General features: G+C 38.5%; 48 protein-coding genes and 7 tRNA genes (2 of these 55 cut by a window edge). 25 read left to right on the top strand and 30 right to left on the bottom strand.

Features of this window, described 5'->3' with window-relative positions; genetic code table 11:
• From tolR to M997_RS06830, 5 genes are all read right to left on the bottom strand, one after another.
• Positions 1 to 24, bottom strand: partial view of a colicin uptake protein TolR gene (gene tolR / locus M997_RS06850; RefSeq protein ID WP_064719361.1) — the start only. The gene continues 402 nt to the left of window position 1, outside the view; only the first 24 of its 426 coding nucleotides appear in the window; the start codon lies at positions 22 to 24; its stop codon lies off the left edge, out of view.
• A gap of 22 nt (positions 25 to 46) precedes the next feature.
• Complete coding sequence (gene tolQ / locus M997_RS06845) at positions 47 to 733, bottom strand: Tol-Pal system protein TolQ (protein ID WP_064719360.1); 687 nt, start codon at positions 731 to 733, stop codon at positions 47 to 49.
• A complete protein-coding gene (gene ybgC / locus M997_RS06840; RefSeq protein WP_064719359.1) occupies positions 733 to 1,128 on the bottom strand; it encodes a tol-pal system-associated acyl-CoA thioesterase in 396 nt (131 codons plus the stop codon). The genes tolQ and ybgC overlap by 1 nt, the downstream gene beginning before the upstream one ends.
• A 309-nt stretch (positions 1,129 to 1,437) precedes the next feature.
• Positions 1,438 to 1,845, bottom strand: a complete 408-nt coding sequence (locus tag M997_RS06835) for a DUF4440 domain-containing protein (RefSeq protein WP_064719358.1) — start codon at positions 1,843 to 1,845, stop codon at positions 1,438 to 1,440.
• Positions 1,832 to 3,205, bottom strand: coding sequence for an MFS transporter (locus M997_RS06830; protein ID WP_064719357.1), 1,374 nt, complete (start codon positions 3,203 to 3,205; stop codon positions 1,832 to 1,834). The genes M997_RS06835 and M997_RS06830 overlap by 14 nt, the downstream gene beginning before the upstream one ends.
• An 89-nt stretch (positions 3,206 to 3,294) precedes the next feature.
• On the opposite strand from M997_RS06830, the gene M997_RS06825 reads away from it, so the two are divergent.
• Positions 3,295 to 4,182, top strand: coding sequence for a LysR family transcriptional regulator (locus M997_RS06825; RefSeq protein WP_064719356.1), 888 nt, complete (start codon positions 3,295 to 3,297; stop codon positions 4,180 to 4,182).
• A gap of 114 nt (positions 4,183 to 4,296) precedes the next feature.
• Here the strand turns inward: M997_RS06825 and ybgE are convergent, their stop codons facing one another.
• From ybgE to sdhC, 12 genes are all read right to left on the bottom strand, one after another.
• Positions 4,297 to 4,581, bottom strand: coding sequence for a cyd operon protein YbgE (gene ybgE, locus M997_RS06820; protein WP_064719355.1), 285 nt, complete (start codon positions 4,579 to 4,581; stop codon positions 4,297 to 4,299).
• Positions 4,581 to 4,694 carry a cytochrome bd-I oxidase subunit CydX gene (cydX, locus tag M997_RS06815; RefSeq protein WP_064719354.1) on the bottom strand — a complete coding sequence of 38 codons (114 nt, stop codon included), beginning with the start codon at positions 4,692 to 4,694 and terminating at the stop codon, positions 4,581 to 4,583. Before cydX ends, ybgE begins: the two co-directional genes overlap by 1 nt.
• A 12-nt stretch (positions 4,695 to 4,706) precedes the next feature.
• Positions 4,707 to 5,864 (bottom strand): cytochrome d ubiquinol oxidase subunit II, encoded by a 1,158-nt coding sequence (gene cydB, locus M997_RS06810; RefSeq protein ID WP_064719353.1) that lies wholly within the window; start codon positions 5,862 to 5,864, stop codon positions 4,707 to 4,709.
• A gap of 14 nt (positions 5,865 to 5,878) precedes the next feature.
• The gene (gene cydA / locus M997_RS06805) at positions 5,879 to 7,447 is read right to left on the bottom strand and encodes a cytochrome ubiquinol oxidase subunit I (RefSeq protein WP_064719352.1); all 1,569 of its coding nucleotides are present in this window, start codon (positions 7,445 to 7,447) and stop codon (positions 5,879 to 5,881) included.
• 1,493 nt (positions 7,448 to 8,940) lie between these two features.
• Complete coding sequence (sucD, locus tag M997_RS06800; RefSeq protein WP_064719351.1) at positions 8,941 to 9,810, bottom strand: succinate--CoA ligase subunit alpha; 870 nt, start codon at positions 9,808 to 9,810, stop codon at positions 8,941 to 8,943.
• Positions 9,810 to 10,976, bottom strand: coding sequence for an ADP-forming succinate--CoA ligase subunit beta (sucC, locus tag M997_RS06795; RefSeq protein WP_064719350.1), 1,167 nt, complete (start codon positions 10,974 to 10,976; stop codon positions 9,810 to 9,812). Before sucC ends, sucD begins: the two co-directional genes overlap by 1 nt.
• Before the next feature lie 166 nt (positions 10,977 to 11,142).
• The gene (gene odhB / locus M997_RS06790; RefSeq protein WP_064719349.1) at positions 11,143 to 12,351 is read right to left on the bottom strand and encodes a 2-oxoglutarate dehydrogenase complex dihydrolipoyllysine-residue succinyltransferase; all 1,209 of its coding nucleotides are present in this window, start codon (positions 12,349 to 12,351) and stop codon (positions 11,143 to 11,145) included.
• A 9-nt stretch (positions 12,352 to 12,360) separates the two neighbouring features.
• Positions 12,361 to 15,168: a 2-oxoglutarate dehydrogenase E1 component gene (sucA, locus tag M997_RS06785; RefSeq protein WP_064719348.1), complete on the bottom strand. Its 2,808-nt coding sequence runs from the start codon at positions 15,166 to 15,168 to the stop codon at positions 12,361 to 12,363.
• A 251-nt stretch (positions 15,169 to 15,419) separates the two neighbouring features.
• Positions 15,420 to 16,136, bottom strand: a complete 717-nt coding sequence (locus M997_RS06780; protein ID WP_064719347.1) for a succinate dehydrogenase iron-sulfur subunit — start codon at positions 16,134 to 16,136, stop codon at positions 15,420 to 15,422.
• 34 nt (positions 16,137 to 16,170) lie between these two features.
• Complete coding sequence (gene sdhA / locus M997_RS06775; protein ID WP_064719346.1) at positions 16,171 to 17,937, bottom strand: succinate dehydrogenase flavoprotein subunit; 1,767 nt, start codon at positions 17,935 to 17,937, stop codon at positions 16,171 to 16,173.
• The gene (gene sdhD / locus M997_RS06770; protein ID WP_064719345.1) at positions 17,937 to 18,281 is read right to left on the bottom strand and encodes a succinate dehydrogenase membrane anchor subunit; all 345 of its coding nucleotides are present in this window, start codon (positions 18,279 to 18,281) and stop codon (positions 17,937 to 17,939) included. Before sdhD ends, sdhA begins: the two co-directional genes overlap by 1 nt.
• On the bottom strand, positions 18,275 to 18,655 hold the full coding sequence (gene sdhC / locus M997_RS06765; protein ID WP_129040055.1) for a succinate dehydrogenase cytochrome b556 subunit: 381 nt from the start codon (positions 18,653 to 18,655) through the stop codon (positions 18,275 to 18,277). Before sdhC ends, sdhD begins: the two co-directional genes overlap by 7 nt.
• A gap of 624 nt (positions 18,656 to 19,279) precedes the next feature.
• Between sdhC and M997_RS06760 the strand changes: the two genes are divergently transcribed.
• Positions 19,280 to 20,563, top strand: coding sequence for a citrate synthase (locus M997_RS06760; protein WP_064719343.1), 1,284 nt, complete (start codon positions 19,280 to 19,282; stop codon positions 20,561 to 20,563).
• 84 nt (positions 20,564 to 20,647) lie between these two features.
• Here the strand turns inward: M997_RS06760 and M997_RS06755 are convergent, their stop codons facing one another.
• Complete coding sequence (locus tag M997_RS06755; protein WP_064719342.1) at positions 20,648 to 21,409, bottom strand: AraC family transcriptional regulator; 762 nt, start codon at positions 21,407 to 21,409, stop codon at positions 20,648 to 20,650.
• A gap of 102 nt (positions 21,410 to 21,511) precedes the next feature.
• On the opposite strand from M997_RS06755, the gene M997_RS06750 reads away from it, so the two are divergent.
• The 6 genes from M997_RS06750 (at position 21,512) to M997_RS06725 (ending at position 33,942) form a co-directional block, all read left to right on the top strand.
• The gene (locus tag M997_RS06750; RefSeq protein ID WP_064719341.1) at positions 21,512 to 22,642 is read left to right on the top strand and encodes a multidrug effflux MFS transporter; all 1,131 of its coding nucleotides are present in this window, start codon (positions 21,512 to 21,514) and stop codon (positions 22,640 to 22,642) included.
• Between the two features lie 489 nt (positions 22,643 to 23,131).
• Entirely contained in the window at positions 23,132 to 26,860 is a 3,729-nt protein-coding gene (locus M997_RS06745; RefSeq protein ID WP_064719340.1) for a DUF4132 domain-containing protein, read from the top strand.
• Between the two features lie 55 nt (positions 26,861 to 26,915).
• The gene (locus M997_RS06740; RefSeq protein WP_064719339.1) at positions 26,916 to 28,025 is read left to right on the top strand and encodes an ATP-binding protein; all 1,110 of its coding nucleotides are present in this window, start codon (positions 26,916 to 26,918) and stop codon (positions 28,023 to 28,025) included.
• Positions 28,026 to 28,125: 100 nt separating this feature from the next.
• Positions 28,126 to 30,708: a DUF5682 family protein gene (locus M997_RS06735; RefSeq protein ID WP_064719338.1), complete on the top strand. Its 2,583-nt coding sequence runs from the start codon at positions 28,126 to 28,128 to the stop codon at positions 30,706 to 30,708.
• Entirely contained in the window at positions 30,695 to 31,858 is a 1,164-nt protein-coding gene (locus M997_RS06730) for a VWA domain-containing protein (protein WP_064719337.1), read from the top strand. The genes M997_RS06735 and M997_RS06730 overlap by 14 nt, the downstream gene beginning before the upstream one ends.
• Complete coding sequence (locus M997_RS06725; RefSeq protein WP_064719336.1) at positions 31,855 to 33,942, top strand: SWIM zinc finger family protein; 2,088 nt, start codon at positions 31,855 to 31,857, stop codon at positions 33,940 to 33,942. The genes M997_RS06730 and M997_RS06725 overlap by 4 nt, the downstream gene beginning before the upstream one ends.
• 67 nt (positions 33,943 to 34,009) lie before the next feature.
• Here the strand turns inward: M997_RS06725 and M997_RS06720 are convergent, their stop codons facing one another.
• From M997_RS06720 to seqA, 5 genes are all read right to left on the bottom strand, one after another.
• Positions 34,010 to 34,753, bottom strand: coding sequence for a type 2 GTP cyclohydrolase I (locus tag M997_RS06720; RefSeq protein WP_064719335.1), 744 nt, complete (start codon positions 34,751 to 34,753; stop codon positions 34,010 to 34,012).
• Positions 34,754 to 34,994: 241 nt separating this feature from the next.
• Complete coding sequence (locus tag M997_RS06715; RefSeq protein WP_064719334.1) at positions 34,995 to 35,201, bottom strand: YbfA family protein; 207 nt, start codon at positions 35,199 to 35,201, stop codon at positions 34,995 to 34,997.
• Positions 35,202 to 35,632: 431 nt separating this feature from the next.
• A complete protein-coding gene (locus M997_RS06710; protein ID WP_064719333.1) occupies positions 35,633 to 36,115 on the bottom strand; it encodes a YehS family protein in 483 nt (160 codons plus the stop codon).
• Between the two features lie 168 nt (positions 36,116 to 36,283).
• Positions 36,284 to 37,924 carry a phosphoglucomutase (alpha-D-glucose-1,6-bisphosphate-dependent) gene (gene pgm / locus M997_RS06705; protein WP_064719332.1) on the bottom strand — a complete coding sequence of 547 codons (1,641 nt, stop codon included), beginning with the start codon at positions 37,922 to 37,924 and terminating at the stop codon, positions 36,284 to 36,286.
• A gap of 74 nt (positions 37,925 to 37,998) precedes the next feature.
• On the bottom strand, positions 37,999 to 38,550 hold the full coding sequence (gene seqA, locus M997_RS06700) for a replication initiation negative regulator SeqA (protein WP_064719331.1): 552 nt from the start codon (positions 38,548 to 38,550) through the stop codon (positions 37,999 to 38,001).
• 460 nt (positions 38,551 to 39,010) lie between these two features.
• On the opposite strand from seqA, the gene ybfF reads away from it, so the two are divergent.
• The 4 genes from ybfF (at position 39,011) to fur (ending at position 41,615) form a co-directional block, all read left to right on the top strand.
• Positions 39,011 to 39,802 carry an esterase gene (gene ybfF, locus M997_RS06695; RefSeq protein WP_064719330.1) on the top strand — a complete coding sequence of 264 codons (792 nt, stop codon included), beginning with the start codon at positions 39,011 to 39,013 and terminating at the stop codon, positions 39,800 to 39,802.
• 194 nt (positions 39,803 to 39,996) lie between these two features.
• A complete protein-coding gene (gene ybfE / locus M997_RS06690) occupies positions 39,997 to 40,296 on the top strand; it encodes a LexA regulated protein (RefSeq protein ID WP_064719445.1) in 300 nt (99 codons plus the stop codon).
• A 156-nt stretch (positions 40,297 to 40,452) separates the two neighbouring features.
• Positions 40,453 to 40,980, top strand: a complete 528-nt coding sequence (gene fldA, locus M997_RS06685; RefSeq protein WP_064719329.1) for a flavodoxin FldA — start codon at positions 40,453 to 40,455, stop codon at positions 40,978 to 40,980.
• A 188-nt stretch (positions 40,981 to 41,168) separates the two neighbouring features.
• A complete protein-coding gene (gene fur, locus M997_RS06680) occupies positions 41,169 to 41,615 on the top strand; it encodes a ferric iron uptake transcriptional regulator (protein ID WP_064719328.1) in 447 nt (148 codons plus the stop codon).
• Positions 41,616 to 41,695: 80 nt separating this feature from the next.
• Here fur and M997_RS06675 read toward each other — a convergent pair whose 3' ends face one another.
• The 6 genes from M997_RS06675 to nagE form a co-directional block, all read right to left on the bottom strand.
• The gene (locus M997_RS06675; protein ID WP_064719327.1) at positions 41,696 to 42,049 is read right to left on the bottom strand and encodes a type II toxin-antitoxin system HicB family antitoxin; all 354 of its coding nucleotides are present in this window, start codon (positions 42,047 to 42,049) and stop codon (positions 41,696 to 41,698) included.
• Positions 42,042 to 42,320 (bottom strand): type II toxin-antitoxin system HicA family toxin, encoded by a 279-nt coding sequence (locus M997_RS06670; protein WP_064719326.1) that lies wholly within the window; start codon positions 42,318 to 42,320, stop codon positions 42,042 to 42,044. Before M997_RS06670 ends, M997_RS06675 begins: the two co-directional genes overlap by 8 nt.
• 99 nt (positions 42,321 to 42,419) lie before the next feature.
• A complete protein-coding gene (locus M997_RS06665) occupies positions 42,420 to 43,259 on the bottom strand; it encodes a DUF817 domain-containing protein (RefSeq protein ID WP_064719325.1) in 840 nt (279 codons plus the stop codon).
• A gap of 531 nt (positions 43,260 to 43,790) precedes the next feature.
• Positions 43,791 to 45,185, bottom strand: coding sequence for a chitoporin ChiP (chiP, locus tag M997_RS06660; RefSeq protein ID WP_064719324.1), 1,395 nt, complete (start codon positions 45,183 to 45,185; stop codon positions 43,791 to 43,793).
• A 649-nt stretch (positions 45,186 to 45,834) separates the two neighbouring features.
• A complete protein-coding gene (gene glnS / locus M997_RS06655; protein ID WP_064719323.1) occupies positions 45,835 to 47,502 on the bottom strand; it encodes a glutamine--tRNA ligase in 1,668 nt (555 codons plus the stop codon).
• A 197-nt stretch (positions 47,503 to 47,699) separates the two neighbouring features.
• Positions 47,700 to 49,742 (bottom strand): N-acetylglucosamine-specific PTS transporter subunit IIBC, encoded by a 2,043-nt coding sequence (gene nagE / locus M997_RS06650; protein WP_064719322.1) that lies wholly within the window; start codon positions 49,740 to 49,742, stop codon positions 47,700 to 47,702.
• Between the two features lie 353 nt (positions 49,743 to 50,095).
• Here nagE and nagB point away from each other — a divergent pair, with 353 nt between their 5' ends.
• The 13 genes from nagB (at position 50,096) to fghA (ending at position 57,139) form a co-directional block, all read left to right on the top strand.
• On the top strand, positions 50,096 to 50,902 hold the full coding sequence (gene nagB, locus M997_RS06645; RefSeq protein WP_064719321.1) for a glucosamine-6-phosphate deaminase: 807 nt from the start codon (positions 50,096 to 50,098) through the stop codon (positions 50,900 to 50,902).
• Positions 50,903 to 51,027: 125 nt separating this feature from the next.
• On the top strand, positions 51,028 to 52,191 hold the full coding sequence (gene nagA / locus M997_RS06640; RefSeq protein ID WP_064719320.1) for an N-acetylglucosamine-6-phosphate deacetylase: 1,164 nt from the start codon (positions 51,028 to 51,030) through the stop codon (positions 52,189 to 52,191).
• A gap of 9 nt (positions 52,192 to 52,200) precedes the next feature.
• A complete protein-coding gene (gene nagC, locus M997_RS06635) occupies positions 52,201 to 53,433 on the top strand; it encodes a DNA-binding transcriptional regulator NagC (protein ID WP_082918398.1) in 1,233 nt (410 codons plus the stop codon).
• A 407-nt stretch (positions 53,434 to 53,840) separates the two neighbouring features.
• Positions 53,841 to 53,917 (top strand) — tRNA-Met (locus tag M997_RS06630).
• An 8-nt stretch (positions 53,918 to 53,925) separates the two neighbouring features.
• Positions 53,926 to 54,010, top strand: a tRNA-Leu gene (locus M997_RS06625).
• 27 nt (positions 54,011 to 54,037) lie between these two features.
• Positions 54,038 to 54,112 (top strand) — tRNA-Gln (locus M997_RS06620).
• A 45-nt stretch (positions 54,113 to 54,157) separates the two neighbouring features.
• Positions 54,158 to 54,232: transfer RNA gene (locus M997_RS06615), tRNA-Gln, on the top strand.
• Positions 54,233 to 54,277: 45 nt separating this feature from the next.
• A tRNA-Met gene (locus M997_RS06610) sits at positions 54,278 to 54,354 on the top strand.
• Between the two features lie 4 nt (positions 54,355 to 54,358).
• Positions 54,359 to 54,433, top strand: a tRNA-Gln gene (locus tag M997_RS06605).
• A gap of 50 nt (positions 54,434 to 54,483) precedes the next feature.
• Positions 54,484 to 54,568: transfer RNA gene (locus M997_RS06600), tRNA-Leu, on the top strand.
• A gap of 276 nt (positions 54,569 to 54,844) precedes the next feature.
• The gene (locus M997_RS06595) at positions 54,845 to 55,120 is read left to right on the top strand and encodes a metal/formaldehyde-sensitive transcriptional repressor (protein WP_006537705.1); all 276 of its coding nucleotides are present in this window, start codon (positions 54,845 to 54,847) and stop codon (positions 55,118 to 55,120) included.
• Positions 55,121 to 55,138: 18 nt separating this feature from the next.
• Positions 55,139 to 56,251 (top strand): S-(hydroxymethyl)glutathione dehydrogenase/class III alcohol dehydrogenase, encoded by a 1,113-nt coding sequence (locus M997_RS06590; RefSeq protein ID WP_064719319.1) that lies wholly within the window; start codon positions 55,139 to 55,141, stop codon positions 56,249 to 56,251.
• Between the two features lie 57 nt (positions 56,252 to 56,308).
• On the top strand, positions 56,309 to 57,139 hold the full coding sequence (fghA, locus tag M997_RS06585; RefSeq protein WP_064719318.1) for an S-formylglutathione hydrolase: 831 nt from the start codon (positions 56,309 to 56,311) through the stop codon (positions 57,137 to 57,139).
• Between the two features lie 100 nt (positions 57,140 to 57,239).
• Here fghA and ubiF read toward each other — a convergent pair whose 3' ends face one another.
• On the bottom strand, positions 57,240 to 57,671 hold the end of the coding sequence (gene ubiF / locus M997_RS06580; RefSeq protein WP_082918397.1) for a 3-demethoxyubiquinol 3-hydroxylase. Its footprint extends 753 nt past the window's final position; only the last 432 of its 1,185 coding nucleotides appear in the window; its start codon lies off the right edge, out of view; the stop codon is at positions 57,240 to 57,242.

Below are 57,671 nucleotides of genomic sequence, written 5' to 3'. Positions count from 1 at the left end.
CCGGCTACTGCGACCCCGTGCCATCAGCCTTCTCCTTTTGCGTTAATTATTTCTTTTCTGCGGAGACGAAAGCTTGGCGATGTAAAATCGTCAGAAACTCTTCCATAAAGTTATCGTAACTTTGTTCCAGTTTATTTACACGCTGCGTAAACCGGTTATAAGCCATAACTGCGGGGATCGCCGCAAATAAACCGATAGCTGTTGCAATTAATGCTTCAGCAATACCGGGTGCGACCATTTGTAATGTTGCTTGTTTTACACTGCCTAAAGCGATAAAGGCATGCATAATCCCCCAGACAGTACCAAACAGACCTATATATGGGCTGATTGAACCAACAGTGCCTAAAAATGGGATATGAGTTTCAAGTGATTCTAATTCACGATTAAAAGAAACCCGCATTGCTCTTGCTGCACCATTAACAACTGCATCTGGCGCATGAACGCTTGCTTGATGCAAACGTGCAAATTCTTTAAATCCTGAATGGAATATTTGTTCAGACCCGGATAATTCATCGCGTCTTGCTTGGCTTTCTTTATATAAACGAGCCAAATCTGTACCTGACCAGAATTTATCTTCAAAATCGACAGCTTCACGATCTGCCGCATTCAGGACTTTAGTCCGTTGAATGATAATCGCCCAAGATGCAATAGAAAATCCGATTAAAAGCAACATGATCAACTTAACTAAAAGTCCCGCTTTTAGGAAGAGATCGATAACATTCATGTCAGCCACTACTTAAACTCCGCGATAATGGACTTAGGAAGCGCAACCGGCTTCATTTTGGATGAATCTACGCAGACAACTAAAACCTCTGCGCTACATAATACAGAACCATATTGATTAATAAGCTTTTGAGAAAATGTCATTGATGCACCACGTAATGTGGTAATTTCACTTTCTACTTGCAGAAGCTCATCTAACCTTGCTGGCGCAATATAATCGATGGATAATTTACGCACAACAAACACAACATGATCATACTCCCGTAAATCATGCTGATGAAAACCTTTTTCTCTGAGTAGTTCTGTTCGGGCGCGTTCAAAATATTTAAGATAACTGGCGTGATAAACAACACCACCGGCATCAGTATCTTCATAATAAACACGAACAGGCCAAAGAAACTGCATAATACCTTCCTTACATTTCCAGAGTTAAGTCCATAAATAATTAAGCTATAGGTTTCTTAACTATACTTAAGAGGTGCCTCTAAGGGAATCATAGTAACGTAAAGAATAGAAAACACAGTTTTCAGCCGCCAATCATAAACTCTTCTTTGCAACACGCAATATGCTTTATGCTCTGAATAGAAAAAATATTTTTATTAGTACAACATAAAAATGCTTGCTAATTAGCAATTAGTAGACTGCCTCAATTATTAATATTATTTTTAATGGAATAAAAAACCAGCAATTAAGCTGGTTTTTTATATAAATCAATCAATTATTAGTAATTGGTGTCTCATGAAGATAGTACCACTGCCAATCATCATTTTGAGAATTGCGTCTCAATAACACCATCGACTGACGCATAAGAATTTTCTTATTTTCATAGTGAGTTTCTCGATATCTGACCGCTGCCAAACAATCTGACTGATAAATTATTTTATACTCGTCTGTTTCTATTTTCAGACTGCTTCTTTTACCTGCATTTTGTCTAAACAAAGAGATAACCTCATCATAAGAAACTACCTTTCCACTTAAACCCACCATCGAAAAATCAGCTGATAAATGGGTTTTAATACTATCTAACGCCTCAGTTGATAAAGGCGATAAAGTAAAAATAGTTTCAATTGCATCATGAAGTGTTTTTATACTTTTTATTATTGCATCATTATTGAGATTCATTATGTATTTCCTGAGAGTTTTTTTGTTTTTTTAACGTTAATAATAACGTTATTGGTAATATTCCAATTAAAGCACAGCCTATAAAAGTCATGCTGTAAGCGGCTTGAGGTATATTAAATAAAGAAAGTGTATTAAATAACATTGCGACAACAGTTGCCCCAATACTGAAAACAACTTGGCGATTGATATTCCAAATAACACTTGCTTGTACTAATTCTTGAGAAACAAAATCATACAGTGCTGTTGTTTGTGCAGTATTTGCACCTATCCCACCACCAACTCCCATAATTAAATAAGCCACAATAAGCAATGTAATATCATTAGGGCCACTGACCAAAGCTAATAAGGCAATACCTGTACTATGTAATAACAACGCTATAATAAATAAGTATTTCATGCCTAATTTATTATAAAGTGCACCACTTATTATCATAGCTGTAAACGCACCTATGGCATATAACAGCATAAAAATACCGGTTCCTTGTCCGGTAAAACCTAAATGCTGCTGTAAATAAAAAATCGCTAAAATATTTACACCAGTAAAAACGCCAGGAATACAGAAATAAACAAAAATGGAGAGAGACAGTTTTCGGTTTTTTAATAATTTTAAATTAATAACCGGTGATGAATAACCTTTGTAATGAAAGTAATAAAACACAAAAAATAAAACGGCTAAACTTAAAGCAAATAATGCTAATAACGGTGAATGGTATTCACCATAAGAAGAAAGCGCTAATAACCCAGAAACGATCATTAAGCTGATTAAAATAACACCTTTAATATCAGGTACACTCTTTCCTTGTGGTCGTGGTTCTTTGACCCATAAAAAAGCCAGAAACGCGGTAAATAAAGAAAAAGGAATATTACTATAAAATACCCAACGCCAAGATACTACATCAACAATTAGTCCCCCTAAAGTTGGTGAGATCGCAGGTGCAATAAGCGCAACAGCCATAATCAATGTTGAGATTTTACTTCTTTCATGACCTTGAAAATATTGAAAAGTCAGTGCTTGCCCAATAGGTATTAATAACCCACCACTCACACCTTGAATAAAACGCCAAAATATAAGTTCGCCAAAGTGATGAGAATATCCCACCAGTGCAACAGACAAACTAAAAAATAGCATCGATGTCACCATTAGCGCTCGAATACCAAAGCGTTGAGACAACCAATGGCTTAATGGAATAATAAGTGTTAAGCCTAGAATATAGCTATTTGATACCCAAGTGACAGAAACAATTGAAACCTGCATATCTTCTGCAATTGCAGGAAGAGCTATAGCTGACATAAAAATATTTATACAGTCAATAAAAAAGCCAAGCAGGAAAATAAGTGCAATACGATAACGATAAGTCATAGAAATCCTCCGCACATAGAATACGAAAGATTGACGAATAGCGTCTATCTGACAAAATAGAACTTATTGTTTAATCAGAGTAAACAATCATGCAAAACCAAATAGATCGGATCCGCTCTTTTATTGCTGTTGTTGATACGGGGTCTTTTACTCAAGCCGCTAAATATTTACGCCTAAGTAAATCAATGGTAAGTATTCATGTCAAAGCGTTGGAAACAGAGTTAGATGTTTCTTTGCTTAATCGTAATACACGACGATTTACGCTTACAGAAACAGGTGAAATGCTTTATCAAGATTTTCGCCAAGTTTTACTTCAATTAGAGCAAACATTAGATAAAGCACGGCTTGGAGCACAAGAACTACAAGGTTCATTACGATTAAGTTCAACTGCTGAATTTGGTGAGCATTATATTCTGCCATTGCTCAATCAATTTATGCAGTCACATCCACGGCTAAAAGTTCAGTATCTATTTAATTCATCTATTGATGATTTAATAAACCATAAACTGGATTTAGCTATTCGCCTTGGCACATTAAAAGACAGTAATTATCGTTCTACAAAATTGGCCGATTACGCAATAAATCTTGTTATTTCCCCTGATTTATTGCAGAAATTCCCAGTAGAAACGATCTCAGATTTAAGTACTCTTCCCTATTTAGCAAACAGTAACTTACGTCAAACTAAACTTTCAGATTCACCCGCGTTCAATACATTACTGTCACAACGACATCAAGAAGCTTTCTTTGAAACCAGCACCATTGCTGCATTAAAAAAAATGGCGCTTGCTCATTCTGGCATGACTATTTTGCCTCAATGGTTTATCCATCAAGAATTATCAGAAGGTAAGTTAGTGGTGTTATTTCCAGAACTGTCGTTATTAACACAATCCGTTAATATTATTTTTCCTTATAGTGAACATATTCCAAGGAAAACACGACTATTTATAGATTATCTAAAAGAGAATATCCAATTATAAAAATTTAGGATAAACAATAAAATAGAGGAAATTAGAAAAAAAATAAAAAGAGAATAAAAAATGAAAAATACCTTATTTCTTTTTCATTTAATGATAAGAAATAAGGCATTTCTATTAATTAAAGAAATAATACAGCCCTATAATAAGAATAATAATAGCTGGGATTGGATGTAGCAAACATTTAGCAACAACATGTTTAGGACGAAATGCAACGCCAAATGTCGCACCTGCACACACCGCCCAAATTAATAATATTCCTTGCCATATAGACAACGAGCTTGTATTTGCAGCAAAGCGGTTAGGATCCCACATTACGCAAAATGCCATACCCAGAGCCATGATTAAAACAAGAGCCCGAATAGGGCCCTTGTTTAGTAGTTGGTAGCTTTTATCCAACATTATTCTTCACTTTCTGAAGTTTTTTTAGCTTCAGCGTGCTCGTAAGCCAGTCCTGCGATAACCGCAATACTACAAGCGAAGAGTGTGCCGAGAAGCCATGTAAAATACCACATACTCTATGCTCCTTAGTAAAGACTATGATTATTGCCTTCGATAAATTTCTTATCCAGGCGACCATGCATTTTCCAGTAACACCAAATAGTGTACAGCAGAACCAGTGGTACAAAGATAGCCGCAACAACAGTCATTACCTGAAGAGTAAACAGGCTAGATGTTGCATCCCACATAGTTAAACTCACATCAGGGAAAGTGCTTGAAGGCATCACAAATGGGAACATAGTCACGCCACAAGTTAAGATAACACAAGCAATAGTCAGTGAAGTGAACAAGAATGCCCAACCACCTTTATTTGCTTTAGTTGCAACAATCGCCAGTAAAGGAGACAGCAGGCCTAATGCAGGCAGCGCCCATAATACCGGGTAATTGTTGTAGTTTGTCATCCAAGCACCCGCTTCATGAGAAACAGTTTTCAGCAATGGAGATGATGGACCAGCTGTATCAATAGCACTAGTAATAATAAAACCATCAATACCATAGATTAACCACACACCCGCTAATGCGAATGCAACGAAAGTGATTAATGAGGTAATGTAAGTTGCTTTACGAGTACGTTCGTGCAGCTCACCTGTAGTACGCATCTGAAGATAACTTGCACCATGTGCAATAATCATCATTAAGCTAATCACACCTGCTAATAAACCATATGGGTTTAATAAGCCTAACAGGTTAATGATAGCGTTAGTTGTACCGTTATAGGATACACGTTGCATACTATCAACTTCTAATGGAACACCTTGCAGCAGGTTACCAAAAGCAACACCGATAACTAATGGTGGAACGAAGCTACCAATAAAGATGCCCCAATCCCACATACCACGCCATTTTGGTGATTCCAGTTTAGAACGGTAGTCAAAACCGACTGGGCGGAAGAATAACGCCGCCAGTACGAGGATCATACCGAAATAGAAACCAGAGAATGCCGCAGCATAAACCATTGGCCATGCAGCAAATAATGCACCACCCGCGGTGATTAACCATACTTGGTTACCATCCCAGTGAGGTGCTACTGAGTTAATTAAAATACGGCGTTCAGTGTCATCTTTTGCAATAACTCGCAATAATACACCTACACCCATATCAAAACCGTCGGTGACAGCAAAGCCAATCAGTAAGATACCAATCAGTAGCCACCAGACAAACCGCAAAACTTCATAATCAAACATAGTGGACTCCTGTGTTACTTACTTTGTGCAGAAGAAGTTGTCTTCTGTTCAAAGTGATAGCGACCCGTCTTCAGGCTACTCGGCCCAAGGCGACCAAATTTGAACATCAGGAACATTTCGGCAACTAAGAACAGAGTATACAGACCACAAATTAGACCCATTGAGACAAGAATATCAGCTTGAGTCAGTGATGAAGTCGCAACTGCTGTAGGTAAGATTTCCCCGATAGCCCACGGTTGACGTCCATATTCTGCGACAAACCAACCTGCTTCAATAGCAATCCAAGGTAATGGAATACTAAACAGGGCAGCACGCAGCAACCATTTGTAGTTACCAATACGGTTTGACAGAACAGTCCAGAAAGAGATCGCTACGATTAATAACATTAGGAAGCCAGAAGCAACCATAAGACGGAATGACCAGAACAGAGGTGCTACTTTAGGAATTGTATCCTTAGCAGCCGCTTTAATTTGCTCTTCACTCGCATCAACAACGTTTTCTGTATAACGTTTCAACAATAATCCATAACCAAGATCTTGTTTCACATCATTAAATGCAGCGCGAACTTGTGGATCAGTGTTACCTGAACGAAGTTCACTTAATAATTCGTAAGCTTTCATACCGTTACGAATACGCACTTCATGCTGGCTCATTAAGTCATGAAGACCTAATACAGGCGTATCGAAAGAACGCGTTGCGATAATTCCCATTACGTAAGGAATTTGCAGAGCAAACGAGTTTTCCATTTTTTCTTGATTAGGGAATGCAATCAAGTTGAAAGCAGCTGGCGCAGGTTCAGTGTGCCACTCCCCTTCTATTGCCGCTAATTTGGTTTTTTGTACGTCACCCATTTCGTAACCAGATTCATCACCCAGAACGATAACAGATAATACAGCTGCAATACCGAAAGTCGCTGCAACTGCAAATGAACGTTTAGCAAAACCGATATCACGGCCTTTAAGTAGGTAGTAAGAGCTGATACCTAAAATGAAGAATGCACCAGTACAGTAACCAGCAGCAACAGTATGGACAAATTTCACCTGAGCAACAGGGTTAAGAACCAGATCAGCAAAGCTCAACATTTCCATTCGCATGGTTTCAAAGTTGAAATCTGCAGCGACAGGGTTTTGCATCCAACCGTTCGCGACAAGGATCCATAACGCTGAGAAGTTAGAACCAAAGGCAACTAACCAGGTTACCATTAAGTGTTGCTTCTTGCTTAAACGATCCCAACCAAAGAAGAACAATCCGACGAAAGTTGATTCTAAGAAGAACGCCATTAAACCTTCGATAGCTAAAGGCGCACCGAAGATATCACCGACGTAATGAGAGAAATAAGACCAGTTAGTACCAAATTGGAACTCCATGGTCAACCCAGTTGCGACACCCAGAGCAAAGTTAATACCAAATAACTTACCCCAGAACTTTGTCATATCTTTGTAAACTTGTTTACCAGACAGAACATATATCGTTTCCATGATTGCCAGCAAAAACGCCATACCAAGCGTTAATGGTACAAACAGGAAGTGATACATTGCTGTTAAGGCAAACTGTAACCGTGACAGTTCGACAATATCAAACATCTTGACTCCTTGCTCCTAGCAGGAAGACACCGACTTGCGGCAACCCGACTTTATTAAATAATAAAGCCTCATAACTACCAGCAATAAATGCCTCTAAAAACAACAACGAATATTAAAGACCAAAAACACAATACCTTACAAATAGTACGCTTATATTTACATAATATAAATATATTTTGCGTGACCCAGATTTGAATTCTGAGCTTAGGTCAACAATACGACTTTTAGGTTAGTAACAGCATATTTGATCGTGCGCCAATTTAAGCATATTCAGAAAATTTTGCCACAATTAATAACTTGACCTACATCAAAAAAACACTTTAATGTTAACTAGTTGCGAATAAATTACCCAATAGTTACTTTTGTGTTAATGCAATGTTGGTTTTATTTTTAAGTTTAATTTACCTCCTTATATTTTCCATAAAAAAATTAACTTTTTATTTTCATAAGCGAGTCAAAAATAAACACTTTTAATTGTGCTTCACTAATTTTAATATTAAAAATACTTTTTTGCAGGTAAAAAATAAATATTTAAAAAAATAATTTATTAATTAGCAAGTTAAATTTCATAGCTTTATAATATAGGAAATATACGACTAATATAACTATAAATTAAAATAGTTAAATAAAATCTGACGTAAATAAATAATTTTCCATATGAGCAATAAAATTAGCCTTCTTTTTCTTTTCCTCTTACTCAATAAAAATCCAATTAATCACGTATAATTCGTATTCAATAAAAAATAAAAAAAACAACACAAATCATTTTAAATCAATATGTTAAATTAAAACAAATAGTCTAAAAAATAAAATTAAATATTTTACGTATCATTAAGTAATATTTTTTAGATAATTAAAGTGTGATTAATACAGTGGTAATTGTGATATAAAAAAAGCCTCAAATAATGTCCCCATCCTCCCCCAAAATTTAATTTTAAGTGATAAGTATAATGAAAAAACGATTTTCCTAGCTATCTGGAGCTTAACTTACGAGTATTCTATCTATTAATGTGTTTTAAAAAGGCTTAGAACATGGGCATGATCAGCGATTTTTAGACTGTTCTTAAGGTATAGATGTAACTAAAAAATAATAACTTGCTATTTAATTACATGTTATCGAGATATAAATTGTATAAAAATAAGACAAAAAAGAAGGCAAATACTCTCACGTTAGTGCTCCTCTATTTCTTATAATCTATTTATCAAAACGATTTTTCACAATTTAAGAAAGAAAATGTTCCATTTATAAAGGAGATACGAGTAGAAAAAATGATATAAAAAGACTTTTTAGCCATTTAGCCACATAGATCAATACTAGATAAAACAAATATAAAACAGATAGATAGAACTAAAAACACGTTAATAATGATAAAAAATAATACTTTTTTTACTTCATAATAAAAAACTAGAAATATAGATAAAAAAATACCAGCCTCTTTTTATAGGCTGGTATTTTTATAATATCAAGCTGAAACTATTAACAGATTTGTTACTTATTTAAGAAGTGACTTAATTGCTTCGCCGATATCAGCCAAACTGCGAACCGTTTTTACCCCTGCTGCTTCTAGTGCTGCGAATTTCTCATCAGCAGTACCTTTGCCACCAGCGATAATTGCACCAGCATGCCCCATACGTTTACCTTTAGGTGCAGTTACACCCGCAATATAACCGACTACAGGTTTCGTCACGTGATCTTTGATGTAAGCAGCCGCTTCTTCTTCTGCTGCACCACCAATTTCACCAATCATGACAATGGCTTCAGTTTGTGGATCCTCTTGGAACAACTTAAGAATATCAATAAAGTTAGAACCCGGGATTGGGTCTCCACCAATACCAACGCACGTTGATTGGCCTAAACCGACATCTGTAGTTTGTTTAACCGCTTCATAAGTAAGTGTTCCTGAGCGAGAGACAATACCTACTTTACCCGGTAAATGAATGTGTCCTGGCATAATACCAATCTTGCATTCACCCGGAGTAATAACTCCTGGGCAGTTAGGGCCAATCATTCGAACACCCGCCTCATCTAATTTGACTTTTACAGTCAGCATATCCAATGTTGGAATACCTTCTGTAATAGTGATAATTAGCTTAATGCCAGCATCGATAGCTTCAAGAATGGAGTCTTTACAAAATGGTGCCGGAACATAGATAACGGTAGCGGTCGCACCTGTTGCTTCAACGGCTTCACGTACAGTATTAAATACCGGTAGACCTAAATGTGTCGTTCCGCCTTTCCCCGGCGTTACTCCACCAACCATTTTAGTACCATAAGCAATAGCTTGCTCAGAGTGGAATGTTCCTTGGCTACCCGTAAAACCTTGGCAAATTACTTTGGTATTTTTATCGATTAAAATGGACATTATTTTGCCTCCGCTGCTGCAACAACTTGTTTAGCGGCATCTGTTAGACTTGTTGCGGCGATAATGTTCAATCCGCTATCAGCTAATTTTTTGGTGCCTAATTCTGCATTGTTTCCTTCAAGACGTACAACAACAGGTACATTGACACCAACTTCTTCAACAGCACCAATAATACCGTCTGCAATTAGGTCACAACGAACAATACCGCCGAAAATGTTAACTAGCACAGCACTGACATTTTCATCTGACAAAATAATTTTAAATGCTTCTGTTACTCGCTCTTTGGTAGCTCCGCCACCGACATCAAGGAAGTTCGCGGGTTCACCGCCATGAAGTTTAACGATATCCATAGTCCCCATCGCTAAACCTGCACCGTTAACCATACAACCGATATTGCCATCGAGTGCAACATAGTTCAGTTCCCATTGTGCCGCTTGTGCTTCACGAGGATCTTCTTGTGATGGATCGTGCATTTCACGCATTTCTGGCTGGCGATATAATGCATTGCTATCAACGCCTAATTTACCATCAAGACAAATTAAGTCGTCTTCTTTGGTAATAACCAGTGGGTTAATTTCAATTAGAGCAAGATCACGTTCAAGGAATATTGTTGCTAACCCCATAAAAATCTTAGCAAATTGACTAACTTGCTTGCCTTTCAAACCCAGTTTAAACGCTAATTCTCTTCCCTGATAAGGCATGGGCCCTGTTAGGGGATCAATAATGGCGCGATGAATAAGTTCTGGCGTTTCTTCAGCCACTTTTTCAATTTCTACGCCACCTTCTGTTGAAGCCATAAAGACAACACGACGGGTACCGCGGTCTACAACTGCGCCAAGATAAAGCTCTTTAGCGATATCTGTTGCTGCTTCAACCAAAATTTGTGTAACCGGTTGACCATTAGCATCTGTTTGATAAGTCACCAAACGTTTGCCTAACCACTGTTCTGCAAATGCACGAATTTCTTCTTTGGATTTTACGACTTTAACGCCGCCCGCTTTACCTCGTCCACCCGCGTGAACTTGACATTTCACGACCCAAGGGCCTTGACCGATTTTTGATGCAGCTTCTTCTGCCTCACGCGGCGTGGAGCAGGCGAAACCAGCAGGTGCTGGCAATCCATACCGTGAGAAAAGCTGTTTTGCCTGATACTCGTGTAAATTCATGATGTTCTATCCATAATCTTGTTGAAAGTCGGGCTTTCTTATTTTTTTGACTATAAGCCAGAGAAATCTGGCTTCACGAACACACTGTACTTCTTTGATGCTTGTGTATGCTGCTTGTAATAGGCAGGAGGAGCATCTCCTGCCTAAAAGCGAGATTGTTGATTACCTACACATCCAGTAATAAACGAGCTGGATCTTCTAGCATCTCTTTGACTGTCACTAAGAAACCGACAGATTCACGACCATCAATTAAGCGATGGTCATAGGAAAGCGCTAAATACATCATTGGTAGAATAACAACCTGACCATTTACTGCCATTGGGCGATCTTTAATTGCATGCATACCCAAAATAGCGCTTTGTGGTGGATTGATAATTGGTGTTGACATCAATGAGCCGAAAACACCGCCGTTAGTAATAGTAAAGTTACCACCCGTTAAATCTTCAACAGTTAACTTACCATCACGGCCTTTAACCGCTAACGCTTTGATATTTTTCTCGATATCCGCCATGCTCATGGCATCTACATCACGTAATACTGGCGTAACCAGACCGCGAGGTGTTGATACCGCAATACTGATATCAAAATAGTTGTGATAAACCACATCAGTGCCATCAATCGAAGCATTGACTTCTGGATAACGTTTCAGTGCTTCAACAACAGCTTTAATATAGAAAGACATAAAACCTAAACGTACACCATGACGTTTTTCAAAAGCTTCGCCGTATTGATTACGTAAATCTTTAATCGGCTGCATGTTGATTTCATTAAAGGTCGTCAACATTGCGGTGGTGTTTTTCGCTTCTAATAAACGCTCTGCAACACGTTTACGTAAACGAGTCATTGGCACACGTTTTTCACTACGGTGCGATAACAGTTCTTGAGGAGCTTGAGTTGTAGCTTGCGCCACAGGCTTACTGCTAGAAACATGACTTTCAATATCTTGGCGCGTCAATCGACCACCAACACCACTGCCTTTTACATCAGCAGGATTAATATCATGCTCAGCAACTAAACGACGAGCCGTTGGGCTAAGTGCATCGTTATTACCTTGAACGGTAAGGTCTGCACTTTGACGTTGTGCTGGTGTGCTATCTTGTGCAGGTTTCACATCGGCAGGAATACCTGTGCTATCACCAAGACGAATACGTCCTAATAATTGACGAGAACCAACCGTAGCACCTTCCTCTTCAAGAATGCTTTCCAACACACCTGCTTCACTAGCAGGAACTTCTAATACCACTTTGTCTGTTTCAATTTCGACAAGTACTTCATCACGTTGAATGCTATCACCAGGTTTTTTATGCCAAGTTGCGACCGTTGCGTCAGCAACTGATTCAGGGAGATCCGGTACTAGAATATCTACACTACTCATTTTCTATCCTTATTTATTAACTTTCAGTGCATCTTCAACCAGAGCTTTTTGTTGCTCCTGATGAACAGAGGTATAACCAACTGCTGGCGAGGCTGACGCTGGTCGACCCGCATAACGTAAGGTTGCACCTGTTGGAATAGCATCACGGAAATTGTGTTGACTGCAATACCAAGCCCCTTGATTTAATGGCTCTTCTTGACACCAAACAAAATCTTTCACGTGAGCATAAGGTGCTAAAACCTGAGCCAGATCTTCATGTGGGAATGGATAAAGTTGCTCGATACGGATTATCGCCACATCACTTTGATCATTTGCACGACGTTGTTCTAATAAATCGTAATAAACTTTACCTGAACACATCACAACACGTTTGACGTTTTCTGGTTTTAAGTCATCCATTTCACCAATAACAGGTAAAAATTTACCATCTGCTAATTCATCCAGTGCAGAAACCGCTAATGGATGACGTAGTAATGATTTTGGTGACATAACGATTAATGGACGACGCATTCCACGCAATGCTTGGCGACGTAACATGTGGTAAACCTGAGCCGGTGTAGATGGCACACAGACCTGCATGTTTTGCTCAGCACATAATTGTAGATAGCGCTCTAAACGTGCAGAGGAGTGCTCAGGCCCTTGACCTTCGTAGCCATGTGGTAACAGCATGACTAAACCACACATACGACCCCATTTTTGCTCTCCGGAGCTAATAAATTGGTCGATAACAACTTGTGCAACGTTAGCGAAATCACCAAACTGTGCTTCCCAAATCGTTAAATCGCGAGGTTCAGTTGTGGCATAACCATATTCAAACGCCAGTACAGCTTCTTCAGTTAGTACAGAATCCCAAACATTAAACTGACCTTGAGAATTATGTACATTTGCTAATGGCACATAAACTGAGCCGTTAGTTTGATTATGAATTACCGCATGGCGATGGAAGAACGTACCACGGCCAGCATCTTCACCAGAGAGACGAATTGTAATGCCTTGGTCAACTAAGGTTGCATAAGCCAATGTTTCAGCTGCACCCCAATCGAGTAATTTCTTACCCTCTGCCATTACTGCTCTATCTGCATAGATTTTCTCAACACGAGATTGCATAACAATTTCTGCTGGAACATTACTCACACGACGCGCTAAATCTTGTAAACGCGTTTTTTCTACTTTGTGTGGGTACTCTTCGTTCCACTCATGGTTAAGATAAGGTTCCCATGTGAAGGTGTGTGGCCCCATAGGGCGATACTCTTCAACAACACAGTCACCTCGATCTAATGCATCACGGTAAAGATTAACTAATTCAGTAACGTCATTGGCATCAAGTAAACCTTGCTCAACTAATTTATCAGCATAAATTTTACGCGGAGTTGGGTGTTTCTTAATTTTTTGATACATCAGAGGCTGTGTTGCATTTGGCTCGTCAGCTTCATTATGACCATGGCGACGATAACAAACTAAATCAATCATCACATCGCGTTTAAAGGTATTACGGAAATCCAATGCTAAACGAGTGACGAATGCAACGGCTTCAGGATCATCCGCATTAACGTGGAAAATAGGTGCCTGAACCATTTTCACAATATCAGTACAATATTGTGTTGAACGGGCATCTTTCGGATTTGATGTGGTAAAACCAACTTGGTTATTGATAACAATACGAACAGTACCACCGACTTCATAGCCACGTGCTTGAGACATGTTTAAGGTTTCTTGAACAACCCCCTGCCCAGTCACTGCCGCATCGCCATGAATGGTAATAGGTAGAACCATATTGCTACGCGCGTCATCTAAACGATCTCGACGAGCACGAACAGAACCAATAACAACAGGGCTAACAATCTCAAGGTGAGATGGGTTAAATGCTAATGCGAGGTGGACTTGAGCCCCTTCAGTCGCAAAATCTGATGAGAAACCTTGGTGATATTTAACGTCACCCGTTCCTAAGTGTTCTTTATGAATTCCTGCAAACTCATCAAATAAATCAGCGGGTTTTTTACCTAGAATATTAACGAGAACGTTTAAACGTCCACGGTGCGCCATACCAAGAACCACTTCACGTGTGTCTTGTTTACCTGCATGACGAATTAAATCTTTTAACATCGGAACAAGCGCATCACCACCTTCTAAAGAGAAGCGTTTTGCACCAGGGAATTTCGCACCTAAATAGCGCTCTAAACCTTCAGCCGCTGTTAACTCAGTTAGAAAACGGAGTTTCTCTTCTTTAGTAAATTGCTCTGCAACATTAACGGATTCCAAACGCTGTTGAAGCCAACGTTTTTCTTCTGTATTAGTAATGTGCATATATTCAGCACCAATTGAACCACAATAAATGCGCTTCAAGGCTTCATATAATTCACCGAGTTTCATGGTTTCTTTGCCGATAGCAAAAGATCCCACATTAAACGTTTCTTCAAAGTCTTCTTTTGTTAGATTATGAAAAGCTGGATCTAAATCAGGAACAGATTCTTGTTTCCATAACCCAAGCGGGTCGAGATTCGCATTTTGATGACCGCGGAAACGAAAGGCATTAATGAGCTGCAAAACTTTGACTTGTTTTGAGTCCATAGCCGGATCACTTACCGAGGTATGGTATCGAGTGGATTCTTTAGCGAGGCGTCTGAAGTAGTCGCGGGTTTGAGAATGCGACTGCTCTATGCCTTGACTTGCGGGTAGTTGTTGAAAAATCTCTCTCCAACTTTCGTCAACAGAGTTTGGGTCAGTTAGGTAATCTTCATAGATATCTTCTATGTAAGATTGATTCTCTCCTGCTAGAAATGTCGATTCTAGCCAGTCCTTCATTGCGCCGTTCTGCATTATGATCCCTTAAGCTATACAGCTTTAGTTCGCCGTGGATAACTAATACCGTGATTAAACGGTTTCGATTGCAAGGTTCTCTTATGACCCGCTCTCTCGCAGGTTCTTAAATATGGAGCTTTAGCTCTCAAGGAACCTTTAAGCACTGTCTAACAGTGTTTAAAGGTGCCTATCTGTACACACTTATTATTGCAAACGTCTAACTTAGTTTTTCCATTAACCGCCCTAACTATTTTAGGGCGGTTATTATTTTATGCACTACGTTTTAACAACATTGACTTAATGTGACCTATTGCTTTTGTCGGATTAAGTCCTTTAGGACATACGCTGACACAATTCATAATACCGTGACAGCGGAAAACACTGAAAGCATCGTTAAGATCATCAAGACGAGACTCTGTTTCTGTATCACGACTATCAATCAAGAAACGATATGCAGCTAATAGTCCCGCAGGCCCAATAAACTTATCTGGATTCCACCAGAATGATGGGCAAGAGGTTGAACAACAAGCACAAAGTATACAATCATAAAGACCATCAAGCTTCGCACGTTGTTCCGGTGACTGTAAGTTCTCACGAGCGGGAGGATTTTTGTCATCATTAAGTAAATAAGGACGGATCTTCTCATATTGAGTGTAGAACTGAGTCATATCTACTATTAAATCACGGATCACAGGTAAACCGGGTAACGGTCTGATCACAATTTTCTTACTTCCTCTGTGTAAAGATGAAATAGGTGTGATACAAGCCAAACCATTTTTACCGTTCATATTCAAACCATCAGAACCACAGACCCCTTCACGACAAGAACGGCGGAACGATAAAGTAGGATCTTTTTCCTTTAGCTGAATTAATGCATCCAATAGCATCATGTCACGCCCTTCAGGTGCTTCTAGGGTGTAATCTTGCATATGCGGCGCATTGTCAACATCAGGGTTGTAACGATAAATCGAAAATTCAAGTTTCATTTTTGAGTCTCCGCAACTTCAATAACACCGCTAATTAATATGTACGCACTTTTGGAGGAAAAGCCTCACGCAGTTTCGGCTGCATATTGACTTCACGTCGTGTCATTGTTTCGGTTTGCGGCTGATATAACGTATGACATAACCAGTTCGCATCATCACGTTCAGGGAAATCGAAACGGCTATGGGCACCACGGCTTTCTGTACGGAAGTTAGCAGATACCGCAGTGGCATACGCTGTTTCCATCAAGTTATCTAATTCTAAGCACTCAATACGTTGGGTATTAAATTCACTTGAATTATCATCAAGTCGTGCATTCTGTAAGCGCTCACGAATAACTTTAAGCTCTTCCAGACCTTTTGCCATTGCATCACCTTCACGGAATACAGAGAAGTTATGTTGCATACAAGATTGCAATGCTTTACGGATTTCGACTGGGTCTTCACCAGAACGATTGTTTTCCCAACGATTTAAGCGCGTTAATGCAGCGTCAATATCTGAATCACTGGCTTCGCGCATTGTGCCTTGTTCCATCAGTGACTCTTTTAAGTGAACCCCCGCTGAACGACCAAAAACAACTAAGTCGAGCAAGGAGTTCCCACCTAAACGGTTTGCACCATGAACAGAAACACAAGCAATTTCGCCTACAGCAAATAATCCAGGGATAACTTCATCTTTACCCTGCGCATTTACGCGAATAGCTTGTCCCGTTACTTTCGTTGGAATACCACCCATCATATAGTGACAAGTAGGAATAACCGGAATTGGCTCTTTAATTGGATCAACGTGAGCAAAGGTACGAGAAAGGTCAAGAATACCGGGTAAACGAGATTCAAGAACTTCTTTACCCAAATGATCGAGTTTCAATTTAGCATGAGGCCCCCAAGGACCATCACAACCACGACCTTCGCGAATTTCAATCATAATTGAACGTGCGACAACATCTCGACCCGCAAGGTCTTTGGCATTAGGTGCATAGCGTTCCATAAAGCGTTCGCCATCTTTATTTAGTAAATATCCACCTTCACCACGGCAACCTTCTGTAACTAATACCCCCGCCCCCGCAATACCCGTTGGGTGGAATTGCCACATTTCCATATCTTGTAAAGGAACACCGGCACGAACCGCCATACCAACGCCATCACCTGTATTGATATGTGCATTAGTGGTTGATTGGTAGATACGACCTGCGCCACCCGTTGCCAGAATAGTTGCATTTGCTTTGAAATAAACCACTTCGCCCGTTTCAATGCAAATTGCAGTACAACCGACAATATCGCCATCTTGGTTTTTCACTAAATCTAGTGAATACCATTCAGAGAAGATAGTTGTATGATTTTTTAAATTTTGCTGATAAAGGGTGTGTAATAATGCGTGTCCTGTACGGTCAGCAGCCGCAGCAGTTCGAGCGGCTTGTTCACCACCAAAATTTCTAGATTGACCACCAAAAGGACGTTGATAAATGCGACCATCATCAAGACGAGAAAATGGCAGCCCCATATGCTCTAGCTCTAAAATTGCTTCGGGGCCAGTTTTACACATGTACTCAATGGCGTCTTGGTCACCAATATAATCGGAGCCTTTAACGGTATCGTACATATGCCATTCCCAATTATCTTCGTGTGTATTACCTAATGCGACAGTAATACCACCTTGGGCGGAAACAGTATGAGAACGAGTAGGAAAAACTTTAGATATTAGTGCACATGACAGTCCCATTTGGGAAATCTGTAAAGCAGCGCGCATTCCCGCACCACCAGCCCCAATAACGACTGCGTCAAACTCTCTTACTGGCAGATTCATTACACACCCCACACCACAATTGTTCCATAAATAAGATAAGCCAACAGCGCAACTACGATAATAAGTTGTAGAATTAAGCGTAACGCCACTGGTTTAATATAATCCGTTAACACCTGCCACATTCCAATCCACGCATGAATCAGAATAGAAAGTAGTGTCAATATGGTGAAAACTTTGGTTAAGGATGAGCTAAAGAACCCACGCCATACTTCATAAGTGATATCTGTTGTTGCAATAAAACCCACGAAATAGAGCACATATAAAACAATGATAATGGCAGTGGCACGTAGAAATAACCAATCTTGAATGCCAGTACGGCCTAAAGTAGATGAATTACTTACCATACTAATACCCCCGCCAATATTGATAAAACAACCGTAATTATCATTGATATTGCCGCTGAATTGCGACCTACAATCAATGTTTCATCAATAAAGCCGAAGTCCATCAACATATGACGGATACCGCCGCAAATATGATATGCCAACGCAGTTAGGATGCCCCACAAAATAAATTTCGCGAAGAAACCAGTCATTATTTCAGCCGTTTGCTGAAAACCTTCAGGAGATGAGAGAGAGGTGCCAAGTAACCACAGTAAAATACCTACTGCGACTAACATAATAACACCAGAGACACGATGCAAGATCGATGCGATAGCAGGGAGTGGAAACTGTATCGTCTGTAAATCCAGATTGACAGGTCTTTGTTTTTTCACAATTTATGCCCACACAGCTTTTATAATTTTTCCTTCCTCCGGACCTGGATGGAAATCAAACAGCGAATGGGGTACAAAGGCACATTTTAAGTAAAATGTTAATTCCGTCTATTTTACGAAAACTGTGGATTCGTTACGCTGGTTCTCCATACAACAGCGGTTCCGGAGACCTGGGCGCAGTATAAGTGCTTCACAAAATTATTACAATTACCACACAACTAGTGTGCCTGACATTTGCCTCGAACAGTGAGAGGGATCACGATCTCATACATTCGATGCAAAAATGATTATCATTTTTGACACATACACAACATTTCCATTACATTTACTGCATAATTTTAAAGATTATGTTTTTTTTGTGCGCAAACACGCTTCCAGAAACCGCAAACTTGTGTAAAAGTGTTGTCAGTACTAATTCTAAGTGCATTGCATAAAAAAGCACCTAAAAAAACATAACATCAAAAGCTCCGTAACATAAGTGGCACACTATAGACCTAGATTTTTATTGGCTTTAAATAAAATTCATTAGGTATCCTACGTCAACTATAGTTTCACTATCGAAGTGCATCTTTATGAAGATAACACTCGACAATGTTGGGAGATTAATAAGCGCTAAGGAGATTATAAATGGCTGATAACAAAGCTAAGCTAACGATTGATGATACTTCTGCGGATTTGGACGTTCTCACCCCTACACTCGGTTCCAAAGTCATTGATATTCGTACTCTAGGCTCCAAAGGTTATTACACCTATGATCCCGGCTTCACTTCAACCGCATCCTGTGAGTCAAAAATTACCTTTATCGATGGTGACAACGGCATATTACTCCACCGTGGTTTTCCTATCGGGCAATTAGCAACGGAATCAACATATTTAGAAGTTTGTTACATCCTGCTTTACGGCGAAGCACCCACACAAGAGCAATACGACAACTTTAAGAAAACGGTTACTCGTCACACCATGATCCATGAACAAATCACCCGATTATTTCATGGTTTCCGTCGTGACTCTCACCCAATGGCAGTATTATGTGGCGTTACTGGCGCACTAGCGGCGTTCTATCATGATGCACTTGACGTAAGCAATCCTGTTCACCGAGATATTACGGCTTATCGCCTGCTATCTAAAATGCCAACAGTTGCTGCTATGTGTTACAAATATTCTATTGGTCAGCCTTTTGTTTATCCACGTAACGACCTTTCATATGCGGGCAATTTCTTACATATGATGTTTGCAACACCTTGCGAAGAGTATGTGGTTAATCCTGTTCTTGAACGCGCAATGGATAGAATTTTTATTCTCCATGCTGATCACGAACAAAATGCATCAACATCAACAGTGCGTACTGCGGGTTCTTCTGGTGCTAATCCATTCGCTTGTATTGCAGCGGGTATTGCTTCACTTTGGGGACCTGCTCATGGTGGTGCAAACGAAGCATGTTTACGTATGTTAGAAGAGATTAAAACGGTTGAGCACATCCCTGAATTTATTAAACGCGCAAAAGATAAAAATGACTCTTTCCGTTTAATGGGCTTTGGTCACCGTGTTTATAAAAACTATGATCCACGAGCCACAGTAATGCGTGAAACCTGTCATGAAGTGCTAAAAGAATTAAATCTTAATGACAGCTTACTTGAAGTAGCAATGGAATTAGAACGTATTGCATTAAACGACCCATACTTTATTGAGAAAAAACTCTACCCTAACGTAGATTTCTACTCTGGAATTATCCTGAAAGCATTAGGTATTCCATCTAATATGTTTACGGTAATCTTCGCTATTGCTCGTACCATTGGTTGGATTGCACACTGGAACGAAATGCATGAAGATGGCCTGAAAATTGCGCGCCCTCGCCAACTTTATACAGGTTATACCGAGCGCCAATTTCACTCTGATATTAAAAAGAAATAAATCTATTTAAATTATTTCTTTTATCTTGCTAAGCCCCGTTAAATTTCGGGGCTTTATGTTTTTAAATAAATAAAAATATCAAAATTAACTTTTCAAATATTCTTGTGGAGTTTGCCCAGTCATTTTTTTAAAAAAAGTAATAAATGCACTATCACTGGCAAAACCTAATATTTGGCTAATATCAATATAACGGTGATGCATAGCTAATAATTCTATCGCTTTCATTAATCGCCATTGTTGCCGCCACTGCTGGTAACTTAACCCTGTTTCTTTATAAAATAAGCGTGTAATTGTTTTTTCACTAGCACCAACATATTTTGCCATTTCTTGTAATGGTGGTGGTAATTCATGAAAAGATAATTTACTTAATCGCCTATCTTTAGGCATTGATAAATGATTAGGCTGTCGTTGAGATTGTTTTATTTCATCAAAAAACACGGTGAGTAAATTAGCATAACGCCCTTCTTCCCATTGAGTTTCAAAATCGGCAATTGCAATCCGTTCTAATATTTCTCTAAGTAGCGGTGAAATAGTTAGTATTTCACTCTCGATAGGAAAATTATCATGATATTTATCAGCGAGATAAACTGAACGATAACCAACAGAGGCATACATTTCTACACGATGTACGATTTGAGGCGGGATCCATGCTATTCGCATTGGAGGCAATACAGACACACGATCAACTAAGGTTATTCTCATACAGCCAGATTGCGTAAATAACAATTGCCCTCTATCGTGTGAATGAAAACCGGAGTCGTGCTTTCCCATTTCCGCTGCAATACCGACAACTGATGCTAGATGCTCTTCTGGCACAAAGTGGTCGTATTGATTAAGCCAAGCCATTACTTGTCCTATTTGAAAAACAATATGTCTTTATGTTTGTAACTAGACATTATTTATCTCTGTATTCTGTCATCAAGATCCACGTTTCAGGATATACAACAGATGAACAGAAAACTCTCTTTATGGTTAGCAATTGCGTTGATGATGTTTCCACAAATTGCAGAAACCATTTATAGCCCAGCTCTTACTGATATTTCAAACGGCTTTAATGTCAGTGCAGGTGAAGCTGGACAAACACTTTCGCTCTATTTCTTTGCTTTTGCGCTGGGGGTCATTATATGGGGTCGGTTATGTGATGTCATTGGGCGTCGTCCAACTATGCTGGCTGGGTTGTTTATTTATGCTATTGCATGTCTTGGTGTATTTATCAGCCAAGATTTCTCTGTGCTACTGGGATTACGTATGTTGTCAGCTTTTGGTGCCGCGGTGGGATCAGTAGGAACACAAACCATTATGCGTGATGTGTATAGTGGTGATGAATTAGCAAAAGTTTTTTCTGTTATGGGTGCTGCTATCGCATTAAGTCCTGCTATTGGTATGTTAAGTGGTTCTTTATTGGTGAACTATGCTGGTTATCAAGGTGTATTTAGCGGCCTTGCATTTCTGGCTGTTATTTTATTGTTATGGAGTATTTTTGCATTACCAGAAAGCCGCCCAGTAACAATAAAGACCGCACCATTAAGAGAAACTGCAATAAAAATGCTAGGTGATATGCAAATCGCTAAGACAGTATTATTAATTGCTTTTTTCAATATAAGCTTATTTGCTTATTATCAGCTAGCACCTTTTATGTTTAATAGCCAAGGCTACAGTGCCAGCACCTTTGGTTATAGCGGTATTGCTTTAGCATTAGGTGTTGGTATTGGCTCTTTTATTAATAAAACACTATTAAATCATCAATGGACATGTAAAAAATTAGTTTTATTAGCCAGTTTTATCGCATTAATTAGTGCTATTGGTGTTTATTTATTGCGCAATAATATTAGTTTTATTATTCCAATGATAGGCAGTGTAATTGCTTATGGCATTGCTATACCCAATATACTGGCCACTGCATTAGCTCAATATAAAGATCGCTTAGGTACTGCGGGCGCATTATTAGGTTTATTCTATTATTTACTTATTGGAGGCGGTCTTGCGCTTGCTGGCTGGGGGCAAGATTTAGCGATAACCTTACTTATTTGCAGTGCGAGTTCGTTGTTATTATCTTATTCACGCCAAACGACAAATTAATAAACTGAAAATGCCTCTCAACCGAGGCATTTTTTATTCCACTAAAATAACATTAGTAATTTTTATTAATTTATTATTTTCTGCTGTTATATAAATTAGGTAGTTCCAAATATAAATAAGCAAAAAAGAGTAAAAAGACATGGCAATTTTCATTGTTTTAGTCTGAGTTTATCACGTTATATTTTTAATCAATCTTAATAACTGCTAGTACCGATCTCACTTAACAGACAATTCTTAAATTATTTTAAATATCACAATAAATGCCTTATTTATCACTTCTTCATTTTCAGTCATTTTTCCTGATATAAGCTTCTATATAAGGATTAATTGAATATTAATAAAGTTAAGTGATATTTTTTAGCGTTTATCACTATAAATTTCACAAATATATCACACCAATTGCATTTGCAGCATTGATAATCAAATTGTTCAATTCATCATTTCATGGTAAAAAAAACTGTTTATCCATACATAGCTTAAGGAACTGGCGTGATAAAAAAAATCTTAGACATTTTCCCTATTTTTGGGAAAAAAGATGTCCCTGTGACAGAAAAATACCTACAGGAATCTCTTGTACTACTAGCTACATTTGATGAGGAATTACCTAAGCGTGCATTAAATTATGTACTCACTGGTGAAAACTCTGAGGTACTTTTTGAATTAAACAAGCTGGATGCTTCAAAAGCAGCGGTTTACTTTGACAAACCCGGCACCTTAGAGTGGTGGTATGCTCATGGTGTTAATACGGGTCAATACAGCAAAATTATCACCCAAGGCCTTAATGCTCGACACAAGCTCTATTCTAAAGTCGGTGACGGTTTTTCCGCAGAGCAAATTGCACGTTACGGTAAAGTACTTGCTGCTGCTTGCCAAGATATCAATATTAAAATCACCACAAAAGAAGTCCCGACCTGGGTGCTTTATCTGCTAATTGATGTGTTTTATAACACTTATGAAAATGCACGGAATCTTAATTTAGAGCACCGTAAGCATTGGAGCATGGCATTTATTGCTAATATGTTGGCACAGGAAGCCGATATCCCAGGCGAAAATGCATTATTTGCTGTATTCGATAGAAAAGATATTTCCGAATACTATGCAACAAATCTTAAGCGTATTTATGAACTTTCCGACTTACATGATTATGTACTTGAACATCAAGAATTTGTTCGAACAACGTTAATTGAGAAATTATCTGCAAATGGATTAGTTGAACTTATAAACTATCTTAATAAAAACACGCTATTACGTGATAATTTTGCTGATGTAATAGTATTACTTGCCACCAGCAGCTTAAAAACAGTAAAGAAAGCGGCTGAACCCATTCTTAATACATTACCTGCTGATATCGTTAAAGCAAACTTAACCCATGTTTTAATGAATGGAACGCCAAAACAGAGAACACAAGCAGCGGACTTATTTGCTCGTCAAGGTGAAAACCGTGATGTGTTAGAAGAAGCGCTAAAACATGAAACCTCTAAAGCGGTACAAAAAAGTATTGAAAGCGCCCTGCTGCGTTTTAATGTTATAGATAATGCGAATACTGTTGAAGCGATTGAAGTACCTGATTTTACACCGCTAGAAGATACACAATTACCAGAAAGTGCGCGTGATATTTTGGTTAACAACTTTCATGAAATTTTAGAAAAAGCCAAAGAGAATGCCGAACGTGAAATAGAGGAAAACAAAACCTCAAAGCACACTTATAATTGGGCTCAACGCCATTATAAAGACTTATCTAAAATTAATGAAAAACAATGCCGTGCATTAATTGATAAATTAAATAGTGGGCAAGGTGCGATTAATTCAAATGAAATTCAAATTATTAAACATAAAAATCGTATTTTAAATTTACCTGAATATACGTTTTTTCATGCTGTGCGATTAATTACAAATAATCGCCAACATGCAGAGCATTTCTCTTCGCATTATTTTAATGGCGAAATTCCTGAACGTTTATTTAGCGATATTGAATTACGTCATATTGAAGATGTACTACGCAGATGTAATTTTAAAAATGCAGCACGTGTTACTGCGGCATTGTGTTTAGAATCTTATCAAGATGGATTACGTCGTTTTCGTCGGCCTGAGCAAGTTTGGCATTTTTTCTCTCAATATACTGATTTTATTGCAGAAGCGTTGAATTTAATGCCAAATCAAAGTGAACATCGTTATCGCCAATTTGAAACATCACAAGCTATTGATGTTTTAGCGCGATTCCCAACTATTCCACCTCAATTTGTACCACGTATCATGGAATTAGCTTTAGGTGAAAATAAGACTCACCGTGTTTCAGCACAAAAGTTATTAGAAACACTGCCTAATATTCACTTAAGTGCACAAGAAGGTTTATCTTCAAGCAAACAAGAAATTCGTGTAACTGCAATAGAATGGCTGGCTCGTTTAAATAACCCTGATTCATTACCTGCTCTTAATGCGTTATTAAAAAAAGAAAAACGTGAAATTGTCCGTGCTTCATTACTAACAGCATTAGAACAATTAGGTGTTGATATTTCTAATTATCTTTCACCAAAAACTTTATTAGCAGAAGCAGAAAAAGGATTAAAAGCCAAAGCACCTGCAAGTTTGTCATGGTTTAATTTTGATGCTATTCCTGCATTAACATGGCAAAACAAAAAAGCAGTTGATCCAGCAATTATTCGTTGGTGGATTATTCTGGCGGTAAAATTAAAAATGCCAGGTGGTAACGCATTACTACAACGTTATATTGGTTTACTCTCTGTAGAAAGCCAGCACAAACTTTCTAGCTTTATTCTGCATACCTTTGTTGCTCAAGATGTTAAAGGCCCATCACTTGAAGAAGCCATGGCTGAAGCCCAACAACGAGCACCGACACAATTAACTCAATATAAAGATTGGGCTAAGCGTTATCCTGAATATTACGCTAAATATGAAACTTATACTTTAGAGCAAGTGGTTGAAGAGATTAAAAACGAAGTTTTACGTCGTTATTTAGGCTCTGCTATTAGCGATAAAGGAATGCTGGCACTAATTTGTGGTATTGAAGGCCACGTGGCAGTTTCTGTATTGCGTAATTATATGCGTGATCACTATCAACGCCGTGCTCAAATTGAAGCTATGATTGATGCCGTTGCATCAAGCAATGACCCCATTATTATTCAGCTATTACTTTCACTTTCACGCCGTTATCGCACCGCATCAGTACAAGAAAAAGCACGTAACCTCGTTACCCTTATTGCTGAACGTAATGGTTGGAGTGCGGATGAATTAGCAGACAGAACTATTCCAACGGCTGGATTTGATGATACAGGCACATTAGTACTGGAATATGGCGAACGCATCTTTACTGCAAAAATGGATGCTAAGCAAAAATTGGTGCTGTTTAATCCAGAAGGTAAAGAAGTTAAAGCATTACCCGCGGCACGTAAAAATGATGATGCTGAGCTAATTAAAGAAGCGAAAAAGCTCTTCACTTCGAGCAAGAAAGAGCTAAAACAAGTTATCGAACTACAAAGCGTACGTTTATATGAAGCAATGTGTGCGCAACGTCAGTGGTTAAGTACTGACTGGCAAGAATATATTCTTGCACACCCTATTATGCACAAGCTTATTGAACAGCTTGTGTGGCAAGAAGTAAAAAATGATGAAGTAATCAATACATTCCGTCCTTCTGATGATGGCGCATTGCTCAACCTCGACGATGACGAAGTCACTTTATCTAATGACTCATTAATTCAATTAGCCCATGCGGCGTTAGTTGATGAAGATGAACGGAAAGCATGGATTGCACACTTTAAAGATTACAAAGTGAAGTTCTTATTCTCACAAATGGAACATAAGATCCCTGAATTAGACCTTAAACTTACTGAAATTGAAGATAAAAAAGGTTGGATAACAGACACCTTCACGCTACGCGGCATTTTAACCAAAATGGGTTATCAGCGTGGCCCAGCTGAAGATGGTGGCTCGTTCTCTCACTATTATAAGTTCTTCTCTAGCTTAAACTATTACGTCAATATTGGCTTTAGCGGCAGCTATGTGCCAGAAGAGAATATTCCAGCAGTGCTGTTTGATTTAAGTTTTGAGAAAAATCAGCAAGATTACTGGAACCGCAATAATATTGAGCTTAAAGAGGTACCGCCAATTTTATTAGCAGAAAGTTATGCTGACTATCTAAAAATTGCTGAGGCCTGTGCCGGATTTGATCCTGAATGGGAAAAGAAAACACCTTGGTAAGCACCATGTTGGCAAACAATTGTTGAAAAGTAATAGGGATAACTAGGAAAGCATAATGGCTAAAAAAGCACCTGTAGAGCAACAAGCAATTAGGGAAAGCGCAGAAATTCGGTTTGCTGATGAGCTTGAACGTTTAACACAAGCAGATAGCAATAATCCTAAACCACAAGGATGGCTTCGCTCTCCTCGTGCTGTTCGTCAATTTGTATTAGGTGATGATGCATTAGGCATCACAGCTAAATTTTTCGGCGATGATGCATTGGTTGATCGTGCAATTGTCACGTTATTAGGTAAACAAGGTTTAATGTTAGTTGGTGAGCCGGGTACCGCAAAATCCATGCTATCTGAGCTATTTGCTGCTGCAATTAGTGGTGATTCAGGATTAACGATTCAAGGTACTGCGGGTACAACAGAAGACCATATCAAATACTCATGGAACTACGCACTACTATTAGCAGAAGGTCCAACTGAACGAGCGTTAGTGGGTTCTCCGTTATATCAAGGTATGTTGCAAGGTAAAATTGTTCGCTTTGAAGAAATCACCCGTTGCCCTCCTGAAATTCAAGATGTGCTGGTTTCATTGATGTCTGAAAAGCAGCTAATGATCCCTGAAATGGGTGACGGCGCACGTGTTAGTGCCAAACCGGGTTTTAACCTTATTGGTACAGCAAACTTACGTGACCGTGGTGTTCATGAGATGTCTGCGGCATTAAAACGCCGTTTTAATTTCGAAACCGTTAAACCGATCCGTGATCCTGCGTTTGAAATCAGCCTAATTCATTCACAACTTGAAAATGAATTAGGTGCTTTAGCAAGCGAAATTACAGTACCTGCTGATGTTGTCGAACTTTTGGTAACAACCTTTCAAGAGCTGCGTTCGGGTAATACGCAAGATGGCGGTAATATCAAAACCCCTGACGCGGTAATGTCAACGGCTGAAGCGGTAAATATTGCTTATGCTTGTGCATTAGAAGCGCATTATTTAGGTGACGGTGTGCTTAATGCCGGCGCGATTGCGCGCCAGTTAATTGGGGTAGTATTAAAAGATAACGCTGATGACATTAAACGTATACGTTATTACATGGATAACGTAGCCAGAGAACGCGCAAGAAATAGTAAAGAGTGGAAAGCGTTCTTTGAAGCATCAAAAGAGTTTTGGCAATAGTCTTAATATTGCTTGCTAAGCACTAAAATAGGTTATTTATCAATTAAAAGGCAGGGTTAAACAAGACTCTGCCTTTTCACCCAGAAAAGGGATGACAACGGTGACACTACCTTCAATAACTTTACCTGAAAGACTCGAACAAGCTCGATTGAAATGGACATCATTGCAGCAGCAACATCTCTATTTTGCCCCCGTGCGCCATCATAGCCCCGCTTGTGCATATGCTATTTTATCTCTTATTGATTCAGTAAAACCTGATTATATATTGATAGAAGGCCCAGACACATTTAACTCACTAATCCCAAGCTTAACGGATAAAGATACCCTGCCACCTGTTGCAATAATGGGGCAAGCAGAATATTTACATAACGATGGTGAACAAGAAGAACGTGAAAAATCACTACACTCTGCCTATTTTCCATTTTGTGAATATTCGCCTGAATGGCAAGCATTACGCGGTGGATTACGCATAAATGCCAAAACCCGTTTCATCGATTTGCCTTGGTCTGCTCAAGTAAATAACGAAGAATATAGTGATTCACAAAGTCGTAGCCTGCAAAAAGAGCGTTATTTAGCCCACAGCCAATTTATTGCTCAACTCGCTAAAAAGTGTCATTGCCGTGATCATGATGATGTTTGGGAGCATCTGTTTGAATTGCGTAATATTGAAGAGATGAGTAACTGGCAATCGCTCTTTTTCGATACCTTTATCTGGTGTGCTCTTGCTCGCCTTGATTATGAACCACAAGTGCTTGAAGCAGAAGGCTCATCACAACGTGAAGCCCATATGCTAACGCATATAAAAACCATAAAACAGCAACAACCTAATGCAAAAATTCTTATTGTAACAGGTGGATTTCATACCCTTGCATTAATTGAGGGTTTAGCGGACGCGCAACCACAAGATTTTGCCGTAAGTAGCACAGAAAAAAAGCTATTTGCTAAGATGCAAAAAATGGGCGAAAGCGAATATGCATGGCTTATTCGTTATAGTTTTGACCGCCTAGATGCCCTTAATGGCTACGGATCAGGCATGCCATCTCCAGCTTTTTATCAACAAGTTTGGCTGGGTATGATGCAACAGCATCACGATAAAATAGAAAATAACGCATTTGCCAAACAGCCAACACAAGTTTATCGCAATAAAATGGCGATTGCTTTTTTAAGTCATGTTGCTCAAGTAATAAGAGAAAAACAGTTTGATAATCCGCCAAGTTATTTAGCCGTAAAATTAGCCGCAGAACAGAGTTTACGTTTAGCTTTATTAAGAAATCACATAGGCCCTGGTCGTAATGATTTATTAGATGGGCTACAAAGTGCTTTTATTAAAGGTAGTTTAGACGATAGCCAAAGCGAATTATGGACAGAAATCAAAACCTGTTTTTCTGGCTATTTGCTTGGAAAAATTCCTCTAGGTACTGCTACGCCACCTTTAGTCAACGAAACCTATGAACGCGCTAAAGCCTTTCGCTTTAAACTTGATGACACATTAGTAAAAACCACAAAATGTGATGTTTACCGCAACCCGCAACATCGCTTAAGAAGCCGTTTTTTACATTTATTGGCTTTTTTAGAAATTCATTTTGCTCGCCGAATTAACGGCCCTGATTTTCTTTCAGGTCATCAGTTAGATCTCTTATTTGAAGAATGGCAATATGCTTGGACACCAAATGTTGAAGGTGAACTGATTTCATTATCAGAAAAAGGCTCTCAACTTGAAGCTATTGCACTTTCAAAATTATTAGCGATGGAAACACAGTTAGAAGAACAAGGCCAAAGCCGCTCTAGCCAAAGTGCGGTAACATTGTTGATCCAAGCCGCGTTAATTGGGCTCCACCAGCGCATTCCGTCTCTCTTTAAGCTGTTAGATAGCTACATTCAACAAGATTTTCGTCTTGATTCACTCACTCAATGCGGGCATAAATTAATCCACTTATGGCGTGGACGACAATATTTGGATATTAAAGATGAAGCTGCATTAGAAAACCGTCTGCATCAAGTTATCCCACAAGCTTTTTTCTGCTTAGAGCAACTTTCACAAGGCGATGAGCAGCAACAAGAAACAAATTTGCAAGCCTTACTCTCTTTACGTGAACTCATTGAGTTTATGCCATCATTAAATCATCAATATGATTATAAAAATGATTTTTATCAGCAACTTAATCGTCTTGATGGACTACTGAATAATGTTCCTCGCCTTAAAGGTGCGGTGGATGCATTACGTTATTTAGGTTCATATATTGATGAAAGTACGCTTGTAACCGCATTAAACACCACATTTAGTACAGGAAGTGATCCTGAACATGCTATTGGTTATTTTGTTGGCATTATGCGTACTGCACCTGAATTAATCATTCGCCTACCTTTATTGGTTGATCATCTCAATAATTTATTACAACAGTGGGATGAAGAACGATTTATTCAGATCTTACCTGATCTGCGTTTTGCTTTTAGCCAACTCAATCCAAAACAAAATGCTGAGCTTGCACAATATATTGCCAGTGATATTGGCTTAGATACGCAAGCATTATCACTATGGCAGTCAGAATTTAGTGCAAAACAGATGCTTGAAGCGACAAAGCTTAACCAGCGATTACAACAGAGAATAACGGAACAAGGCATGCTTTCTTGGTTTAAAGCTAAGAAAACAGATAAAGGAGACAACGCTCATGAGTCAGCATGACGATAAGCCTGAAGATATGCCCCAAAATAAATTACAACAAGCAAAACGCTGGCGACTGATTTTAGGTCAATATGCTGATGATGCGCTAGGGCAAGCCACTTTTAATGCTGATGATCTTAAAATTGAACGCACTCTCGATTTTCTTTATCGCCGTGAATACCAAAGACGAGGACTTCGCCAAGAGCAAGGACGACACGGCTCACTTGATGCATCTCAGCTCACTGCGGTAAATTGGCTTAATCAAGCGCGTAAGCTATTTCCTAATAGCACCTTTGAGCGTATGCAATCGCAAGCGATAGAACGTTATCAGATTAGTAGCTTTTTGAAAGATCCCAATACGTTAAAATCGATGGAACCCACAAAAGCATTAGCAAAAACCTTGTTAAGCTTACGTGGACGAATGAGTGAAGAGACACGAGATGCAGTAAAAACGATTATTCAACAAGTTGTTGAGGATATTTTACGTCAAATTCGCAATAATTTTCGCCAATCATTAACAGGTCGTCGTAATCGTTTTAGACGCTCTTTAGTGCCAAATAGCCGAAATTTTGATTGGCGAGCCACAATTGCCGCTAATTTAAAACATTATGATACACAAAATCGATGCTTAGTCATTGAAACACCTTACTTTAACTCACGTATGCAACAGCATTTTCCGTGGGATGTTATTCTTTGCGTTGACCAAAGTGCGTCAATGTCTAGTTCTATTATGTATGCCGCGGTATGTGCAAGTATTTTGGCATCACTACCCGCAGTAAATGTCTCTTTAATTGTGTTTGATACCCAAGTGGTCGATTTATCGCATCTTGCAGATGATCCTGTTGAAGTGTTAATGACAGTGCAATTAGGTGGCGGTACTGATATCGCTAGCGCTATGCAATATTGCGAAAAATTAGTTAAAAATCCAAAGCGTACCGTGATTTCACTGATTAGCGACTTTGAAGAAGGTGGCTCGTTAAACCGTTTATTGGATTGCACGCAACGGCTTAATAGCCAACAAGTTAAGTTACTTGGACTGGCAGCACTTGATGATGAAGCACAACCGGTTTATGACGCAACTATTGCACAAAAATTAGCTGATAGAGGGATGCAAGTAGCGGCTCTAACACCAGAACATTTCGCACAATGGCTAGCAGAGGTAATGCAATGAGTTGGCAAACTGTTTATTACCATTACGATGAAGACGCATTAACGGTATTCGCCAATGCAGGGTTATTACGTCGAGCAAGAAAAGATCTCGATAATGAAAAAGTGGCATTAATAGATGCCGATAATGGGCAATTTAGTAGTGATGGGCAGCAAGTCACTTTAAATGCCGCAGGCATTCAAAAAGCAAGTTGTGATTGCGCAGCATCGGGTTGTTGTAAACATATTTTAGCTGCTATTTTATGGTTACAAACCAACAATACACTATCGAATGTTTCTAGTGAAAATAACGTTGTTGATGCTGAAGATATACTTTCTCAAGCAGCGATAGAAATCGCTGAATTTACGCCTCTTCTACCCACATTATTGGCACTAGAGCCTGAATTGCTGATTAAAAAAACCGGAAAGCCCGCTTGTCGTACAGCAATAAAATTAATTGAGCAATGGGAACAACATACGCTTATCACTGAAGATTTAGGAACACAGCTTAAAATTCAGCTACCTGATATTGAAGAGCCCGTTATTTTCTTACAGGGCAGTGGTTATGACGGCATGTTGTCCCCCTTTTCTGATGCTCAGAAAAAAGCCTTTCATTTAGCCATTATTGCCAAGTTATTTGAGCAACATAATCAACCTTGGCCATGGCCTGACGATTTAGCCGTCGTTAACAGCTCAAAACGGCCACTGATAAGTGAAGAACTAACTTTAATTAATACCATTGAGCAATTTATTGCAGATTTATTGCGCCAAGGGTTATCCCATATTAGTAGCAATAGTGCAACACAGCTCCATTTACTTAATATGTCTGCTCGTGCTGAGGGATTACCACGTTTAGCCTCTTATTTACGCGCGCTTAGCACACAAGTCAAATTATTAGCTGATAGGCATTTCACGATGGATGAAAGTCGTGTGTTGCGTTTATTAGCGCAAATTTCAGCTTATTTATTCCAGCTATCACAGGCTACGCCAGAACAACTCAAAGAGTTAAGAGGCCAACTACGTCGTCAATATGATGATAAAAAAGCGAGTTTATCTCTTATTCCTATTGGGGCTAATTGGTGGATAGCACAAAGTGGTGCTTTAGGCGCGACCTTTACTTTTTGGGATAGTGAAGAAAAACAGCTATTGCAAAGTACACAAGCTCGCCCTAATCAACTTGATACTCTTTTTAATCGCTATAGTGTGTGGAATAACTTGTCATTATGGAAGCAAACCGCCGATAAACTAATGCGCCGTCCTTTCTTATTGCAAGAACCTCGAATTTCTGATGAAGGGAAGCTTGCCGCAATAGGTGATAGCTTTGCTCAAGCCCAAGCTGACTTTCTTGATTTTGCCGATTATAAAAATCTGCAATCAGAATTAGGCATTAGTCATTGGCAAGATTTACCTGATTATTTTGCTAAACAAACCGAGGGTTTTCTTTCTCCTCTTGTATTACACATCAATAGCTATAAGCCTTTAATTTGGTATGAAGTTGAGCAATGTGTTATTTGGCAGGTTTCAGATAATCATGATAATTCAGCTTTTTTACGTCTTTATTGGGAAGGAACGACACAAAATAATCTTGAAGAATTACGTTTTCTCACCAAAAGAGAACTCGATATTGTTGCTGTTACTGTGCAACCTGTTCGGCGTGATGTAAATATTGATTTATTACCAACAACAATTTGGATCAGAAAAGAGCAAGGCATTGAAATGTTTTATCTCGATTTTGACCAATTTCCGCGTAAGAAAAAACAGTCTGGTTTTATGAGTCGTATACAAGAATATATGGCAAAACGTAAGCGTCAAACAGCAATGCACCATAGTGAACCGACATTAGCACAAAAATTTTGTCGCCCTATTTTATCGGTATTAGAAGCGCAAGCTTGTACTGGTAGAGCACTGCTTTCTGAGATGCAAAAAGAACAGTTGGCAATAAGCAAACAAACGGCTGAAGATTTGGGTATGACATTAATTGCTGAACAATTAACACATTATTTGGCATTAACAACTAGAAATCCTTTGGCATTATTACAACTTATTTGGCTCTGCGATAATCTGCAACAATTACAAAGCCCACTGCCAATTCAACTAAACGAAGAATAGAATATACAATGCCCTCTCCCTTATTTATTTTTACTATAAGGGAGAGGTTTATTTATTGATAAGCGATTTAAGCTGGGTTATCAATATCAATAAATATCACATCAAGATTATGAGTTTGGGCAAGCCATTCGCCTAATGCTTTAATGCCATAACGTTCTGTCGCATGGTGTCCAGCAGCAAAAAAGTGAATTCCCATTTCTCTAGCAATATGAATAGTTTGTTCTGAAACCTCACCGGTAACAAAAGCATCAATACCCTGCTCTGCTGCTTCTTGGATAAACCCTTGACCACCCCCGGTACACCAAGCAATAGTACGGATTGTTTCAGGTGCATTATCACCACAATGAAGAACATTGCGCTGTAAAGCTTTTTCTAAGCGATCTTTTAATTCAAGTGGCGTTAATGGCAGGTCAAAGACACCCTGAGGTACTAAAGGCATGATTTCACCTTCAACTTTAACACCCATTTTTAAGGCTAATTGTGCGTTATTACCAATAATAGGATGTGCATCTAATGGTAAATGATAACCATAAAGATTAATGTCATTACACAATAATGTTTTCAAGCGATTACGTTTCATCGAGCGAATAACCGTCGGCTCATTTTTCCAAAAATAACCATGATGAACTAAAATTGCATCAGCATCTAATTTTACGGCTTCATCTAACAGAGCTTGGCAAGCTGTCACACCTGTGACTATTTTTTGAATATGAGGACGCCCTTCGACTTGTAATCCATTCGGTGCGTAGTCCTGAAAATTATCAATACTCAGCTTTTCGTTGATGATTAATTCAAGATCACTATTTTTCATATCATTCTTCTCCCTGTTATCACGAACATCTCTATTTATGCCACTATTTATATAACAATGAGAATGCGATAAATAGCAATAGATTAATTAACGTCCGTTTAAGTGATTTATTATCGTTTATTGTAACGTAAAAATAAGCGTTATTTGACGATAAGAAAAATAAATGAGTAATGCAAAGAATGGGCTTAAAAACGAGCGAATAAATAACGCCTACATTTGTAGGCGTTATTTAAATATTTGCTTATTTGTGGCTATCTAACGCCATTTCTGATTTTGCCAGCCAAACCGGCTTATCACTTGTTTTAGACCATACACGGTGTATATAGCTATAAAATTGAGCACGTTTAGGATGGAAAACCATAACAGGAAATGCCACAACACCTAGCGCAACCGCACCAGTACGACGGGCTAAAACATGTTTTTTTGTATATTCGTTATAAGCTGCCATAGTGTTCTCCTGCATAGAGATTAAATTAATGACTGAAATTTTATCTCATTTGATGAAATTTTACTACTGATAAGACCACTTATTTTGTGCGAAAAGTCACCTTTATTTTTCTTGATATGTAGTTATATTTCAGTATTGAAACAAAAACCAAACATTTACTTATAATTTATAACAAAAATAGAAAGGTATCTTCACTTGAGAGAGGTTGTAATAATAATTTCGATTATTAAATTATCAGAAAATAAAATAATCATACTCGCGAGGAAAATGAGAGTGTTGGTAAATAATCAGGTTACTGCTAAATAATATAAAAAGTTAATAGCCAGCATAAATTTGGAAAAGTTAGGCTATTGGTTAATTCTTTCAATAAAATACTATAAAAAATCCCTCATATTAAATGAGGGATAATTAAAATTTAAATATATTTAAACTTATTTCTTAGTGACTTTACCATCACCACGTAAGGTCATCGTTAAGCCCTTAAGAAAATATCTTACCAGCTGATCACCACAATTACGGTAGTTTTTATGACCTGGTTTACGGAAAACAGCACTCAATTCAGGTTTGGACACTCTAAAATCTGCACGCTCAAAAATATCAAGCATATCGACATCTTTTAGCTCAAAAGCAACACGTAGTTTTTTCAGCACAATATTATTAGTTATTCTGGTTTCGACTTCTGGTGCAGGGAAATTCTCATTTTTTCCACGACGGAAAAAAATTAAGCCATTTAAAAAATGTCCCATCGTATTGTCATCACATTCAACATACTCTGGCTCATCATCTTTTTTTAACCATGCATTGACTTGCTCTTTGGTTACAGTGAGATCAGCTAATTTGATAATATCAACAACCTGAGCATCACTAAGATCCAACATGTAACGAACACTACGTAAAACAAAATTATTTATCATTGTATTGATTATCCACTCTAATTTTTTATTCTAAATCAACCTCAATGATAGACATCAATGCTGTGATCTAAAAATATTTAATGATTAAAAAAATACACTCCGCCTATCGGCAGAGTGTATTTAAATTCGTTATCAACGATTTATTGCGATAATTTATTATGCAATAGATTACTTATTAGCAAAAACGTTATTCACAATTTCTATCGCTTCTTTTTCAATAAGCTCACGATGTTCAGCACCACGGAAGCTTTCGCAGTAAATTTTATAAGCTTCTTCAGTACCTGAAGGACGCGCCGCAAACCAGCCATAATCGGTCATCACTTTTAAACCACCGATAGATGCGCCATTACCCGATGCATGTGTTAAACGAGCAGTAATAGGATCACCAGCAAGTGTGCTTGCGGTTACCATTTCAGGTGACAAGCGAGATAACAACGCTTTTTGCTCATGACTTGCCGGTGCTTGAATACGGTTATAACTTGGGGAACCAAAATGTTCAGCTAGTTCATTGTAATGCTGCTGAGGATCTTTACCTGTTACGGCGGTCATTTCAGCGGCTAATAGGCATAAAATAATACCGTCTTTGTCCGTTGACCACGGCTTACCATTAAAGCGCAAGAAAGAAGCACCTGCGCTTTCTTCGCCACCAAAGCCAAATTCACCACTAAATAAACCGTTGACAAACCATTTAAAACCAACGGGCACTTCAACTAATTCACGACCTAAATCCGCCACAACACGGTCAATCATCGCACTCGAAACCAGTGTTTTACCAACTTTCACATTGTCAGACCATTGTGGACGATGACGGAAAAGATAGTTAATGGCAGCGGCTAAATAGTGATTAGGATTCATTAATCCTGATGGCGTTACAATACCATGACGGTCATAATCTGGGTCGTTAGCAAAAGCTAAATCAAATTTATCACGTAGTTGTAACAAACCTTCCATTGCCCACGGTGATGAACAATCCATTCGAATAACACCGTCATGATCCAGAGTCATAAAGCGGAAAGTTTGATCAACTTGATCGTTTACTAATTCAAGATCAAGTTCATAATATTCAGCAATACGTTTCCAATATTCGATTCCCGATCCACCTAATGGATCAACACCTAATTTCAAACCTGCTTTTTTAATCGCTTTCATGTCAACAACATCACCTAATGCAGTGACATAAGGCATTATCAGGTCTTGCTCTTGGATAAAACCACTGGCTAACGCATCGTTATAAGAAAGTCGTTTTACGCCCTTCAGCCCTTGTTCTAATAGCTCATTAGCACGTTGCTCAATAACTGACGTTAAATCTGTATCCGCAGGCCCGCCATTAGAAGGGTTATATTTAATACCACCATCTTCAGGCGGATTATGAGAAGGTGTAATAACAATACCATCAGCAATATCTTGATGGGCTTGATTGTAAGTCAAAATAGAGAATGACACAGAAGGTGTCGGCGTATAGCCATTATTTTCTTGAATAATGACTTTCACTTTATTGGCGGCAAGCACTTCTAATACAGAAATAAAGGCAGGCTCCGACAATGCGTGAGTATCTTTACCCACATAACATGGTCCAGTTACACCATTTTTAGTGCGAACTTCTGCGATAGCTTGAGCAATAGCAAGAATATGTGCTTCATTAAAGCTTTGGCGATTTGAACTACCACGATGACCTGATGTACCAAATTTCACGCGGTGAGCGCTATTGCTAACTTGCGGTTTTAGCGAATAATATTGTGCTGTTAATTGCGCAACATTAATAAGATCACTTTGGCGCGTATGCTGCCCTGCTCTTGAATGAATTGCCACAAATCTTCTCCTATTTGACATCACAATCACGCTTTAACAAAAGCCTTTGCAATGAATCAAATTAATAATAGTGTTTAGATAGTTCCACACACCTTATCAATCTCATTTGCAGGGAATTGCATGTCCTGCATAATGCTTTGTACCATCGTTCTTTTACGCTCTGTATTTGAGTTAGTGATAACCCAAAATGGCGTACCTGAAATATGACGAGGTTTAGTATGACGCCCACTATCGAGTAACGTTTGTTCATCACCCGCAAAATAAACTCGTGTGCGTCCATGTACTGTTTCAGCCGATTGAGTAAAAGTAGCACTATCTAAGTTATATAACGTAGAAAGGATCTGTAAAAAGCGATCAACGGATTTCGTTTTTTCTGCATAACTGTCAGATAACAACAATTCACGCATTTCACGGATCGGATTTTTTGCTGGTGCGACAGGTTTAGGCTCTACTTCCTGTTTAATAACAGGCGCTTGTACTGACTCAGTGACAACGACTGGCTGTACGGGCTGTGAGGCATCAAACTTAAGCAGACGCCTTAAAATATCTGAAGCGCTTTCACCGATATGTCTAGTTTCGCTAGCAATATAGCGGTAAAGTTCGTCATCAATTTCTATCTTTTTCATTGCTACCCAGTACTGTTTTAAAAAAAAAGTGATTAGGATTATAAGATATAATCTTTAAAAACAAAATAGGTAAAATTTCAATAACTTAAAGCGTATTCATTGGAAATTTAACCTTTCCAAAGCTTTAGCTCGGTATTTATCCTATTGTTTATCTCAGTATCATCTTCTATTCTTTGAAGTTATTAACACCAAGTACGACTCAACATCCTCGTCTTATGCCGCAACAACACTTAAATAATATAAAACCCTAATTATTTATTCTTGAGTAATATCAATATCGCAACAATTTAAATAACTTCAGTAGTTAAAACTATAAAAATCAACCTTCACGATATTTAATAAACTTTTTTACATAATTGCTTTTTTGCTCAATAACTCTTTTATATCACTGCCATAAGTTGGCTAACGAGATTGTGCATGTCATCATAGAGAAAAATCGCGCTAAATTTTGGTCATAACTATGAAACTGAATGCATTATTAAATTATCAATTACATCAACCAGCAACACCTCCACAAATAGAAATCAATCAAGTTCCTATTGTTTTGATTCATGGGCTTTTTGGTGATCTTAATAATTTGGGCGTATTAGCACGCGATCTGCGACAAGACAATATAGTAATACAAATTGATGTTCGTAATCACGGGCATTCACCTCACAGTAATAGCATGAATTATTTAGATATGGCACAAGATGTGATCACGCTACTTGATAGTCTAAATATAGCGAAAGCGATTGTTATCGGTCATTCTATGGGAGGAAAAATTGCTATGGCCATGACGGCACTAGCGCCGGATAGGCTGGATAAAGTCGTCGTCATTGATATGTCACCAGTAGCTTATAATGTGCGCCGCCATGATAAAATTTTTACAGCGCTTGAAGCCGTTACTGAAGCAAAAATAACTCGTCGCCAGGACGCCATAGAGATTATGCGCCCTTTTATTAATGAAGAGGGAGTTATCCAATTTCTCCTTAAATCATTTAAAAATGGTCAATGGCTATTTAATTTACCTGCATTGAAGAGTGCTTATCCACAAATTATTGGTTGGGATGATGTTTCTGCTTGGCAACACCCTATTTTATTTATTCGTGGTGGATTATCGCCTTATATACTTGATGAATATCATGATGATATTGCTCGTCAATTTCCAAAAGCAACGGGTTTTGTTGTGGCAAATACTGGACATTGGGTGCATTCAGAAAAACCAGAAGCGGTACTCAAAGCCATTCGTCGTTTTTTAGCAAAAGCTTAAATTCAAAATGCGCCTTAAAAGAACAATAATTGAATAAAATGCACGATTATTGTACTTGATGGCATGTTATATGAATAAAAACATCTTACGACAATAGGTTAAATACATGAAGCAGTGGCGGGATATCATCATGTGAGGTATTATTGGTCGTTTCACATTTGGTCATTGGTATACGCCCTTTCGCAGCAAATTTTATGGCAAAAGAACAAACTGATCGCACCACTCTGGATTTGTTCGCAAATGAACGCAGACCTGGGCGACCTAAAACAAACCCGCTTTCTCGGGATGAACAGCTTAGAATTAATAAACGCAATCAATTACGACGAGATCGAGTTAACGGGTTACGTAGAGTTGAATTGAAGTTAAATGAAGAAGCTGTGAATGCACTTAATGAGCTAGCGACAGCTAAAAATGTTAGTCGCAGTGAGCTTATTGAAGAAATATTATTGGAACAATTAGCACAAACGTATGCGTTGGAAAAACATCAACAATAAAGAATTAGCAGGAAAATCACACAAATTCGACAGAATTACCCTGCTCTTTTCGTCAAAATACGGTTTTTGGTTTTCTCTCTGAAAACATGATGTTTATCTTTGATATCATAATTGTTCAAACACAGACAAATAGAATAAAAGAGGTTATCTCACTTTATGGCAATCATAGGTATATTCTTCGGCAGTGATACCGGCAACACTGAAAATATTGCCAAAATGCTTCAAGAAAAACTGGGCGTAGATAATGCCGAAGTTCATGATATCGCAAAGTCCAGTCAAGAAGACATTGAAGCATTTGATATCCTGTTACTGGGTATTCCTACCTGGTATTATGGTGAAGCTCAATGTGATTGGGATGACTTTTTCCCTACATTAGAAGACATTGATTTTAATGGCAAACTTGTTGCGCTCTTTGGTTGTGGCGACCAAGAAGATTATGCAGAATATTTCTGTGATGCAATGGGTACAATCCGCGATATTATCGAACCTCGCGGTGCGGTTATTGTTGGTCATTGGCCAACTGAGGGTTACCATTTTGAAGCCTCTAAAGGTCTTGCAGATGATAACCACTTTATCGGTTTAGCCATAGACGAAGATCGCCAACCAGAATTAACCGAAGAACGAGTTGACGCTTGGGTTGCTCAAATCAAAAATGAAATGAGCCTCGACGAAATTCTGGGATAAGATATATTCTCAATATTGAGAATGATAATTATTCAATGGTGTGCTAAGATAGTGTGATAGGTGGGGTGTTTATTTTTAAATATCATGCCTATAATCATTAGTGTTATGTCATAATCTTAGTATTAATGAACATACAATATTTGTGAGCACATAATTAAATTCACCATTAGCAACAGGATTAAATCCGCATGACCGACAATAATAAAGCGTTAAAAAATGCTGGGTTAAAAGTTACACTTCCTCGCTTAAAGATCTTGGAAGTGCTCCAGGATCCTGAGTGCCATCATGTCAGTGCTGAAGATCTCTACAAAAAACTCATCGATATCGGTGAAGAGATTGGTCTGGCAACAGTCTATCGCGTCTTAAACCAATTTGATGATGCTGGTATTGTTACCCGACATAATTTCGAAGGTGGTAAATCAGTATTTGAACTAACTCAACAACATCACCACGATCACCTGATTTGTCTTGATTGCGGTAAAGTTATCGAGTTTACTGATGAAGCTATCGAAGTTCGTCAAAGAAATATTGCTGAGCGCCATGGTATCAAACTTTCTAATCATAGCCTTTATTTATACGGCCACTGTGCTGAAGGTAATTGTAAAGAAGATAGCCATGCACATGATGAGAAATAATTCATTCTGGATAATTTCCGCATAAAAAAAAGGAACTGTTTACAGTTCCTTTTTTATTGATTAACGCCACATACAAAATATTACCGTGTGACTAATTCACGCTCTAATAACTGAACAATGAACTGATTTTTTGAAATAGCATGAGCTGCAACTGTTGCATTTAAGCGAGCTTCTAACCAAGCAGGATAACGTAATGTAAATGCTTTAAGCTTATCTTCTTCTTTAAAAGGGGAAATCCCTTCCTCAACACAAGTTTCAATAAACTCAGTTAAAGAAATAGCGCCTTCTTTTTGTAGACCATCAATGCTATCAGCAACAAAATCGCAGTACCCATTTACATCTAAAAATTGCCCGCGGAAGGCTTTAATTTCAGATTCATAAACAACCGATGCAGGGTGCCCACTTATTATCATGATATTTGTACTTTTAATCATGCTTTACTCCTATCACATTCTCAAACCATTCACGTAAACCATTTACTGAGCCTTTATCCATTACATTGCTAGGATGGGGTTGGTGTGTTTGATAAACAGTTCCCATTAAAATAAATTTTCGTCTAGAACCATTACCATTTTTAACCTTCCCGCCAAGATTATTCATTAGGCTCTTTACATCATCCCATTTAATTCCTGACTTTGGTGGCATTGTTAGTATATCAATTAATGTTTTATAGTGTTTGGAACTCAGTTTTTTGGTCTTTATCATCACTCATTCCATTGACGTCACATGATGATATTACTTTAGCATAAGATAGCATGACGTCAATGAATGACGTCACCATAAAATGGTATAATGAACATAATTTTACTTCACTACACTAATACTGTGCTTAATATGTTTTAGATGTACCACAATGGTAAATGTCACAATCACCAGTAATGACCAAGACCCCCATTTTCCCGCATGAACCGCGGACCAAGCACCAATTTGATTAGGGTATTGCCACACACCAAAGAAAGTACCAAAATTTTCAGCTAACCAAATAAAGAAACCGATCAGCACAAATGCAAGTAATAGAGGCATCTTTCTCTCTTTATCATAAGGAGTGAAATAAACCACACTACGAGCGTACAGCCCTAATATAAAAGCAGTTAAATACCAACGATAATCGCCAATAAAATGATGAGAAAAGAAATTAATATAGATTGCGAGAGCGACTAATGTAGCTAGCCAATAAGGGGGATAATGATCTATTCGTACTTTTAAAAAACGCCATGCCTGAATTAAATAGCTCCCTACCGCTGAATACATAAATCCGGTAAATAGAGGCACTTCCCATAATTTTGTATAAGCGAAATCTGGATATTTCCATGAACCTATTGCTGCTGATGTTTTAAAGAGTTCCATAACAAAGCCAACAAGATGAAAAAAACAGATAGCTTTTAATTCATCCCATGTTTCTAACTTTCCCCATACCATCCACAATTGAAAAATAATGGCGAGAATGAGTAAAACATCATAACGGGGTATACCTAATATGCCATTACTTGGTGTGGCAAATAATATAAAAAAGAAAAAACCAGCAAATAGGCATGAGCGAGCTTCTTTAATACCAAAAAAAAGAAATTCAACAATAAAACGTTTAATACCTTTGAAGGGTTTTAATGGGGGCTCTAATAAAAAATCATCCAATCGTTTTAACATACTTCTTCCTGAAAGCCCGCATTACTTAATGCAATAAAACTCAGAATAATAAATTAGGCTCAATAAAATTGATTAGAAGAAATTTGCCACAAAAAGGATTATCTCTCAAGATTCAACAAAAGAAAAAATAAAGGTATTTACCCCCCACTACGATACCCACTCTGACTGCCTTTACTTAGGGTAAATACCTTACGCAAATATTGCGAAATAACTCACTGAAGCAGATGAAATAAACTTAATTAGCTTAAATTTATTTCTGACGACATGACATGACGACTTTTACTTCATTTCAGCCTTACTCTTTTTACTGCGTGATGGCAATGACTCTCTAACTACTCTTTCACTTCTAACCGCTTTACTTATGACTAACGTATTTGAGGATAACGTTTATCTAACCTATTACTTTTCACTTTCTGACGCTTAACTAATTATTTTGTACATTTCTTTGTTTTCATGGTCTATTTACTTCTTTTACAGCTATTTTTATTAAGGATAAAGTGCGAATGAATACACTTTATCCTCGCCATTAACTTAGAAAATAGTAAATGGCATTATTACGTTAAATTTAACGTCTTTTTCATCTTGGAATATATTACCGAAGCCACCATCGTAGCTAGGAATATCAGAGTGGTTGTCATAACGGGTATAGTGCAATTTAAACAGCGTACCTTTTGCTCGACCTTCTTGAACTGTATACATAATATCCGCATTCCATGCACTTTCTCTGATACGTTTATTTTGGTCGTAAATAGCATTCCCACTTGGTTTAGCATCCCATGCATAAATATAAGAAGTACCCACTGCCCAACCAGAAAGATCCCAGTTTTTCAGATCATACATCACACCAGCATAAAGTGCTTTTTCGCCATTGGCGTTAAAATCTGAACGACCATCCCACCAAATATCAAGACGACCATTCGATGTTGCCCAACCCGGAGTCATACGCTGTAAGAAGTAACCTTGATTCCCCTCAGCTTTAACCCAAGTACCTTCGACTTTAAAATCAAACACATTATGGGTATAACCAAAAGTTAATGCTTGTAACCATGCCAGCCCGTCATAAACATCATTAACACCGCCACCAGTGACTTTATCTTTAGCGCCGTAGAACTGATATGAAGTTCTTAATTCATTATCACCGATAGGGAAATCATAAGAAACCTTACCAAAATATTGATCAATATAACCGTCAGCTTGACCATAAGCCGCTTCTAAAACGAGACTATTTTTAAAATCGTATTTTGCGCCAAAAGAATGGAGATAACTGATATTTGTTTCTAGGTCAGCTTTACGGAAGTTATACATATTCCGATACCACGGTGCTTTGTATTCATCCGTCCACATATATGAGAACGATAACTCACCGCTTTTATCAAAATCGAAAACAGCACCCGCCTCAGCACCGCGATAAGTTCCTGGTAAGAAACTCCAATGAGGACGTAATAACGTTTGACCTTTAGGTTGGATATACCCCCCTTGGGCCCAAAAATTACCTAATTTAAATTTAGCAGCGGCTTTGTAAACACTCATGCCACTGCGGTCGCCGGTCCATTTTTCATCCCAACGACTTTTTGCATCACTAAAACCTATTTCATTCGGTGCAGCAGGCCCACTGGTATTCAGTTCTAGCGCTCCAAAAGCGGCTAAATCGATACCAATAAAATTCCCCAAATAACCCGATGAAAAATCTAAATTAGCATTAGCAGAAGAGTGGTGTAAGTTGGCTTTATATTTTCCGTGATCGGGGCTACCTGGTTCTACCTGTTTTCTATCACGGTCACGTTGCCAATAATAAAGACCCCCAGTTAAGGTCGAGTCATCAATAAATCCTTCAGCATAAGACACATGAGCAGGTAAAGCAGTTACCAGCAATGCGCCCATAACGGCAAGTGCTACCCTGCCTGGTTTAGCATGTTGCATAACCATAGCATTGTTTCCTCTTTGACTTTGACTAAAAAAGAAATAAGCACAATGCCTATTTCCAAATATAAAACCCCAAGTGGGGAAAAAACCTAAATTAGGTTAGAAACAGCATATTTTTCGCGACGCGAATTATCAACCTAAAAAATAGAATTTTTATCAAAATATGACCAAGGGCACATAACTAAAAATATGTTTCATTTGTTTTCTTTTGTGCCATATCTTCAAAATTAAATTTAATTAATTGATTTTAAATAATTTTATTAGTTAATCATTTAATGATATTAGAATTGTTTTCTACAATTAATAATAATAAGTATCTCTTATAAGAGATCTTTTTTAACAACGGAAAATATGTGGAATAAATCACATTTCACTAATTACAGTCTTATTTTGTGTAATAACCAATAAAAACAGAGGAATAAAACGCTCTAAAATTAACTATTTTAAAAGTGATTTATTATATTGATGATAGAAAATAATTAGGTTTATAAATAAACACAAATTTTATATATCAGAATAACTAGTAATACAGTAGATAAACTATTTAATAAGAAATAAAACTAAAACCATAAAATGAGAAAAACAAAAAATGCTCGATAATAAATATCGAGCATTTTATTTAATTAATTAACACTTAATGGGTAAAAATTTATCAGCCTTGCTGAGAAATCTTCGCCCAAGTATCGCGTAAACCGACGGTACGGTTGAAAACAAGTTTATCCGCAGTCGAGAGCTTATCAGCACAGAAATAACCTTCACGTTCAAACTGGTAAGCTTTTTCGATTTCAGCACCTTTCAGACTACGCTCTACAAAACCTTGACGAATAACTAATGATTCTGGATTAATCGTGGCTAAGAAATCATCTTCCGCCGCTGGGTTGGCAACGCTAAATAAACGGTCATAAAGACGAATTTCAGCAGGAATAGCATGTGGGATACTTACCCAATGAATAACCCCTTTTACTTTACGTCCATCAGCAGGATCTTTATTTAAAGTCTCTGGGTCGTAAGTACAGTAAATAGTAGTAATTTCACCTTGTTCGTCTTTCTCAACACGGACAGCTTTAATCACATAAGCATTACGTAAACGTACTTCTTTATCTAATACTAGGCGTTTATATTGACGATTGGCTTCTTCTTTAAAATCGGCACGATCAATATAAATTTCACGACTAAAAGGTACTTCACGTGTTCCCATCTCTGGCTTATTAGGATGATTAGGCGCAGTCAGGATCTCTTCGCCTTCTGGCATATTTTCAATCACTAAGCGAACAGGATCGATAACGGCCATTGCACGTGGTGCATTTTCATTTAAATCATCACGAATACAAGATTCTAACGCGGCCATTTCAACGTTGTTTTCTTGTTTGGTCACACCAATACGCTGACAAAATTCACGAATAGAACTAGCAGTATAACCACGACGGCGTAAACCAGAAATAGTCAGCATACGCGGGTCATCCCAACCTTCAACAATATGCTCTGTCACTAACTGGTTAAGCTTACGCTTAGACATTACAGTGTATTCAAGGTTAAGGCGTGAAAACTCGTACTGACGAGGATGACAAGGAATAGTAATGTTATCCAGCACCCAATCATATAAACGACGATTATCTTGGAACTCTAAAGTACACAGAGAATGTGTGATATTTTCCAATGCATCAGAAATACAATGGGTAAAATCATACATTGGATAAATACACCATTTATTACCCGTTTGGTGATGTTCTGCGAATTTAATTCGATAAAGCACAGGATCACGCATTACGATAAATGAAGATGCCATATCAATTTTTGCACGTAAACAGGCCTTACCTTCTGCAAATTCACCAGCACGCATTTTTTCAAACAGTGCTAAGTTTTCTTCTACGCTACGAGAACGATAAGGGCTATTTTTACCTGGCTCTTTTAATGTACCGCGGTATTCACGGATCTCTTCAGCACTTAGCTCATCAACATAAGCTAAGCCTTTATTGATTAGCTCTATTGCGTAATTATAAAGCTGATCAAAATAGTCAGAGGAGTAATGAATGTTACCATCCCATTGGAAACCTAACCACTGAACATCTTTTTGAATAGAATTAATATACTCAATATCTTCTTTGACTGGGTTTGTATCATCAAAACGTAAATTACATTTACCCTGGTAATCTTGAGCAATACCAAAATTTAAACAAATTGATTTCGCATGGCCAATATGAAGGTAGCCATTAGGTTCAGGTGGGAAACGGGTATGGACACTGTTATGTTTCCCTGTAGCCAGATCTTCGTCGATAATTTGACGAATAAAATTGGTTGGGCGGGCATCTGCCTCATTCATGGTCATTTTTTCCTCAAAGCAAAACGCATAATTAATCCACTATAATCCAATAAGTGGGTTTCATAAATACCCTAGCGAAATACACCGCCAAGATATTTATCAAAATAGGGATAAAAAAACGGGAAGTTTGAAAGACTCCCCGTTTTATCGTCTTATTTAACCATCTCTTTATAGAGGATTAAATATCTGTATGAAATTTATTTTAATACTTTATAGATGACCGTTTTGTTTCCAACAACGTTGCCTGATACTTGTTCTGCAATTTTATCGAAATCATCAATATTACTGACAATAACTGGGCTTATCATCGATTTAGCATTGGCATTTAAATAATCAAGATCTAATTCTAATATGCCTTGCCCTAATGTAACCTCAGAGCCTTCTTCAACTAAGCGTTTAAAGCCTTTACCGCCCAAGGTTACTGTATCAATACCCATATGAACGATAATTTCAGCCCCTTCATTAGTTTCAATACAGAATGCATGATTTGTATCAAAAATCTTGACTACAGTACCCGCCGCAGGCGCCATAACAATGTTAGATGTAGGTTTAATAGCAATACCATCACCCACAACACCACTAGAGAACGCCTCATCAGGTACATCTTTTAATGCAACAACTTCACCATCAAAAGGTGCAATCATATTGAGGACAACTTTTGCATGCGTATTTTCTTTTACTACCGCAGCCTTCTCAGTAGAAATAGAAGATGAGGCACCACCAGCATAAGCAGGAACTGGGCCTTGTGTTAATACATCACGCATTGCGCTAGCAACTAATTCTGCGCGTGTTCCAACAATAACCTGAACACTTTGCTTATTTAAACGGATAACACCTGACGCACCTAAACGTTTAGCATAAGCATCATTAACAATGCTGGAGTCTTTTACATTAAGGCGCAAGCGGGTGATACAAGCATCGATACCCGTTAAGTTATCAGAACCACCAATAGCCGCGATATATTGACGAGCTTCTTGCTGAATACCTTCTTTGCTATTTTTTGGTGCGGTTTTTACATCTTCATCGTAACCATCAGCCGTTTCATCACCAGAGACTTCATCTTCACGACCAGGTGTTTTCAGGTTGAATTTGGTGATAGTGAAACGGAATATACCGTAGTAAATGAAGAAGAAAACAATCCCCTGAACAATCAGCATATACCAGTGAACAGCTAATGGGTTACGTGATGATAAGAACATATCCACCATACCCGCACTAAAGCCGAACCCAGAAATCCACTCCATACTTGCTGCGATATAAACAGAAATCGCCATTAAGAATGCATGGATAACATATAACACTGGAGCAACGAACATAAATGAGAATTCAAGTGGCTCAGTAATCCCGGTGAAGAATGCAGCAAATGCACCCGCCATCATGATACCCGCAACTTTTGCCTTATGTTCTTTACGTGCACAGTGATAAATCGCCAGTGCAGCACCTGGTAAACCAAACATCATAACAGGGAAGAAACCCGCTTGATAACGACCCGTAACACCCACAGTAGCTAAGCCAGAATCAATAGCTTGCTGACCGGCAAGGAAGTTAGGAATATCGTTGATTCCAGCCACATCAAACCAGAATACAGAGTTTAATGCATGGTGTAAGCCAACCGGAATTAATAAACGGTTAAAGAATGCATAAATACCTGCGCCTAATGCCCCCATATCTTTAATACTTTCACCGAAGCTGACTAATCCGCCATAAATAACAGGCCAGATATACATCAAAATAAATGCAACGATGATCATTAAGAACGAAGTTAAGATTGGTACTAAACGGCGACCACTAAAGAAAGAGAGCGCACGAGGTAGTTCAACTCCACTAAAACGGTTATAAAGTTCAGCAGACAAAACCCCGACCAGAATACCGACGAATTGGTTATTGATTTTACCAAAAGCGACAGGTACTTCAGCTAGCGGAAGCCCTTTAATCATTGAAACCGCAGCAGGTGAACAGAGTGTTGTGACAACCAAGAAACCCACAAAACCTGTTAAAGCAGCAGCGCCGTCTTTGTCTTTTGACATACCATAAGCAACACCTATAGCAAACAAGACTGACATATTATCGATGATTGCAGCACCAGATTTAATCAGTAAGGCGGCTAGCGCGTTATCGCTACCCCAACCTACTGGGTCAATCCAATATCCAATCCCCATCAGTATTGCAGCTGCAGGCAGTGTAGCGACTGGCACCATCAATGCCCGCCCTATTTTCTGCAGATAACTTAAAATATTCACAAACTCCCCCTTGGATAGCCCCTATATTGGGATCTTATTCATACTCATATATATTTTATAACAAAATTGATGAGCTAATTATTTAATTCATTTTTAGTCTAAAAAAATTATTTCGTATCGCAAATTAATTAGTGCTAATTTGTGACTAAAGTCACCAATATCGTATATTTTTTGACTGAAATGCTGGCTAAGTCAGAAAGCTTATTTTATGATTAAAAATATCTTTTCAGTGTACAACACGTTCATCGACTAAAAAACGAGATAAATTCGTGTTATAGATGAGTCACTGATAATCACACGATGAAATATAACGTACTGAGTTATCAGATTTGTCTTTTTTCTATGAGGTTACTATGAGGTTAATCCCCCTATCCACAGCAAAGCAAGTGGGAAAATGGTCAGCAAATCATATCGTTGAGAGGATCAATGCGTTTAATCCAACGGCTGAACACCCTTTTGTACTTGGTTTACCTACTGGTGGTACACCATTAGCTACGTATAAAGAGTTAATTGAGTTGCATCGTGCAGGAAAAGTCAGTTTTCAGCATGTTGTTACCTTCAACATGGATGAATACATTGGTATTCCTTCTGATCATTCACAAAGTTACCGTACTTTTATGTATGAAAACTTTTTTAACCATATTGATATTAAAGATGAAAATATCAATTTATTAAATGGCAATGCATCCGATCCAACCGCAGAATGCGCGCGTTATGAGGCAAAAATTAAGTCTTATGGCAAAATCAATCTGTTTATGGGTGGTGTAGGCAACGATGGTCATATCGCATTTAATGAACCGGCTTCATCTTTAGCATCACGCACTCGCATGAAAACGCTGACAGAAGATACACGTTTAGCGAACTCTCGTTTCTTTGGTAATGATATTAATCAAGTACCTAAATATGCACTTACCGTAGGTGTAGGTACGTTGTTAGACGCCGAAGAATTAATGATTTTGGCAACGGGTTTCAATAAAGCGCAAGCTGTTCAAGCAGCAACTGAAGGCGCAGTGAATCATATGTGGACGATTTCTTGTGTTCAATTACATCCAAAAGCACTTTTAGTCTGTGATGACCCAGCCACAATGGAATTACGTGTTAAAACATTACGTTATTTTCAACAAATCGAAGCGCTAGAGTGTCAGAAATACCAAGATTAAGTTTAGTGATAAAGTACCCAATTTATTAAATTGGTGGAAAAAGACTAAACTCTCTTTATTATCAGCCAGTCTTTTCTGGCTGATATCGGATTTTCGATTTACTTCCCTTATCAGGAGACTAAGGTATGTTTGCCTTAACAAATGCTGTTATTTATACAGGTTATGACCGTTTAGAAAATCACGCCATTATTATTAACGGCTCCCGTATTGAGCAGATTTGTCCACAGGACCAACTGCCAGAAAACATTACCGTCCGTGATATGAAAGGTGCAATTCTTTCGCCTGGTTTTATTGATTTACAAGTCAATGGCTGCGGTGGTGTGCAATTTAACGATACACCAGAAAATGTCACCGTTGAAACGTTAGAAATTATGCAAAAAGCCAATGAGCGCTTAGGTAGCACAAGTTATCTACCTACTTTAATTACCTGTTCTGATGAGTTAATGAAAATAGGGATTGAAGCAACTCGTACCTATATGAAGAAACATAAAAATAAGGTATTAGGTCTGCATTTAGAAGGCCCTTATATTAATGTGATTAAAAAAGGGACCCACGATCCTCAATTTATTCGCCAGCCAAGTACTGAGATGATTGACTATTTGTGTCATAACGCCGACGTTATTACTAAAATCACTCTTGCACCTGAAATGGTTGATGAAAAATATATCCGTCAATTAATTCAAGCAGGCATTGTTGTTTCAGCTGGCCATTCTAACTCTACATATGAAGAAGCTCGTAAAGGATTCCGTACGGGGATTTCATTATCGACCCATCTTTATAATGCCATGCCTTATATTACAGGCCGAGGTCCAGGCTTAGTTGGCGCTATTTATGATACACCAGAGGTATATGCTGGTATAATTGCCGACGGCTTACATGTTTCATGGGCAAATATTCGTAACAGTAAACGTTTAAAAGGCGAAAAGCTGCTCTTAGTAACGGATGCAACCGCACCTGCTGGGCTAGATCCTAATAAAAATGAGATGGATAGCTTCGTTTTCGCAGGAAAAACCATATATTATCGTAATGGTCTTTGTGTTGATGCTGATGGCACATTAAGTGGCTCATCGCTTACCATGATTGATGCGATAAAAAATAGCGTTATTCATGTTGGCATTCCATTAGATGAAACATTGCGAATGGCAACACTTTATCCTGCTCGAGCTATCGGCGCTGATAAAGAACTAGGCACAATTGAAGCAGGAAAGGTTGCTAACCTCACTTCATTTGATAAGGACTTCAACCTTTGTACTACTTTTGTCAATGGTATTGAAATAACAGATAACTAATGGGTGTATATGCTGATGAGTCATAACAACACTGAAACGCAAATTGGCAATATCGATCTTGTTAAGCAACTTAACAGTGCGATAGTTTACCGGCTAATTGATCAACACGGGCCGATTTCCCGTATCCAAATTGCCGAACAAAGTCAGTTGGCCCCTGCCAGTGTCACTAAGATTACTCGTCAGCTACTAGAGCGCGGATTAATTAAAGAAGTTGATCAACAAGCTTCAACCGGCGGGCGTCGTGCAATTTCTATTGTCGTTGAGCATCGTAACTTCAATACAGTGAGTGTGCGTTTAGGACGTAACGATGTCACTCTTGCGCTTTATGATCTTTCAGGCAAAGTGTTGGTTGATCAGCACTATCCTATCGAACAAAGCACTCAGCATGAAATAGAACTACGACTCATTAATGCTATTGATGATTTTATTAAACAAAATCAACGTCGCATTCGTGAGCTTATTTCTATTTCAGTGATTTTGCCGGGATTGGTTGATCCTAATAAAGGAATTGTCCGTTATATGCCTCATATGAAGGTGGATAATTGGGCATTAGTTGAAAGCCTAGAAAAACGCTTTAACCTTCCTTGTTATGCGGGACACGATATTCGCAGCCTAGCCTTAGCAGAAAATTACTTTGGTGCTACCCGCAATTGTGAAGACTCCTTATTAGTGCGCATTCATCGAGGTGCCGGTGCTGGTGTTATTATTAATAATAAGATCTTACTCAACCAACGAGGCAACTTAGGCGAAATTGGCCATATCCAAATAGATCCTCTTGGTGAGCGATGCCACTGTGGTAATTTTGGTTGCTTAGAAACAATAGCTTCGAATCCCGCGATAGAAGCAAAAGTACGCTACCAGCTGGAACAAGGCTATCCAAGCCAGTACTTATCGCCAACGCAATGTCAAATCCAAGACATCTGCCGTGCGGCAGTAAAAAATGATCCATTGGCCGTTGAGACGATTAAACAAGTAGGCTTACATTTAGGTAAAGCGATAGCCATTGCCATCAACTTATTTAATCCACAAAAAGTTGTACTTGCAGGTGAGTTAACAGAAGCTGCTGAAATATTATTCCCTTCTATTCAAAGCTGTATTAACACACAAGTGTTAAAGGAATTTAGAGAAGAACTACCGGTGGTAATTTCAGAGCTTGACCATCGTTCTGCAATTGGTGCCTTTGCACTAACAAAACGAGCGATGCTCAATGGAGAACTTCTCCAGCACCTACTAGAAAAGTAACTTTTTAACTTAAAACCAGCCATTGTAAGAAAAACAAGAAATTTATGCTGTTTGAGAGCTGAAATTGTTTAATATTCAGCAAGTAACTACAGAATATAATAAATAAGCGCAGCTATTTTTACTGTGCTTTTTTTATTTAGCCATTTCATCGCTTTCTTACGCCATATTAATACTGGCCGCTTCTCTTATTCCTTTGTTTTTTCTTTTTATTAAATTCTTCTCACCGCATTTTTTTATTATATTTTTCATCAGCAAGGTTGTTTTTTGGATCTTTTTTCGACAAAATGATTAACCATCGAGCAAACGGACACGTTTCTTGAAAATTAATGCAAAAAGCAGTTGACGGAATTGTCTGTAATACGCATAATGCGCCCCGCAACGCCGACGAAGGTTATGCAAAAAAAGATGGCTACGTAGCTCAGCTGGTTAGAGCACAACACTCATAATGTTGGGGTCACAGGTTCGAATCCCGTCGTAGCCACCATCTTTTTTGCGGGAGTGGCGAAATTGGTAGACGCACCAGATTTAGGTTCTGGCGCCGCAAGGTGTGCGAGTTCAAGTCTCGCCTCCCGCACCATTTTAACCATCGTCAGATTTTATCAGTTGGGATATCGCCAAGCGGTAAGGCACCAGGTTTTGATCCTGGCATTCCCAGGTTCGAATCCTGGTATCCCAGCCATATTACTGATAAAATCGCTCACGTGTTGACAACTGAATTAGCGGATGGGATATCGCCAAGCGGTAAGGCACCAGGTTTTGATCCTGGCATTCCCAGGTTCGAATCCTGGTATCCCAGCCATATTCTGCTGAATTCAATAATAGTGAGAGGTAAAATTCTCCTATTGGCTATGTAGCTCAGCTGGTTAGAGCACAACACTCATAATGTTGGGGTCACAGGTTCGAATCCCGTCATAGCCACCATTTTTGGGATATCGCCAAGCGGTAAGGCACCAGGTTTTGATCCTGGCATTCCCAGGTTCGAATCCTGGTATCCCAGCCATATTTGAAAGAGAGACTCGCTGAGCGAGTCTTTTTTTCTCCAAGTTGTATGCGGGAGTGGCGAAATTGGTAGACGCACCAGATTTAGGTTCTGGCGCCGCAAGGTGTGCGAGTTCAAGTCTCGCCTTCCGCACCATTGATTATCAAGTGTTTAGCGCAACATAGTGTTAATCACACAATCAACAAATAAGACTCGCAATAGCGGGTCTTTTTTGTTTTTGTCACTTTATCGTTTGATGTTTAACAATATTCTTAACACTATCTCTTTCTTCTCTTACTTTTTGATATTTTTTATCATCAATACCTCTATCTAATTTTAATTGTCTAAGTTCTTTTTATGCTTTTTTTGATCTTTCTGTACATATATTCATACGGATACTATACTCCCCTACAGTATAAAAAAGGATTATATATGCCACACTCACCAGCAGAAAAAAAAGCCGCGTTAACTCGCGTCAGAAAAATCAAAGGACAGCTTCTAGCCTTAGAAACTGCACTTGAAAATGAAAATGAATGCAGTCAGGTACTACAACAAATCGCTGCAATTCGAGGCGCTATTAATGGCCTGATGGCGGGTGTGCTTGAAAGTCATCTACGAGAGGGGTTAATGGATGCCGTCGCTTCTCCTGAAGACCAAAAAAACTCTGTGGATGATGCCATATCACTTATCCGCACTTACCTGCGTTAATAACTAAAAGGATACAACATGAAATCTCGTGCTGCGGTCGCATTTGGACCAGGAGAACCTTTAAAGATTGTCGAAGTCGATGTTATGCCACCTAAAGCGGGTGAAGTACTGGTTAAAGTCAGTCACTCCGGGGTTTGTCATACGGATGCCTTTACGCTATCAGGAGATGATCCTGAAGGTGTATTTCCGGCCATTTTAGGTCATGAAGGTGCTGGTGTCGTCGTTGAAGTCGGTGAAGGTGTTACCAGTGTAAAACCTGGTGATCACGTTATTCCACTGTATACCGCTGAATGCGGCGAGTGCTTATTTTGCAAATCAGGTAAAACCAATCTTTGTGTCGCCGTACGAGCAACGCAAGGTAAAGGCTTAATGCCGGATGGCACAACACGATTTTCTTATAATGGACAACCTATTTATCACTATATGGGATGTTCTACCTTTAGCGAATACACCGTTGTGGCAGAAGTCTCTCTTGCCAAAATTAACCCAGAGGCTAATCACGAAGAAGTATGTTTATTAGGTTGTGGGGTTACAACAGGCATTGGTGCAGTTCATAACACAGCAAAAGTACAAGCGGGTGATTCTGTTGCTGTCTTTGGTTTAGGTGGCATTGGCCTTGCTGTTATTCAAGGCGCACGCCAAGCCAAAGCAGGTCGCATTTTTGCTATTGATACGAATCCTGAAAAATTCACGCTAGCTCGTCAATTCGGTGCAACAGATTGTTTAAACCCTAATGATTACGATAAACCTATTCAAGAAGTCATTGTTGAAATGACACAATGGGGTGTTGATCATACTTTTGAATGTATTGGCAATGTCAATGTTATGAGAGCAGCTTTAGAAAGTGCACACCGTGGTTGGGGGCAATCAATCATTATTGGTGTAGCGGGTGCAGGTCAAGAGATCTCAACACGCCCATTCCAATTAGTTACGGGTCGTTCATGGAAAGGTACTGCATTTGGTGGCGTTAAAGGCCGCAGTCAATTACCAGGCATGGTTGAAGACGCAATGAAGGGTGAAATTGAACTAAAACCTTTTGTTACTCATACATTACCATTAGAAAAAATTAATGAAGCCTTTGATTTAATGCATGAAGGCAAATCAATCCGCACTGTTATTCATTTCGATTAATCATTCACAGATCCGTTGCTTACCTAACGGATCTGTCTTTGCTTTTAAGGAGTAAAAATGAAAAGGATTGAACGTCATGCTTGTTTTGGTGGTTGGCAAGATGTCTACCAACATAACTCAAGCACGTTAAATTGTGAGATGAAATTTGCGGTATATCTTCCGCCAATGAAAGATGGACAAAAATACCCTGTTTTATATTGGCTATCTGGCTTAACTTGTAATGAACAAAATTTTATAACTAAAGCGGGTGCCCAACAATTTGCGGCGCAACATGGCATTGTGTTAGTTGTTTCTGATACAAGTCCCCGCGGTGAACATGTTGCTAATGATGAAGCCTACGATTTAGGTCAAGGTGCTGGTTTTTATCTTAATGCCCTAAAAGCGCCTTGGGATACGCATTACAAAATGTATGACTACATTGTGAAAGAATTACCTGAATTGATTGAAGCACATTTTCCCGTTACCAATAAGCGTGCTATTAGTGGACATTCGATGGGGGGGCATGGTGCATTAATGATTGCGCTGCGAAATACCGAGCGCTATTGCAGTGTGTCGGCATTTTCACCTATTGTGGCACCCTCACAAGTCCCTTGGGGTAAAAAAGCCTTCAATGCTTATTTAGGGGAAGATACCGCACTATGGAAACAATACGACACAATAGAGTTACTGAATAAAGCGACAAATCCATTACCAATGCGCATTGATGTAGGTCTTGATGATCCTTTTTATCAAGAACAACTCAAACCAGAATTGTTTGCTAAAGTTTGTGATGAAAAACAGCTTGTTTATAGTTTGAAACGACATCAAGGTTACGATCACAGCTACTATTTTGTGACCAGTTTTATTGGTGAGCATATTGCATTTCATGCAAAATATTTAAATTATTGATTTAATAATAGAAATACTAAACACACAAAAAATAAATATCGATGCGATGATCTTATTTAGAAAGATCATCGCATGTTTAAGATTTACTTTAACGGTACAATTAAAGCCCTAAAGCATAGCGAAGTGCCGCTTCTTTGGCTTTTCCAGCATGTTGTGCAGCTAATAACCCCAGATTTCTAGCTAATTTTAATCCTGGTAATTGATGGCTAAATGCGTGATAAAACACATCCATTCCAGCCTGCATCACTAAATTATCTGGCATACGTTTACGCTGAAATTTTTTCAGCAATGCCATTGAATCCCACGGTTCGTAATGTTTTTTCGCATTGGCGACTAATTCAAGAAAACAATCCACATCGCGATAACCTAAATTCACTCCCTGCCCCGCTAATGGATTAATAGTATGAGCAGCATCGCCCAATAGAATAATTCCTTTATCAACATAGCGGCTCGCATGTTGGCGAGTTAATGGAAATGAACCGGCAGCAATAGGAGTCGCTTTACCTAAACGTTCAGGAAAAGCATGCTGGAT

The sequence above is a fragment of the Proteus hauseri ATCC 700826 genome, assembly GCF_001654965.1.
Classification (GTDB): Bacteria; Pseudomonadota; Gammaproteobacteria; order Enterobacterales; family Enterobacteriaceae; genus Proteus; species Proteus hauseri.
Note: the sequence above shows the minus strand (reverse complement) of the source record. Positions and strands in the feature narration are given on the sequence as shown.

Bases quoted from the DNA above. Each gene is read 5' to 3' on its own strand.
- ybgC (WP_064719359.1), bottom strand. From the start codon at position 1,128: ATGCAGTTTCTTTGGCCTGTTCGTGTTTATTATGAAGATACTGATGCC.
- M997_RS06835 (WP_064719358.1), bottom strand. From the start codon at position 1,845: ATGAATCTCAATAATGATGCAATAATAAAAAGTATAAAAACACTTCAT.
- M997_RS06830 (WP_064719357.1), bottom strand. From the start codon at position 3,205: ATGACTTATCGTTATCGTATTGCACTTATTTTCCTGCTTGGCTTTTTT.
- M997_RS06825 (WP_064719356.1), top strand. From the start codon at position 3,295: ATGCAAAACCAAATAGATCGGATCCGCTCTTTTATTGCTGTTGTTGAT.
- ybgE (WP_064719355.1), bottom strand. From the start codon at position 4,581: ATGTTGGATAAAAGCTACCAACTACTAAACAAGGGCCCTATTCGGGCT.
- cydX (WP_064719354.1), bottom strand. From the start codon at position 4,694: ATGTGGTATTTTACATGGCTTCTCGGCACACTCTTCGCTTGTAGTATT.
- cydB (WP_064719353.1), bottom strand. From the start codon at position 5,864: ATGTTTGATTATGAAGTTTTGCGGTTTGTCTGGTGGCTACTGATTGGT.
- cydA (WP_064719352.1), bottom strand. From the start codon at position 7,447: ATGTTTGATATTGTCGAACTGTCACGGTTACAGTTTGCCTTAACAGCA.
- sucD (WP_064719351.1), bottom strand. From the start codon at position 9,810: ATGTCCATTTTAATCGATAAAAATACCAAAGTAATTTGCCAAGGTTTT.
- sucC (WP_064719350.1), bottom strand. From the start codon at position 10,976: ATGAATTTACACGAGTATCAGGCAAAACAGCTTTTCTCACGGTATGGA.
- odhB (WP_064719349.1), bottom strand. From the start codon at position 12,351: ATGAGTAGTGTAGATATTCTAGTACCGGATCTCCCTGAATCAGTTGCT.
- sucA (WP_064719348.1), bottom strand. From the start codon at position 15,168: ATGCAGAACGGCGCAATGAAGGACTGGCTAGAATCGACATTTCTAGCA.
- M997_RS06780 (WP_064719347.1), bottom strand. From the start codon at position 16,136: ATGAAACTTGAATTTTCGATTTATCGTTACAACCCTGATGTTGACAAT.
- sdhA (WP_064719346.1), bottom strand. From the start codon at position 17,937: ATGAATCTGCCAGTAAGAGAGTTTGACGCAGTCGTTATTGGGGCTGGT.
- sdhD (WP_064719345.1), bottom strand. From the start codon at position 18,281: ATGGTAAGTAATTCATCTACTTTAGGCCGTACTGGCATTCAAGATTGG.
- M997_RS06760 (WP_064719343.1), top strand. From the start codon at position 19,280: ATGGCTGATAACAAAGCTAAGCTAACGATTGATGATACTTCTGCGGAT.
- M997_RS06755 (WP_064719342.1), bottom strand. From the start codon at position 21,409: ATGGCTTGGCTTAATCAATACGACCACTTTGTGCCAGAAGAGCATCTA.
- M997_RS06750 (WP_064719341.1), top strand. From the start codon at position 21,512: ATGAACAGAAAACTCTCTTTATGGTTAGCAATTGCGTTGATGATGTTT.
- M997_RS06740 (WP_064719339.1), top strand. From the start codon at position 26,916: ATGGCTAAAAAAGCACCTGTAGAGCAACAAGCAATTAGGGAAAGCGCA.
- M997_RS06730 (WP_064719337.1), top strand. From the start codon at position 30,695: ATGAGTCAGCATGACGATAAGCCTGAAGATATGCCCCAAAATAAATTA.
- M997_RS06725 (WP_064719336.1), top strand. From the start codon at position 31,855: ATGAGTTGGCAAACTGTTTATTACCATTACGATGAAGACGCATTAACG.
- M997_RS06720 (WP_064719335.1), bottom strand. From the start codon at position 34,753: ATGAAAAATAGTGATCTTGAATTAATCATCAACGAAAAGCTGAGTATT.
- M997_RS06715 (WP_064719334.1), bottom strand. From the start codon at position 35,201: ATGGCAGCTTATAACGAATATACAAAAAAACATGTTTTAGCCCGTCGT.
- M997_RS06710 (WP_064719333.1), bottom strand. From the start codon at position 36,115: ATGATAAATAATTTTGTTTTACGTAGTGTTCGTTACATGTTGGATCTT.
- seqA (WP_064719331.1), bottom strand. From the start codon at position 38,550: ATGAAAAAGATAGAAATTGATGACGAACTTTACCGCTATATTGCTAGC.
- ybfF (WP_064719330.1), top strand. From the start codon at position 39,011: ATGAAACTGAATGCATTATTAAATTATCAATTACATCAACCAGCAACA.
- ybfE (WP_064719445.1), top strand. From the start codon at position 39,997: ATGGCAAAAGAACAAACTGATCGCACCACTCTGGATTTGTTCGCAAAT.
- fldA (WP_064719329.1), top strand. From the start codon at position 40,453: ATGGCAATCATAGGTATATTCTTCGGCAGTGATACCGGCAACACTGAA.
- fur (WP_064719328.1), top strand. From the start codon at position 41,169: ATGACCGACAATAATAAAGCGTTAAAAAATGCTGGGTTAAAAGTTACA.
- M997_RS06675 (WP_064719327.1), bottom strand. From the start codon at position 42,049: ATGATTAAAAGTACAAATATCATGATAATAAGTGGGCACCCTGCATCG.
- M997_RS06670 (WP_064719326.1), bottom strand. From the start codon at position 42,320: ATGATAAAGACCAAAAAACTGAGTTCCAAACACTATAAAACATTAATT.
- M997_RS06665 (WP_064719325.1), bottom strand. From the start codon at position 43,259: ATGTTAAAACGATTGGATGATTTTTTATTAGAGCCCCCATTAAAACCC.
- chiP (WP_064719324.1), bottom strand. From the start codon at position 45,185: ATGGTTATGCAACATGCTAAACCAGGCAGGGTAGCACTTGCCGTTATG.
- glnS (WP_064719323.1), bottom strand. From the start codon at position 47,502: ATGAATGAGGCAGATGCCCGCCCAACCAATTTTATTCGTCAAATTATC.
- nagB (WP_064719321.1), top strand. From the start codon at position 50,096: ATGAGGTTAATCCCCCTATCCACAGCAAAGCAAGTGGGAAAATGGTCA.
- nagA (WP_064719320.1), top strand. From the start codon at position 51,028: ATGTTTGCCTTAACAAATGCTGTTATTTATACAGGTTATGACCGTTTA.
- nagC (WP_082918398.1), top strand. From the start codon at position 52,201: ATGCTGATGAGTCATAACAACACTGAAACGCAAATTGGCAATATCGAT.
- M997_RS06595 (WP_006537705.1), top strand. From the start codon at position 54,845: ATGCCACACTCACCAGCAGAAAAAAAAGCCGCGTTAACTCGCGTCAGA.
- M997_RS06590 (WP_064719319.1), top strand. From the start codon at position 55,139: ATGAAATCTCGTGCTGCGGTCGCATTTGGACCAGGAGAACCTTTAAAG.
- fghA (WP_064719318.1), top strand. From the start codon at position 56,309: ATGAAAAGGATTGAACGTCATGCTTGTTTTGGTGGTTGGCAAGATGTC.